Origin of the sequence: Streptomyces sp. NPDC012794 (genome assembly GCF_042901085.1) — a bacterium.
Lineage (GTDB): Bacteria > Actinomycetota > Actinomycetes > Streptomycetales > Streptomycetaceae > Streptomyces.
Window position 1 is genome coordinate 56,942 of sequence record NZ_JBIBCI010000016.1, and the last position, 54,428, is coordinate 111,369.

At 73.2% G+C, this 54,428-nt stretch carries 55 protein-coding genes, 1 tRNA gene and 1 riboswitch (2 of these 57 running past the window's edge); of the genes, 29 read left to right on the plus strand and 27 right to left on the minus strand.

Going from position 1 to position 54,428, the window contains the following annotated elements; all coding sequences use genetic code 11:
* Both ACFY7H_RS26005 and ACFY7H_RS26010 read left to right on the plus strand, forming a co-directional pair.
* Positions 1-1,139 carry the end of a helicase-associated domain-containing protein gene (locus tag ACFY7H_RS26005; RefSeq protein ID WP_388942291.1) on the plus strand. 1,330 nt of this gene lie to the left of the window's left edge, so 1,139 of the gene's 2,469 nt are visible here — the last part of the coding sequence; the start codon falls outside the window, past its left edge; it ends in the stop codon at positions 1,137-1,139.
* Positions 1,140-1,196: 57 nt separating this feature from the next.
* On the plus strand, positions 1,197-1,889 hold the full coding sequence (locus ACFY7H_RS26010; protein WP_388942293.1) for a DUF4291 domain-containing protein: 693 nt from the start codon (positions 1,197-1,199) through the stop codon (positions 1,887-1,889).
* Between the two features lie 34 nt (positions 1,890-1,923).
* Here the strand turns inward: ACFY7H_RS26010 and ACFY7H_RS26015 are convergent, their stop codons facing one another.
* A complete protein-coding gene (locus ACFY7H_RS26015; protein ID WP_388942295.1) occupies positions 1,924-2,391 on the minus strand; it encodes an N-acetyltransferase in 468 nt (155 codons plus the stop codon).
* A 151-nt stretch (positions 2,392-2,542) separates the two neighbouring features.
* On the opposite strand from ACFY7H_RS26015, the gene ACFY7H_RS26020 reads away from it, so the two are divergent.
* Positions 2,543-4,186, plus strand: coding sequence for a DNA repair helicase XPB (locus tag ACFY7H_RS26020; protein WP_388942299.1), 1,644 nt, complete (start codon positions 2,543-2,545; stop codon positions 4,184-4,186).
* Here the strand turns inward: ACFY7H_RS26020 and ACFY7H_RS26025 are convergent.
* A complete protein-coding gene (locus ACFY7H_RS26025; RefSeq protein WP_388942302.1) occupies positions 4,152-4,973 on the minus strand; it encodes a glycosyltransferase family 87 protein in 822 nt (273 codons plus the stop codon). The two genes, ACFY7H_RS26020 and ACFY7H_RS26025, sit on opposite strands and share 35 nt — an antisense overlap.
* Before the next feature lie 64 nt (positions 4,974-5,037).
* Positions 5,038-5,226 carry a hypothetical protein gene (locus ACFY7H_RS26030; RefSeq protein WP_388942305.1) on the minus strand — a complete coding sequence of 63 codons (189 nt, stop codon included), beginning with the start codon at positions 5,224-5,226 and terminating at the stop codon, positions 5,038-5,040.
* A 412-nt stretch (positions 5,227-5,638) separates the two neighbouring features.
* Here ACFY7H_RS26030 and ACFY7H_RS26035 point away from each other — a divergent pair, with 412 nt between their 5' ends.
* The gene (locus ACFY7H_RS26035; protein ID WP_388942566.1) at positions 5,639-7,612 is read left to right on the plus strand and encodes a HelD family protein; all 1,974 of its coding nucleotides are present in this window, start codon (positions 5,639-5,641) and stop codon (positions 7,610-7,612) included.
* 431 nt (positions 7,613-8,043) lie between these two features.
* Here the strand turns inward: ACFY7H_RS26035 and ACFY7H_RS26040 are convergent, their stop codons facing one another.
* Entirely contained in the window at positions 8,044-8,736 is a 693-nt protein-coding gene (locus tag ACFY7H_RS26040) for a copper homeostasis protein CutC (RefSeq protein WP_388942308.1), read from the minus strand.
* A gap of 108 nt (positions 8,737-8,844) precedes the next feature.
* On the opposite strand from ACFY7H_RS26040, the gene ACFY7H_RS26045 reads away from it, so the two are divergent.
* Positions 8,845-9,498 carry a hypothetical protein gene (locus ACFY7H_RS26045; RefSeq protein WP_388942311.1) on the plus strand — a complete coding sequence of 218 codons (654 nt, stop codon included), beginning with the start codon at positions 8,845-8,847 and terminating at the stop codon, positions 9,496-9,498.
* Positions 9,499-9,585: 87 nt separating this feature from the next.
* Complete coding sequence (locus tag ACFY7H_RS26050; RefSeq protein ID WP_388942313.1) at positions 9,586-10,800, plus strand: Cmx/CmrA family chloramphenicol efflux MFS transporter; 1,215 nt, start codon at positions 9,586-9,588, stop codon at positions 10,798-10,800.
* Between the two features lie 48 nt (positions 10,801-10,848).
* On the opposite strand, the gene ACFY7H_RS26055 is transcribed toward ACFY7H_RS26050, so the two are convergent.
* Together ACFY7H_RS26055 and ACFY7H_RS26060 are read right to left on the minus strand one after the other, a co-directional pair.
* The gene (locus tag ACFY7H_RS26055; RefSeq protein ID WP_125813880.1) at positions 10,849-11,121 is read right to left on the minus strand and encodes a DUF4031 domain-containing protein; all 273 of its coding nucleotides are present in this window, start codon (positions 11,119-11,121) and stop codon (positions 10,849-10,851) included.
* A gap of 7 nt (positions 11,122-11,128) precedes the next feature.
* A complete protein-coding gene (locus ACFY7H_RS26060) occupies positions 11,129-11,506 on the minus strand; it encodes a hypothetical protein (RefSeq protein ID WP_388942316.1) in 378 nt (125 codons plus the stop codon).
* Between the two features lie 139 nt (positions 11,507-11,645).
* On the opposite strand from ACFY7H_RS26060, the gene murQ reads away from it, so the two are divergent.
* Together murQ and ACFY7H_RS26070 are read left to right on the plus strand one after the other, a co-directional pair.
* Entirely contained in the window at positions 11,646-12,656 is a 1,011-nt protein-coding gene (murQ, locus tag ACFY7H_RS26065; protein WP_388942318.1) for an N-acetylmuramic acid 6-phosphate etherase, read from the plus strand.
* Between the two features lie 25 nt (positions 12,657-12,681).
* Entirely contained in the window at positions 12,682-14,160 is a 1,479-nt protein-coding gene (locus ACFY7H_RS26070) for a PTS transporter subunit EIIC (RefSeq protein WP_388942321.1), read from the plus strand.
* 24 nt (positions 14,161-14,184) lie between these two features.
* Here the strand turns inward: ACFY7H_RS26070 and ACFY7H_RS26075 are convergent, their stop codons facing one another.
* Together ACFY7H_RS26075 and ACFY7H_RS26080 are read right to left on the minus strand one after the other, a co-directional pair.
* On the minus strand, positions 14,185-14,871 hold the full coding sequence (locus tag ACFY7H_RS26075; RefSeq protein WP_388942324.1) for a hypothetical protein: 687 nt from the start codon (positions 14,869-14,871) through the stop codon (positions 14,185-14,187).
* Complete coding sequence (locus tag ACFY7H_RS26080; RefSeq protein ID WP_388942327.1) at positions 14,868-15,086, minus strand: hypothetical protein; 219 nt, start codon at positions 15,084-15,086, stop codon at positions 14,868-14,870. The genes ACFY7H_RS26075 and ACFY7H_RS26080 overlap by 4 nt, the downstream gene beginning before the upstream one ends.
* Before the next feature lie 114 nt (positions 15,087-15,200).
* Here ACFY7H_RS26080 and ACFY7H_RS26085 point away from each other — a divergent pair, with 114 nt between their 5' ends.
* Together ACFY7H_RS26085 and ACFY7H_RS26090 are read left to right on the plus strand one after the other, a co-directional pair.
* On the plus strand, positions 15,201-16,034 hold the full coding sequence (locus ACFY7H_RS26085; protein ID WP_388942329.1) for a Scr1 family TA system antitoxin-like transcriptional regulator: 834 nt from the start codon (positions 15,201-15,203) through the stop codon (positions 16,032-16,034).
* Positions 16,018-16,272: a DUF397 domain-containing protein gene (locus ACFY7H_RS26090; RefSeq protein ID WP_388942332.1), complete on the plus strand. Its 255-nt coding sequence runs from the start codon at positions 16,018-16,020 to the stop codon at positions 16,270-16,272. Before ACFY7H_RS26085 ends, ACFY7H_RS26090 begins: the two co-directional genes overlap by 17 nt.
* A gap of 4 nt (positions 16,273-16,276) precedes the next feature.
* On the opposite strand, the gene ACFY7H_RS26095 is transcribed toward ACFY7H_RS26090, so the two are convergent.
* Positions 16,277-17,464, minus strand: coding sequence for a S8 family peptidase (locus ACFY7H_RS26095; protein WP_388942334.1), 1,188 nt, complete (start codon positions 17,462-17,464; stop codon positions 16,277-16,279).
* A gap of 368 nt (positions 17,465-17,832) precedes the next feature.
* Here ACFY7H_RS26095 and ACFY7H_RS26100 point away from each other — a divergent pair, with 368 nt between their 5' ends.
* Positions 17,833-18,180, plus strand: a complete 348-nt coding sequence (locus ACFY7H_RS26100) for a protease inhibitor I9 family protein (protein WP_388942339.1) — start codon at positions 17,833-17,835, stop codon at positions 18,178-18,180.
* Between the two features lie 6 nt (positions 18,181-18,186).
* On the opposite strand, the gene ACFY7H_RS26105 is transcribed toward ACFY7H_RS26100, so the two are convergent.
* The 3 genes from ACFY7H_RS26105 to ACFY7H_RS26115 all read right to left on the minus strand — a co-directional run bounded on the left by ACFY7H_RS26105 (position 18,187) and on the right by ACFY7H_RS26115 (position 20,553).
* Entirely contained in the window at positions 18,187-18,870 is a 684-nt protein-coding gene (locus ACFY7H_RS26105; RefSeq protein WP_388942342.1) for a beta-glucanase, read from the minus strand.
* Positions 18,871-19,022: 152 nt separating this feature from the next.
* The gene (locus tag ACFY7H_RS26110; protein WP_388942345.1) at positions 19,023-19,718 is read right to left on the minus strand and encodes a hypothetical protein; all 696 of its coding nucleotides are present in this window, start codon (positions 19,716-19,718) and stop codon (positions 19,023-19,025) included.
* A gap of 199 nt (positions 19,719-19,917) precedes the next feature.
* Positions 19,918-20,553, minus strand: coding sequence for a phosphoribosylanthranilate isomerase (locus ACFY7H_RS26115; RefSeq protein WP_388942348.1), 636 nt, complete (start codon positions 20,551-20,553; stop codon positions 19,918-19,920).
* Between the two features lie 129 nt (positions 20,554-20,682).
* Here ACFY7H_RS26115 and ACFY7H_RS26120 point away from each other — a divergent pair, with 129 nt between their 5' ends.
* Positions 20,683-21,261, plus strand: coding sequence for a Uma2 family endonuclease (locus tag ACFY7H_RS26120; RefSeq protein ID WP_388942351.1), 579 nt, complete (start codon positions 20,683-20,685; stop codon positions 21,259-21,261).
* A gap of 109 nt (positions 21,262-21,370) precedes the next feature.
* Here ACFY7H_RS26120 and groL read toward each other — a convergent pair whose 3' ends face one another.
* From groL to thrC, 4 genes are all read right to left on the minus strand, one after another.
* Positions 21,371-22,990 carry a chaperonin GroEL gene (gene groL, locus ACFY7H_RS26125; protein ID WP_388942354.1) on the minus strand — a complete coding sequence of 540 codons (1,620 nt, stop codon included), beginning with the start codon at positions 22,988-22,990 and terminating at the stop codon, positions 21,371-21,373.
* Positions 22,991-23,305: 315 nt separating this feature from the next.
* Complete coding sequence (locus ACFY7H_RS26130; protein ID WP_008743607.1) at positions 23,306-23,512, minus strand: cold-shock protein; 207 nt, start codon at positions 23,510-23,512, stop codon at positions 23,306-23,308.
* A 381-nt stretch (positions 23,513-23,893) separates the two neighbouring features.
* Positions 23,894-24,172 (minus strand): MoaD/ThiS family protein, encoded by a 279-nt coding sequence (locus tag ACFY7H_RS26135; protein ID WP_388942358.1) that lies wholly within the window; start codon positions 24,170-24,172, stop codon positions 23,894-23,896.
* 35 nt (positions 24,173-24,207) lie between these two features.
* Positions 24,208-25,497, minus strand: coding sequence for a threonine synthase (gene thrC, locus ACFY7H_RS26140; protein WP_388942361.1), 1,290 nt, complete (start codon positions 25,495-25,497; stop codon positions 24,208-24,210).
* A gap of 17 nt (positions 25,498-25,514) precedes the next feature.
* A riboswitch (SAM riboswitch) is annotated at positions 25,515-25,652 on the minus strand.
* Between the two features lie 235 nt (positions 25,653-25,887).
* Between thrC and ACFY7H_RS26145 the strand changes: the two genes are divergently transcribed.
* Both ACFY7H_RS26145 and ACFY7H_RS26150 read left to right on the plus strand, forming a co-directional pair.
* A complete protein-coding gene (locus tag ACFY7H_RS26145; RefSeq protein ID WP_388942364.1) occupies positions 25,888-26,865 on the plus strand; it encodes a glucosyl-3-phosphoglycerate synthase in 978 nt (325 codons plus the stop codon).
* 115 nt (positions 26,866-26,980) lie between these two features.
* On the plus strand, positions 26,981-28,441 hold the full coding sequence (locus ACFY7H_RS26150; RefSeq protein ID WP_388942367.1) for a trehalose-6-phosphate synthase: 1,461 nt from the start codon (positions 26,981-26,983) through the stop codon (positions 28,439-28,441).
* A 30-nt stretch (positions 28,442-28,471) separates the two neighbouring features.
* Here ACFY7H_RS26150 and otsB read toward each other — a convergent pair whose 3' ends face one another.
* The 3 genes from otsB to ACFY7H_RS26165 form a co-directional block, all read right to left on the minus strand.
* Complete coding sequence (otsB, locus tag ACFY7H_RS26155) at positions 28,472-29,329, minus strand: trehalose-phosphatase (protein WP_388942370.1); 858 nt, start codon at positions 29,327-29,329, stop codon at positions 28,472-28,474.
* Positions 29,330-29,393: 64 nt separating this feature from the next.
* Complete coding sequence (locus ACFY7H_RS26160; protein ID WP_388942374.1) at positions 29,394-29,678, minus strand: DUF3263 domain-containing protein; 285 nt, start codon at positions 29,676-29,678, stop codon at positions 29,394-29,396.
* A gap of 76 nt (positions 29,679-29,754) precedes the next feature.
* On the minus strand, positions 29,755-31,059 hold the full coding sequence (locus ACFY7H_RS26165; protein WP_388942377.1) for an extracellular solute-binding protein: 1,305 nt from the start codon (positions 31,057-31,059) through the stop codon (positions 29,755-29,757).
* A gap of 210 nt (positions 31,060-31,269) precedes the next feature.
* Between ACFY7H_RS26165 and ACFY7H_RS26170 the strand changes: the two genes are divergently transcribed.
* The 3 genes from ACFY7H_RS26170 (at position 31,270) to ACFY7H_RS26180 (ending at position 34,374) form a co-directional block, all read left to right on the plus strand.
* Positions 31,270-32,202: an ROK family protein gene (locus ACFY7H_RS26170; protein ID WP_388942569.1), complete on the plus strand. Its 933-nt coding sequence runs from the start codon at positions 31,270-31,272 to the stop codon at positions 32,200-32,202.
* Positions 32,202-33,353 (plus strand): N-acetylglucosamine-6-phosphate deacetylase, encoded by a 1,152-nt coding sequence (gene nagA, locus ACFY7H_RS26175; protein WP_388942380.1) that lies wholly within the window; start codon positions 32,202-32,204, stop codon positions 33,351-33,353. Before ACFY7H_RS26170 ends, nagA begins: the two co-directional genes overlap by 1 nt.
* A gap of 103 nt (positions 33,354-33,456) precedes the next feature.
* Positions 33,457-34,374 carry a 1-phosphofructokinase family hexose kinase gene (locus tag ACFY7H_RS26180; RefSeq protein ID WP_388942383.1) on the plus strand — a complete coding sequence of 306 codons (918 nt, stop codon included), beginning with the start codon at positions 33,457-33,459 and terminating at the stop codon, positions 34,372-34,374.
* Between the two features lie 24 nt (positions 34,375-34,398).
* On the opposite strand, the gene ACFY7H_RS26185 is transcribed toward ACFY7H_RS26180, so the two are convergent.
* Both ACFY7H_RS26185 and cdgB read right to left on the minus strand, forming a co-directional pair.
* A complete protein-coding gene (locus tag ACFY7H_RS26185; protein WP_388942386.1) occupies positions 34,399-35,409 on the minus strand; it encodes a CBM35 domain-containing protein in 1,011 nt (336 codons plus the stop codon).
* 68 nt (positions 35,410-35,477) lie between these two features.
* Positions 35,478-37,208, minus strand: coding sequence for a diguanylate cyclase CdgB (gene cdgB, locus ACFY7H_RS26190; RefSeq protein ID WP_388942389.1), 1,731 nt, complete (start codon positions 37,206-37,208; stop codon positions 35,478-35,480).
* 520 nt (positions 37,209-37,728) lie between these two features.
* Here cdgB and ACFY7H_RS26195 point away from each other — a divergent pair.
* Positions 37,729-38,301, plus strand: coding sequence for a flavin reductase family protein (locus ACFY7H_RS26195; RefSeq protein ID WP_388942392.1), 573 nt, complete (start codon positions 37,729-37,731; stop codon positions 38,299-38,301).
* Positions 38,302-38,325: 24 nt separating this feature from the next.
* Here the strand turns inward: ACFY7H_RS26195 and arfB are convergent, their stop codons facing one another.
* Positions 38,326-38,751 carry an alternative ribosome rescue aminoacyl-tRNA hydrolase ArfB gene (gene arfB, locus ACFY7H_RS26200; RefSeq protein ID WP_388942395.1) on the minus strand — a complete coding sequence of 142 codons (426 nt, stop codon included), beginning with the start codon at positions 38,749-38,751 and terminating at the stop codon, positions 38,326-38,328.
* A 141-nt stretch (positions 38,752-38,892) separates the two neighbouring features.
* On the opposite strand from arfB, the gene ACFY7H_RS26205 reads away from it, so the two are divergent.
* Positions 38,893-39,468: a TerD family protein gene (locus ACFY7H_RS26205; protein ID WP_388942398.1), complete on the plus strand. Its 576-nt coding sequence runs from the start codon at positions 38,893-38,895 to the stop codon at positions 39,466-39,468.
* Between the two features lie 77 nt (positions 39,469-39,545).
* Here the strand turns inward: ACFY7H_RS26205 and ACFY7H_RS26210 are convergent, their stop codons facing one another.
* Positions 39,546-40,949, minus strand: coding sequence for a M1 family metallopeptidase (locus ACFY7H_RS26210; protein WP_388942401.1), 1,404 nt, complete (start codon positions 40,947-40,949; stop codon positions 39,546-39,548).
* 40 nt (positions 40,950-40,989) lie between these two features.
* Positions 40,990-41,520 (minus strand): heme-binding protein, encoded by a 531-nt coding sequence (locus ACFY7H_RS26215; protein ID WP_388942404.1) that lies wholly within the window; start codon positions 41,518-41,520, stop codon positions 40,990-40,992.
* Between the two features lie 539 nt (positions 41,521-42,059).
* On the opposite strand from ACFY7H_RS26215, the gene ACFY7H_RS26220 reads away from it, so the two are divergent.
* Both ACFY7H_RS26220 and ACFY7H_RS26225 read left to right on the plus strand, forming a co-directional pair.
* The gene (locus ACFY7H_RS26220) at positions 42,060-43,214 is read left to right on the plus strand and encodes a sensor histidine kinase (RefSeq protein WP_388942573.1); all 1,155 of its coding nucleotides are present in this window, start codon (positions 42,060-42,062) and stop codon (positions 43,212-43,214) included.
* The gene (locus tag ACFY7H_RS26225) at positions 43,211-43,834 is read left to right on the plus strand and encodes a response regulator (protein WP_388942406.1); all 624 of its coding nucleotides are present in this window, start codon (positions 43,211-43,213) and stop codon (positions 43,832-43,834) included. Before ACFY7H_RS26220 ends, ACFY7H_RS26225 begins: the two co-directional genes overlap by 4 nt.
* Before the next feature lie 22 nt (positions 43,835-43,856).
* Here the strand turns inward: ACFY7H_RS26225 and ACFY7H_RS26230 are convergent, their stop codons facing one another.
* On the minus strand, positions 43,857-44,612 hold the full coding sequence (locus tag ACFY7H_RS26230; RefSeq protein ID WP_388942408.1) for a helix-turn-helix domain-containing protein: 756 nt from the start codon (positions 44,610-44,612) through the stop codon (positions 43,857-43,859).
* A gap of 228 nt (positions 44,613-44,840) precedes the next feature.
* Between ACFY7H_RS26230 and ACFY7H_RS26235 the strand changes: the two genes are divergently transcribed.
* The 4 genes from ACFY7H_RS26235 (at position 44,841) to ACFY7H_RS26250 (ending at position 49,369) form a co-directional block, all read left to right on the plus strand.
* Entirely contained in the window at positions 44,841-46,067 is a 1,227-nt protein-coding gene (locus tag ACFY7H_RS26235) for a serine hydrolase domain-containing protein (RefSeq protein WP_388942410.1), read from the plus strand.
* A 186-nt stretch (positions 46,068-46,253) separates the two neighbouring features.
* Positions 46,254-46,757: a hypothetical protein gene (locus tag ACFY7H_RS26240; RefSeq protein WP_388942412.1), complete on the plus strand. Its 504-nt coding sequence runs from the start codon at positions 46,254-46,256 to the stop codon at positions 46,755-46,757.
* Between the two features lie 95 nt (positions 46,758-46,852).
* Positions 46,853-47,377 (plus strand): hypothetical protein, encoded by a 525-nt coding sequence (locus ACFY7H_RS26245; protein WP_388942415.1) that lies wholly within the window; start codon positions 46,853-46,855, stop codon positions 47,375-47,377.
* 105 nt (positions 47,378-47,482) lie between these two features.
* Positions 47,483-49,369: a serine/threonine-protein kinase gene (locus tag ACFY7H_RS26250; protein WP_388942418.1), complete on the plus strand. Its 1,887-nt coding sequence runs from the start codon at positions 47,483-47,485 to the stop codon at positions 49,367-49,369.
* A gap of 52 nt (positions 49,370-49,421) precedes the next feature.
* On the opposite strand, the gene ACFY7H_RS26255 is transcribed toward ACFY7H_RS26250, so the two are convergent.
* Positions 49,422-50,111 carry a pentapeptide repeat-containing protein gene (locus ACFY7H_RS26255; RefSeq protein WP_388942421.1) on the minus strand — a complete coding sequence of 230 codons (690 nt, stop codon included), beginning with the start codon at positions 50,109-50,111 and terminating at the stop codon, positions 49,422-49,424.
* 184 nt (positions 50,112-50,295) lie between these two features.
* Between ACFY7H_RS26255 and ACFY7H_RS26260 the strand changes: the two genes are divergently transcribed.
* Positions 50,296-51,675 (plus strand): NAD(P)/FAD-dependent oxidoreductase, encoded by a 1,380-nt coding sequence (locus ACFY7H_RS26260; protein ID WP_388942424.1) that lies wholly within the window; start codon positions 50,296-50,298, stop codon positions 51,673-51,675.
* An 88-nt stretch (positions 51,676-51,763) separates the two neighbouring features.
* Here the strand turns inward: ACFY7H_RS26260 and ACFY7H_RS26265 are convergent.
* Positions 51,764-51,837, minus strand: a tRNA-Thr gene (locus ACFY7H_RS26265).
* Positions 51,838-52,096: 259 nt separating this feature from the next.
* Here ACFY7H_RS26265 and ACFY7H_RS26270 point away from each other — a divergent pair.
* From ACFY7H_RS26270 to ACFY7H_RS26280, 3 genes are all read left to right on the plus strand, one after another.
* On the plus strand, positions 52,097-53,173 hold the full coding sequence (locus ACFY7H_RS26270) for an ABC transporter ATP-binding protein (protein WP_388942427.1): 1,077 nt from the start codon (positions 52,097-52,099) through the stop codon (positions 53,171-53,173).
* Positions 53,174-53,376: 203 nt separating this feature from the next.
* Positions 53,377-53,787 (plus strand): hypothetical protein, encoded by a 411-nt coding sequence (locus ACFY7H_RS26275; protein ID WP_388942430.1) that lies wholly within the window; start codon positions 53,377-53,379, stop codon positions 53,785-53,787.
* A gap of 53 nt (positions 53,788-53,840) precedes the next feature.
* Positions 53,841-54,428, plus strand: partial view of an NDP-sugar synthase gene (locus ACFY7H_RS26280; protein WP_388942432.1) — the 5' portion only. 183 nt of this gene lie beyond the right edge of the window; only the first 588 of its 771 coding nucleotides appear in the window; the start codon lies at positions 53,841-53,843; its stop codon lies off the right edge, out of view.

The window sequence follows — 54,428 nt, forward strand, 5'->3', positions numbered from 1 at the left end:
AGCTGATCGGGGAGCTGCCCGAGGGCGGGGTGCCGGACCCGGAGGCGGTCCTGGAGCGGCTCGCGTGGGAGCGTCCGGCGCGCGGTACGGGCGATCTGCGGGCCCGGCTCGCGCGGTGGACGCTGCACGAGGCCGAGGTGCTGGGGGTCACCGGGCGGGGTGCGCTCAGCGTGTTCGGCCGCGCGCTGCTGGAACACCGTGATGCGGCGGGGCCGCTGGCGCCGCTGCTGCCGGAGCCGGTGGACCACGTGCTGTTGCAGGCGGACTTGACGGCGGTGGCTCCCGGTCCGCTGCTGCGGCCGCTGGCGGAGATGCTGGCCGTGCTCGCGGACGTGGAGTCCAAGGGCGGGGCGACGGTGTACCGGTTCACGCCCGGTTCGGTGCGGCGGGCGCTGGACGCCGGGCAGACGGCCTCGGACCTGCACGCCTTCCTCACCGAGCACAGCCGTACGCCGGTGCCGCAGCCGCTGGCGTACCTGATCGACGACGTGGCGCGGCGGCACGGGCACCTGCGGGTCGGGGCGGCGTCCTCGTACGTGCGGTGCGACGACGACGCGATGCTGGGGGAGATCCTCGCGGACAAGCGGTCGGCGTCGCTGGGGCTGCGGCGTCTCGCTCCGACGGTGCTGGCGGCGCAGGCGGATCCGGCGGCGCTGCTCGACGGGCTGCGGGCGATGGGGTACGCGCCGGCGGCGGAGTCCCGTACCGGTGACGTGCTGGTGTCGCGGGCCGACGCGCACCGCACCCCGGCGCGTTCGGCGCCGGTGCCGGTGCCGGACGGGCCGCCGGTGCCGGACGCGACGCTGCTGGGGGCGGCGGTACGGGCGATCCGCGCGGGCGATCTGGCGGCGACGGCGGTCCGCAAGGAGCCGGCGGCCGCCTCCTCGGGCGCTCCGGGGGAACTGCCGCGCACGAGCGCGGCGGAGACCCTGGCCACGGTGCAGGCGGCGGCGCTGACGGGGTCGGCGGTGTGGATCGGGTACGTGAACGCCGACGGCGCGGCGAGCCAGCGGGTCATCGCCCCGGTGCGGGTGGAGGGCGGCTTCGTCACGGGCTACGACCACACGGCGGACGAGGTCCGCACGTACGCCCTGCACCGCATCACGGGGGTGGCGGAGCTGGCGGAGGACCAGGTCTAGACGCGGCCGGCGGGAAAACCGCTGGCCGGGGCGGGGGCCGACCGGCACTCTGGCGCCATGCCCGAAGCACTGCCCGAAGCGGGATCCCCGTCCGCACCGGGAGCCGCCTCCCCGCCCGCACCCGCACAGGGATGCGCGTCCCCGGCCCCGTCGCCCGCCCCGTCGCCCGTCCCCCGGTACCAGGTCCGCGCCGCCCACACCGGTGCCACCGTCACCGTCTACCAGGCCTACGCCCCGCGGCTCGGCGTGCCCGCGGCCCGCGACGGGCGCTTCCCGCCCGCGTGGAAGCGGGAGCGGATGACGTGGATCAAGCCGTCGTTCCTGTGGATGATGTACCGCTGCGGCTGGGCCACGAAGGCCGACCAGGAGACCGTCCTGGCGGTGGAAATCACCCGCGAGGGCTTCGACCGGGCGCTCTCCCGCGCCTGCCTGTCGCACTACGTGCCCGGCGTCCACCTGGACCGCGAGGCGTGGCGGGCGTCCCTGGCCGGCTCCCCGGCCCGGGTGCAGTGGGACCCGGAGCGGGACCTGCACCTGAACGCACTGCCCCACCGGTCCCTGCAACTGGGCCTGTCCGGATGGGCTTCGCGGGCGTACGCCGACGAGTGGACGGTGTCCATCCGCGACGTCACCCCGCTGGCCCGGGAGATCCACGCCCTGGTCCGCGCGGGCGACACCGGGGCCGCCCGCGCCCTGCTCCCGGCCGAGACGCCCTACCCGGCGGGCCCGCTGCCCCACCTGGGCGCGTAGCGGAGCCCCCGGGGCCCGCCGCGCCGCCCCCGGCTCACCGGGGCGCGTAGTCCACCAGCGCGGGGTCGAAGGGCCACGCCTCGCGCAGCCAGGCGCTCACCGCCCCGTGGACGCGGGCGTCCAGGCGGGCGCGGTCGGCCCGTACCCAGGAGCTGACGTGCACCCGCCGGGGATCCTCCTTGGCGGGGTAGACGTAGAGGCACCCGATGACCTCGTCCGTGCCCTCCAGCACGCTGTACGTGAACCCGCGCCGCTCCGCGAAGTCCCGCGCGTGCCGCTCCAGGTCGGCCAGGTTCGCCTCGGCGGACATCCCCTCGGGCGGCGGCCAGGCGCGGCCCTCGAAGCCGGGCGTGGCCCGGATGTGCGCGATGCTCCCGCTCCAGGCGGCGAGGTCCCGCGCGTTGTGCTCCGCCCCGAGCGGCTCCAGGCGGAAACCGTCGCAGGCGAGCGTGCGCGGCACGTCGAAGCCGTCGGGCACGAAGGACTGCCGGTCTTCATTCATGGACCGGACCGTACGCGGCACCGGTGGGCCGCGTCAGCGCGTTTTCCCGGCGGGACCCGGCGGGACCCCCCCACCCGGGGCGGGATACGGCAGACTGGAGGTTTGGCCGCCCGCGCCCGGGCGGCCGCCACCCCGCCGGAAAGGGACAGGCGTGAACGGGCCTCTCATCGTCCAGAGCGACAAAACCCTCCTTCTCGAGGTCGACCACGAGCTCGCCGGGGCCGCGCGGCGCGCCATCGCCCCCTTCGCGGAGCTGGAGCGGGCGCCCGAGCACATCCACACCTACCGGATCACCCCGCTCGGGCTGTGGAACGCCCGGGCCGCCGGGCACGACGCCGAGCAGGTCGTCGACGCGCTCGTCGAGTACTCCCGCTATCCCGTCCCGCACGCGCTGCTGGTCGACGTCGCCGAAACCATGGCCCGCTACGGGCGCCTGACCCTGTCCAAGCACCCCGTCCACGGGCTGGTGCTGACCAGCACCGACCGGCCCGTGCTGGAGGAGATCCTGCGCTCGAAGCGGATCGCCCCGCTGGTCGGGGCGCGGCTCGACGCCGACACGGTGGCCGTGCACCCGTCGGAGCGCGGGCAGATCAAGCAGACGCTGCTGAAGCTGGGCTGGCCGGCCGAGGACCTCGCCGGGTACGTGGACGGCGAGGCGCACCCGATCGACCTGGAGGAGAACGGCTGGGCGCTGCGCCCGTACCAGGCGCAGGCCGTCGAGGGGTTCTGGCACGGCGGGTCCGGGGTGGTCGTCCTGCCGTGCGGCGCGGGCAAGACGCTGGTCGGTGCCGGTGCGATGGCGAAGGCGAAGGCGACGACGCTGATCCTGGTCACCAACACCGTCTCGGCGCGGCAGTGGAAGCACGAGCTGGTGCGGCGCACCTCGCTGACGGAGGAGGAGATCGGCGAGTACTCCGGTACGCGCAAGGAGATCCGGCCCGTCACGATCGCCACGTACCAGGTGCTGACGACCAAGCGGAAGGGCGTCTACCCGCACCTGGAGCTGTTCGACTCCCGGGACTGGGGACTGATCCTCTACGACGAGGTGCACCTGCTGCCGGCGCCGGTGTTCAAGTTCACCGCCGACCTCCAGGCGCGCCGGCGGCTCGGTCTGACGGCCACTCTGGTGCGGGAGGACGGGCGGGAGTCCGACGTGTTCTCGCTGATCGGGCCGAAGCGGTTCGACGCGCCGTGGAAGGAGATCGAGGCGCAGGGCTACATCGCGCCGGCCGACTGCGTCGAGGTCCGCGTCAATCTGACCGAGTCCGAGCGGCTCGCGTACGCGACCGCCGAGACGGAGGAGAAGTACCGCTTCTGCGCGACGACCGCGACGAAGCGGAAGGTCACCGAGGCGCTGGTGCGCAAGCACCGGGGCGAGCAGACGCTGGTCATCGGGCAGTACATCGACCAGCTCGACGAGCTCGGCGAGCACCTGGACGCGCCCGTCATCAAGGGCGAGACCTCCAACGCGCAGCGGGAGAAGCTCTTCAACGCCTTCCGCGAGGGCGAGATCAGCGTGCTGGTCGTCTCCAAGGTCGCGAACTTCTCGATCGACCTGCCGGAGGCCACCGTCGCCATCCAGGTGTCCGGCACCTTCGGTTCCCGTCAGGAGGAGGCGCAGCGCCTGGGCCGGGTGCTGCGGCCGAAGGCGGACGGGCACGAGGCGCGGTTCTACTCGGTCGTCGCGCGCGACACGATCGACCAGGACTTCGCCGCGCACCGCCAGCGCTTCCTGGCGGAACAGGGCTACGCCTACCGGATCATGGACGCGGACGAGCTGCTGGCGAGCGACTGACCCGGTCCTCCGGAGCCGGGCGCGGGGCGGGGATCCGGCCCCGCGCCGGGCGGTGGCGGGTGCGGCGGCAGGCCGCGCCCGCCAGGGCGGTGAGGGCCGGGACGGCCCACACCCACAGGTGCGGCCACTCCCGCAGCAGGGCCCGGCCGGTCAGCGGGACGTGGTGGGCCCAGAAGTCGGCGGAGGCCTCCGGGAGCACCAGCAGCCCGAGCAGGGCGGTGCCGGCGAGACCCGCCAGGGCGGTCATGGCGGCCCGGACGCGCCGGGTCAGCAGCAGGTACGGGATGAAGAGCGCCGGGGTCAGGGTGATCCCGGCGGCGGTGCCCAGGGCGAAACCCTTGCCGAGGGCGGTGCGCGGCCGGCCGAGGTCCCAGACGGCGAGGCAGGCGAGCGCCAGGTTGATCTGGGCGGGCAGCGGGCTCTGGAACAGGGGCTCCAGCCACAGCCCGGCGATGGTGGCGGCCAGGACGGGTCCCCGCCGGGCCCGTACCGAGGCGAGCCGGCAGGACAACAGGACCAGCAGGGCGAGCAGGCCGGCGTTCCCGAGGACGAGGACGGCCTTGAGCACACCCGCCGGCAGCCAGGCGGCGGGCGTGAAGAGGATCGCGGCGAACGGCGGATAGGCGCTGGGCGGATGCCACTCGTCGGCGGAGAAGCCACTGAGGACGGCGTCGGCGACGGGGACGCGCAGGGCGATGCACAGGACGCCCAGCGCGAGCAGCGGGCCTGTGACCAGCACACCTGCGAGCGGTGAGGAAGAGGAAGCGGAATCGGGGCTGCGGGTCACGCGCGTGACCCTAGTGGATCAACGTGCGGTTGCCACCGGGTTCAGGCCAAAGCCCGCGTATCCGTCAGCGGCGTATGACGCCCGCGTCGTGGGCGTACTCACCGAGGACGGCGACGCTCACGGCGGCGGCGGCGAAGACCTTGGCGGCGCGCAGTACATCGCCGACGCGGTGGCGGGGACGGGGGCCGGAGGCGGCGGTGGCGCCTCCGGCCCCGGGCCCGCCCTGGACCGGGACAAAGGTTGCGGTGCTCATGTGTCCATGGTGCTTCTCCGCCCCTCCCCGCACATCGCCCTCGGGATGGAATCTCCAGCTCTCCCGGCTCCTCCTCGCGGCCCATGGCATCCCCTAGTGGCTCTGCCGGAGGTCTGACACTCCCCGGTATGACACCCGTACGGAGGTCCCACCCCCTCCGGGCTTCCGGCCCGGATATCCATTCGCGCCGCCCCGCCCGGCTGACTACACTCTCCGCTCTTGCCGCCTCCCGCCGCCGCACCGGGGAGAGCCGCCTTCCGGACGGAAACCGGGGGCTTCCGTACCGCACAGACCAGCAGCTGGAGGCCCTTCCGTGTCCGCGCACGCCCCCGACACCACCGCCCCCGACACCACCGGTCCCCTCGGCCGGGAACGGGCCCACCTGGCCGCCTCCCGCTCCGCGCTGCGCGCCATGCGCGAGGATGTCGAGGCCCTCGACATCCGCGACGTCACCGCGAACTGGGTCAACGCCATCGTCCTCCAGGCCCAGATCGACGACCGCATCAAGGCCCTCGCCGACCTCGCCCACACCCCGCTGTTCTTCGGGCGCCTCGACTACCTGCACGCCCCGGGCGCGGAGCTCGCCGAGGGCGCCGGGGGCGAGCAGTTCTACATCGGCCGCCGCCACGTCCACGACGCCGAGGGCGACCCGATGGTGATCGACTGGCGGGCGCCGGTCTCCCAGCCCTTCTACCGCGCGTCCAAGGCCGACCCCCAGGACGTCGTGCTGCGCCGCCGCTTCGGCTACACCGGCGGCGAACTGACCGCGTACGAGGACGAGCACCTCAGCGACCCCGCCGAGTCCCCGGCCGTCAGCAAGCTGCTCCAGCAGGAGATCGAGCGGCCCCGCGTGGGCCCCATGCGCGACATCGTCGCCACGATCCAGCCCGAACAGGACGAGATCGTCCGCTCGGGGCTCTCCGGCTCGGTCTGCGTCCAGGGCGGCCCCGGCACCGGGAAGACGGCCGTCGGCCTGCACCGGGTCGCGTACCTCCTCTACGCGCACCGCGAGCGCCTGGCCCGCACCGGCACGCTCGTCATCGGGCCGAACCGTTCCTTCCTGCACTACATCGAGCAGGTCCTGCCGGCGCTGGGCGAGCTGGAGGTCAAGCAGGCCACCGTCGACGACCTCGTCGCCCGCGACGGCCTGGAGGTACGCGGCACCGACTCCGCCGCCACGGCGGTGGTCAAGGGCGACGCCCGGATGGCGGAGGTCCTGCGCCGTGCCGTCCGCTCGCACGTCACCCCGCCCACCGAGCCCCTGATGGTGGTCCGCGGTTCGCGCCGCTGGCGGGTGCCCGCGTACGAGCTGGAGGAGATCGTGACCGAGCTCCAGGACCGCGACATCCGCTACGGCGCCGCCCGCGACGCGCTGCCGCAGCGGATCGCGCACGCGGTCCTCGTCCGCATGGAGCAGGCGGGCGAGGCGCCGGACGACCGGGTGCAGGACGCGGTGGCCCGCAACGCGGCCGTGAAGGCCGCGGTCAAGGCGGTCTGGCCGGCGGTCGAGCCGGCGAAGCTGGTCCTGCGCCTGCTGTCGGACGCGGACTTCCTGGCCCTGCACGCCGAGGGCGTCCTCACGGCCGACGAACAGAAGCTGCTGCTGTGGCCGAAGCCCTTCCGGAGCGTGAAGTCGGCGAAGTGGTCGGCGGCGGACCTGGTGCTGATCGACGAGGCGGCGGACCTGGTGGAACGGACGCCCTCGCTCGGCCACGTCGTCCTCGACGAGGCGCAGGACCTGTCCCCGATGCAGTACCGGGCGGTCGGCCGCCGCTGTACGACGGGCTCGGCGACGGTACTGGGCGACCTCGCGCAGGGCACCACCCCGTGGGCGACGCGCAGCTGGGAGGAGGCGCTGACGCACCTGGGCAAGCCGGAAGCGGTGCTGGAGGAACTGACGGCGGGCTTCCGCGTGCCGCGCGAGGTGATCGCGTACGCGTCACGGCTGCTGCCCTCGATCTCGCCGGGGCTGGCCCCGGTCTCCTCGGTCCGCGAGACGCCGGGCTCCCTGAAGGTGACCCCGTCCACCGACCTGACGGCGGACGTCATCGCCGCCTGCCGCGCCTCCCTCGCGCACGAGGGCTCGATCGGCCTGATCGCGGCCGACGCCCGGATCCCGGTACTGGCGGAGGCCCTCGCGGCGGCGGGCCTGCCGTACCTCTCCCCGGGCGAGGAGACCACGGCGGAGTCCCGCCTCACCCTGGTCCCGGCGTCGCTGGCGAAGGGCCTGGAGTACGACTACGTGGTCCTGGACGAGCCGGCGGCGATCGTCGACGGCGAGCCGGACGAACGGACCGGGCTGCGCCGGCTGTACGTGTGCCTCACCCGGGCCGTGTCCGGCCTCACGGCGGTCCACGCCACGACGCTGCCGCTGCCCCTGACCTGACGCGCGGCGCGGCCCCTCCTGGGGGCTCCGCCCCCAGCCCCCCGCGCCTCAAACGCCGGCGAGGCTGGATGTGCCGGCAGCACACCGGCCCGGGCAAAAACCCGACCAGGCGGGCGGCCGGACAACGGACGCAAGGGGGCGGGGACGGGGTGGGGTGTCGTCCGGGGCTAAAACGAGATGAATTCGGCGCGCGATACCTCGTACAACCAACACCCGGAACAGGCGCCGAACATCGAAGCCCGCCCCGGACGGCACCCCACCCCCGCCCCCACCCCCCCCCCCCCCCAAACCCCCCCCCCCCCCCCCCCCCCCCCCCCCACCCCGGCACCGACCCCGACCCACCCGAAGCCACCCCACCGCACCCCGCCCGGCAGGGCACCCGCTCGGCAGGGCAACCCGCCCGCCCCCGAACCGCCCGGCCAGGGCAACGGCTACCCCACCGCCTCCCGCCACTCCGCCACCGCCGCCGCCGAGACCGGCCGCTCCCACCCGGAGGGCCGCGCCGCGCCGCCGATGTGGAACGCGTCGATGCCCGCCTCCCGCAGCACCGGCACGTGCGCCAGCGTGAGGCCGCCGCCGACCAGCAGCCGCGGCCCGTACCCCGGCTCTCCGCGCCGCCCCGCCGCCGCCTCCGCCACCAGCACCGGCAGCCCGTCCGCGACCCCGGCCGCCGACCCCGCCGTCAGGTAGGTGTCCAGGCCCGGCAGCTCCGCGAGGGCCTTCCGCAGGCCGTCCCGGTCCGCCGCGCGGTCGATCGCCCGGTGGAACGTCCACCGGCAGCCGTCCAGCTCCGCCAGCACGGCCTCGACCGCGTCGAGGTCGGGGCTGCCGTCCGGGTGCAGGAAGCCGAGGACGAACTCCTCCGCGCCCTCCGCCCGCAGCCCCCGCACGGTCTCCACCAGCACGGAGACGTCGCCCGCCGCGAACCCGTCCGCCGTGCGGAGCATCACGCGCAGCGGGATGTCGACCGCCGCCCTGATCGCCGCGAAGGCCTCGCGCGTCGGGCTGAGCCCGTCGGCGGCCATGTCGGTGACCAGTTCGAGGCGGTCCGCCCCACCTGCCCTGGCGGCGACCGCGTCCTCCACGTCGAGGGCGATCACCTCCAGGAGCGCACGGTTGCTCATGTGATCCCCATCCTTATGCCCATATGGAAAATAGGTCTAGTCCAATATCCAGGGTACGGGCCCCACCCGCGCTCCACCAGCACAATCGCGCCAGCCCACAATGTCCGCATGGAAACCCCCGACACCGACCGCCCCGGCACCGACCGCCTCCGCGCCCGCTGGGCGGCCACCGCCACCGCCGCCGGCGCCACCCGCGACCCCGCCCCCTACGCCGACCGACTCCTCACCGCCTGGGCGGAACCGCAGCGCCGGTACCACACCACCGCCCACCTGGCCGACGTCCTCGCCCGGCTCGACGTACTCGCCGGGCACGCCGACGACACCGCCGCCGTCGAACTCGCCGCCTGGTTCCACGACGCCGTCTACCGCCCCGACCGCTCCGAGAACGAGGAGCGCAGCGCCGCCCTCGCCGAACGCGCCCTCCCCGAGCTGGGCGTCGACGCGGCCCGCACCGCCGAGGTCGCCCGGCTGGTGCGGCTCACCGTCACCCACGACCCCGCCCCCGGCGACACCAACGGCGAGGCCCTCTGCGACGCCGACCTCGGCGTCCTCGCCGGCGACCCCGCCGCCTACGCCGCCTACGCCGCCGCCGTCCGCGCCGAGTACGGCTTCGTCCCCGACGAGGCCTTCCGCACCGGCCGCGCCGCCGTCCTGCGCGGCCTGCTCGCCCTGCCGCGCCTCTTCCGCACCCCGTACGGCGCCGCCCACTGGGAGGGCCCGGCACGCCGCAACCTGGAAGCCGAGCTGGCCTCGCTGACCTGACATACGGAACATCACCCGGGAATGCCTCCCGCTTCGCGGCGGTTCGGGAAGTACATGCCCGCAGCCTCCGCACGACCCCGATCCCGTATGCCCGTCGCCGTCTACGTCCTCGGCCTGTCCGTATTCGCGCTCGGCACCAGCGAGTTCATGCTGTCCGGCCTCCTGCCCCCCATCGCGCAGGACATGGGCGTCACCATCCCGCAGGCGGGCCTGCTGATATCCGCCTTCGCGATCGGCATGGTCGTAGGGGCGCCGCTGCTCGCGGTCGCCACCCTGCGCCTCCCGCGCCGCACCACCCTCATCGCCCTCATCAGCCTCTTCGGCCTCGGCCAGGTGGCGGGCGCGCTGGCACCCACGTACGAGCTGCTCTTCGCCTCCCGCGTGGTGTCGGCCCTCGCCTGCGCCGGGTTCTGGGCCGTCGGCGCGGCCGTCGCCATCGCCATGGTCGACCAGGACCAGCGGGCCCGCGCCATGTCCGTCATGATCGGCGGCCTGTCCATCGCCAACGTCCTCGGCGTCCCCGCCGGCGCCTTCCTCGGCGAGCACTTCGGCTGGCGCTCCGCGTTCTGGTCGGTCGGCGCCGCCTCCGCCGTCGCCCTCGCCGGCATCCTGGCGCTGATCCCGAAGATCCCGCTGCCCGCCGAGAAGCCCCGCCTCCGCCGCGAGCTGGGCATCTACCGCGACCGCCAGGTGTGGCTGTCGATCGGCATCACGGCCCTGGCCGCGGGCGGCGTCTTCTGCGCCTTCAGCTACCTGTCGCCGCTGCTCACGGACGTGGCCGGACTGGACTCGAAGTGGGTGCCGTGGATCCTGGGCCTCTTCGGCGCCGGCGCCCTGGTCGGGACGACCGTCGGCGGGCGCATCGCCGACGCGCGCCTGTTCGGGGTGATGCTCTGGGGCATCACCGCCTCGACGGTGTTCCTCGGCGCCCTCACCGTGCTGGCCTCCAGCGCGGCCGCCGCGATCGCCCTGGCGTTCCTGCTCGGCGTCTCGGCGTTCTTCACCGCCCCGGCCCTCAACGCCCGGATGTTCAACGTCGCCGGAGCGGCCCCGACCCTCGCCGGAGCCACCACCACCGCCGCGTTCAACCTCGGCAACACCGGCGGCCCCTGGCTCGGCGGCACGGTCATCGACGCCGGATTCGGCTTCTCCTCCCCGGCCTGGGCGGGCGCGGCCATGACCGTCACCGCCCTCGCCCTCACCGCCCTCGCCCTGCGCCTGGACCGCGGTACGCCGCCCCGCGCGACCCGCGTGGTGGCCGGCTCCCCCGCCCAGCGAGCGGCGGACCCCGTCAGCGGCTGAACGGCACGGCCCGGGGCGCTGCCCCGGGCCGCGGAGGCCACCCGGCGTTCAGGCCACCGGCGGGCGGTGTTTCGGCCGCCGCAGCCCCGCCGCCGTGAGACGGCGGACCAGTTCCTTGCTGCCGATCTCCACCGCGCCCGCCGCGACCGCGTCCGCGTAGCGGTGCGAGGGCACGTCGTAGTGGTCCCGCTCGAAGGCCCGCGGCGGGCAGCCGATGCCCGCCGCGAAGGCGTGCAGCTCCTCGTACGAGACGTCGCTGACCAGGTGCGACCACAGGCGGCCGTGTCCCGGCCAGACCGGCGGGTCGATGTACACCGTCACCGGCGTCTCACCGGCCCGGGTGCAGGACGGGGCCGAGGCCGCCAACGGCCGCGACCTTCACCCCGGCCTCCGAGCACACCCAGTGCGGGTCGCGCCCGAGTTCCGGTTCCACGTCCAGGGCGTGCGGCTCCCCGTGCACGCAGACGGGACACATAGGCCAGCGCCCGTACTTCTCCAGCAGGGCGTCCTTCACGTCCTGCGCGACGAGCCCGGCGAGGTAGTCGACCCCCTCCGGCCACTGCTCCACCCACCACCGGCGGTGCGTGACCGAGTCCTCGACGAGGGAGACGACATCGGCATCGGCGACCTCACCGGCGGCGAGATCGGCGAGAACGAGGGCACGGGCGACGTGGAGCGCCTGTTCCAGGGGGGTCGCGTGGTCCATGGGCTCATTGTGGACCCGGACCGGCCGCCAGGCGAAGGCCCACTTCCCCCGGCGCCCCCGCCTGCGCCCGCACCACCCCGGCGCACCGGCGGGGGCGTGCCTTCTTGCCCCGGGCCCCGCCGGAAAATAGGTTCCAGCCGTGAGCGACCACCGCACGACCGCGTACGCCGCCCTCCGCGCCGAGCTGGAGACGCTGACCACCGAGGCCTTCCGGCCCGAACTCGCGGAGATCGACCGGCTCTCGACGCTGGAGATCGTCCGCGTCATGAACGCCGAGGACGCCACCGTGCCCGCCGCCGTCGCCGCGCGGCTGGAGCCGATCGCCGCCGTCGTCGACGCCGTCGCCGAGCGGATGGCCCGCGGCGGCCGGCTCGTCTACGCGGGCGCGGGCACGGCGGGACGGCTCGGGGTGCTGGACGCCAGTGAGTGCCCGCCCACCTTCAACACCGATCCGGCGCAGGTCGTCGGCCTGATCGCGGGCGGCCCCGGGGCCCTGGTGAAGGCCGTCGAGGGCGCCGAGGACTCCCGGGAACTGGCCGCCGCCGACCTCACCGCCCTCGCCCTGACCGCCGAGGACACCGTGGTCGGCGTCTCCGCCTCCGGCCGCACCCCGTACGCGCTCGGGGCGGTCGAGTTCGCCCGTACGCGCGGCGCGCTCACCGTCGGCCTGTCCTGCAACGCCGGGTCCCCCCTCGCGGCGGCCGCCGAGCACGGCATCGAGGTGGTCGTCGGGCCCGAGCTGCTGACCGGCTCCACCCGGCTGAAGGCGGGCACGGCGCAGAAGCTCGTACTGAACCTGATCTCGACGGTGACGATGATCCGCCTCGGCAAGACGTACGGGAACCTCATGGTCGACGTACGCGCCTCGAACGAGAAGCTGCGCGCCCGGTCCCGCCGCATCGTGGCGCTGGCGACCGGCGCCACGGACGCGGAGATCGAGGCGGCGCTCGCGGCGACCGGCGGCGAGGTGAAGGACGCGATCCTCGTCCTCCTCGGCGGGGTCGACGGCCCCGGGGCCGCCCGGCTGCTCGCCGGGGCGCGCGGACACCTCCGCGACGCCCTCGACCGCGCCCGGGCCGAAGCCGAGTCCCGGCCGCAGCCACAGCCCCAGTCCCAGCCCGAGCCTCAGCCGCAGTCCCCAGCCCAGTAGACGCCCTCCCACGCAAGGCGAGTACATGTCCACTGACAAGAACCGCGCCACCGCCGCCGCGATCCTCCCCCTGGTCGGCGGCCCGGACAACATCGGCTCCGTCGCGCACTGCATGACCCGGCTGCGCATCGGCCTGCGCGACCGCTCCCTCGTGGACGACGCCGCCCTGCGGGCCGTCCCCGGGGTGCTGGGCGTGGTCGAGGACGACACCTACCAGATCGTGCTGGGGCCCGGCACCGTCGCCCGGGTCACGCCCGAGTTCGAGGCGCTGGTCGAGGCGGGCCGCACCCCCGCGGCCCAGCCGGCCGGGGTCACCGCCGGGGACCTCGCCGACCGGGGCGCCGCGCTGAAGGAGGCACGCAAGGCCCGCAACGCGACCCCCTTCAAGCTCTTCCTGCGCCGCATCGCGAACGTCTTCGTGCCGCTGATCCCCGCCCTGATCGGCTGCGGCGTCATCGCAGGCCTGAACGGCCTGCTCGCCAACCTCGGCTGGGCCCCGGCCGTGGTCCCGGCCCTCGCCGCGATCGCGTCCGGGTTCATGTCGCTGATCGCGGTCTTCGTCGGCTTCAACACCGCCAAGGAGTTCGGCGGCACCCCCGTCCTCGGCGGGGCCGTCGCCGCGGTCATCGTCTTCCCCGGCGTCGCCCGGATCGACGCCTTCGGCGAGCACCTCTCCCCCGGCCAGGGCGGGGTCCTCGGTGCGCTGGCGGCCGCCCTGCTCGCCGTGCACGTCGAGCGGTGGTGCCGGCGCTGGGTGCCGGAAACCCTGGACGTGCTGGTCACCCCGACCCTCACGGTCCTCGTCACGGGCCTGCTCACCCTCTTCGGCCTGATGTTCCTCGCCGGTGAGGTCGCCGCCGCGATCGGTGCCTTCGCCGACTGGCTGCTGGCCGCCGGCGGCGCCCTCGCCGGGCTGGTCCTCGGCGGCCTCTTCCTGCCCCTGGTGATGCTCGGCCTCCACCAGGCGCTGATCCCCATCCACACCACCCTCATCGAGCAGTCCGGCTACACCGTCCTGCTGCCGATCCTCGCCATGGCCGGCGCGGGCCAGGTCGGCGCGGCCCTCGCCGTCTACTGCCGCCTCCCGCGCAACGGCTCGATCCGCACCACCATCAAGTCCGCGCTCCCGGCCGGCTTGCTCGGGGTGGGCGAGCCGCTGATCTACGGGGTCTCCCTGCCGCTGGGCCGCCCGTTCGTCACCGCCTGCGTCGGCGGCGCGGCGGGCGGGGCCTTCGTCGGGCTGTGCAACCAGCTGGGCGTCACCTTCGGCTCCACCGCGATCGGCCCCTCGGGGTGGGCGCTGTTCCCGCTGCTGGACGGTACGTCGGGGATGGGCGCGACCGTCGCCGTGTACGCGGGCGGCCTCGGCGTCGGCTACCTGGTCGGCTTCGCCGCGACGTACTTCTTCGGCTTCACCCCGCGGATGCTGGCCGACCTCGACACCGATCCCGGCCCCACCGCCCCGGCCGGTCCCCCGGCGGCGAAGGAGCCGGTGCCGGCCTGACCCCCCGGCGGCGGGGCGCTCCCGTTACGGCCGCCCCGGCTCGGGAGACCCCCCGGCGGCCGTCCGCAGGAAGCGGACCAGGTCGTCCACGGAGTAGCCGAGCTTGGGGCCGCGTTCCGCCGCCATCAGGAGCAGCTGCCCGACGATCTCGGCGCCCCAGCCGTCCGTTCCGTCCGGGGACCATCCCCACAGCTTCTCGATGCCGAGGTCGCTCATCAGCAGCCCGTAGTTCTCCCGGACCTCCAGGCACACGTCGGCGACCGCGTCCAGCATCCGTTCGCCCGGCCGCTCACAGCACAGTCCGAAGTACCCGCCGATCTCCTCGGCGACGCACCCGCGCGGCGGCTTCGCCTTGAGCCGCTCGTAGCGGGCGTCGTCGTACGGGGGACACTCCCCCACCGGGCAGTGCACCAACGTGAACCGCTGCCATCCCGGCGGCGGGGGCGGCTGCGGGCGCCACCCCTTCATCCCGAAGGCCTCCTGCACCTGAGCCGTCGCCTCGTCCGCCGTATCGGCGGTACGCGTCTCCCGCCGCTCCCCGTCGTCCCCGACGGCCGTCCACTCCCCACCGCCCCCGCCGCTGGGCCGCGCCCTAACGGCGAGCCCCAGACCCTGCCGCCGCCAGCCGCCCCCCACCAGGACCGCCTCCAGCCCTCGCAGCTTCCACCCGAGCTCGAAGGCGAACTGCGCCGCGTCCACCGGCTCGCTCACAGGCCCGCCCGCTCGTGCAGGACGGCGGCCAGCCGCAGCGCGGTGTCGATGTTGCAGCGCCCGAGGTCGACCAGGGGCAGCCCGTACGTACCGGCCGCCGACACCCGCTCCACGTCCAGCGACGGGAGCACCACCCCCACCCCGCCCAGTGCGTCCTTCAACTGCCGGACGGCCTCTTCGGCCGCCCTCATCCGCTCATGCGGGGAGAGCACCATGACATATCACCTTCCACTCTGAGTATTCAGCTTCTGTACACAGAGTGGCGATCAGGTGGCTAGCCTTTCAAGTGGGCCACCACAGCAACCGCACATGCTGGACCGGGAGTTGTCATGCCACGCAAGAAACTCGATCCCTCATCACCCCGCGCCCTCCTCGGCGCCGAGCTCCGCGTAGCCCGCGAACGTGCTGCGATGAGCCAAGCGGCGCTCGGCGAACGGCTTTTCGTGAGCGGCTCGTACGTCGGCCAGATGGAAGTGGGCACCCGCAGAATCACACTCGAACTGGCCACAGCGATAGACGCCATCCTGGGGACGGAGGGGTTCTTCACGCGCAACTGCGGCAAGGACGGCAAGTCCAAGTACCCCGACCACTTCGCGGAAGCGGCCGAAGCGGAGGCCGAGGCGCTGACCATCCGGGAGTACGCGCCGCAGTTGATCCCGGGAGTGCTCCAGACGGCGGCGTACGCACGGGCTGTCTTCCGCGCATACCGACCGACCGCGTCGGAGGAGGTGATCGCCGAACTGATCGAGAACCGACTTGAGCGTGCCGCCCTGTTGAGCGATGCAACAACGCCATTGTTGTGGTGCATCCTCGGCGAGGCAGTTCTGCGATCGCGGGTCGGTGGCCCAGCAGCCATGGCGGAAGCACTGCGGCACATCACAAACCTGGTGCGTTCCTATCGGATCATCGTGCAGGTCCTGCCGTTCAGCGTGGGCGCCCATGCGGCCATGCTCGGCTCTCTCCAGTTGATGTCCTTCGAAGACGCTCCCCCACTCGCCTACGTCCAAGGCAACGAAATGGGGCAGCTGTTCGACGATCCAGCGACCGTCGCCCGTCACTCCCTGACCTACGATCTCGTCATGGCCAGTGCGCTCCCACCAGAGGAATCGCTGGCCCTCATCGAGTCCGTAGCGGAGGGGTACGAGCATGACGTGCACATCTGAGTACGACCTGTCCGAGGCGATCTGGCTCAAGTCCAGCTACAGCGGTGGCGACGGCGGCAGCTGCCTGGAGATGGCCACGTGGCACAAGTCCAGCTACAGCGCCGGTGACGGCGGCAACTGCGTCGAAGTATGCGACGCGCACACCGACCTCGTTCCCGTGAGGGACTCCAAGCAGCCCGAAGGCCCGCACGTGGTGTTCCACGCGCGGGCCTGGGCGACCTTCGTCGCGGCGCTCTGACCGGTCAGAGGCCGTTGGTGAACAGCAGCTGGTTCGGCGAGCCCTTGCTGATGGAGGTCAGGACGTCCTTGGTGGACTCCTCGCCCAGGAAGTTGGCGATGTCCGCCGGCAGCTCGTTCGGGTGCGCCTGCTTGTAGAGGGCGACGACGCCGGCGACGTGCGGCGCGGCCATGGACGTACCGTTCAGGGCCACGCTGCCGCCGCGCAGCTTCGCGGAGACGATCTCCTGGCCGGGGGCGTAGAGGGATACGCACTGTCCGTAGTTGGAGAACGAGGTCTCCTCGTCCCAGCGGTTGGTCGCGCCCACGGTGACCACGCGGGAGGCCGAGGCCGGCGAGACGTTGCAGGCGTCCTGCGCTTCGTTGCCCGCCGCGATGACCGGCAGGACGCCCGCGTCGGACAGGGCGTTGGCCGCGTTGTTGAGGGCCTCGGAACGCGGGCCGCCCAGCGAGCCGTTCAGCACCGCCGGCTGCTTGGCGTTCTTCGCCACCCAGTCCATGCCCGCGATCATGCCGGCGTAGGAGCCCTTGCCGTCACAGCCGAGGACGCGCACGCTCACCAGGTTCGCCTTGCGCGCGATGCCGTACGTGGCTCCGGCGACCGTGCCCGCGACGTGCGTGCCGTGGCCGTTGCAGTCCTGGCCCCGCTGGGTCGCGCCGTCCGGCATCGCGTCGAACCCGAACGTGGCGCGGCCGCCGAACTCGCTGTGGAGGTAGTCGATGCCGGTGTCGAGGATGTAGGCGGTCACCCCGGCGCCGCTGCCGCCGACGGTGAAGTCGTTGTTGAGCGGCAGCTGCCGCTGGTCGATCCGGTCCAGGCCCCAGGAGGAGGACGGGGCGCGGCTGGCGCTCGGCGCGGCGGGCATCGGTACGGAGGCCACCTTCGTGTTCTCCTCGACCGCCTTCACCCCGACGGTCAGCCGGAGGGTCTCCAGCTGGAGCGCGGTGAGCGGGACCGCGAAGCCGTTGAGCGCGGAGGAGTAGACGTGCTTCGGCTTCAGCCTGAGCTTCTCCGCCAGCTTCACCGCGTCCACGCCCTTGTCGAGGGTGACGATGTACTCGCCGGGCACGGCGTCGGCGGACGTCTGCAGCGGAGCCGGGGTCGGCTCGGGCGCGGCGGCGGACGCCGTGCCGGCGGCCACCGGGGCGAGGGCGAGGACGGTGGCGGTGGCTACACCTGCGATGAGGCGCATGAGGGGTCTCCCGAGGGGAAGGGGTGACATGAGGGGCCGCCCTCTGGCGGGGTCCGCAGAACGCGTCCCTGAAGGCGGCCGTCCTCTTCATCGGTCCGCCGCCGAGCGGGACTTGAACCCGCTTCCCCGCTTGGCCGAAGGGTCGCGGGGCATCCGTCGGCCGTTCGCCGCACCCGGTGGAGAAAGGTTCCTCCCCACTGCCGTCCAGGGCCTTCGGTCCACCGGGCCACCCGCGCGCGCGTTCGGGAACTTCACCCGTACGGGCAGTCACCCGTCGAGGGGGCGCACTCGTTGTTCACTCCCGCCCGCGGACGCCACGCCGCCGGGGTCGTTGACCGGGTCCGGCCGTCCGTGATGGCCTCACGGTCATGCGCACTCGCCCGGGCCGCCCCCTGCCGGTGGCCGTCGCCGCCGCCGCACTGGCCGCCGTAGCCGTACTGCCCGCCCTGCCCGCCCACGCCGACACCCCGCGCGGCCCCGCGTCCGCCCGGGCGGTACCGGCACCCGAGCACCCCTCGTACATCGTCACCGTGCACGAAGGGCTCGACCCGGCCGTGGTCGCCGAGGCGTACGGGATCCGGCCGACGCACGTCTACCGCGACGCGGGCAACGGCTTCGCCGCCCGCCTCTCCCCCGACCAGGTGCGGGCCCTGCGCGACACCCCGGTGGTGGAGTCCGTCGAGGAGGACGGCGAGGCCAGGGGCGTGCCCGCCTAGCCAGGGCTACGGCCGGCTGACGGTCAGCCGCGAGACCTCGTACGACATCTCGGTGACCTCCGGGTCGGGCGCGGGGTGGTAGCGGCCGGCGCAGACGGACAGGTTGACGATCAGGTACGCGTGCCAGCCCCGGCCGACGCCCCTGTTGTCGGAGTAGACGCGCCGGCCGTTGACCCACCAGACGACCGACCTGCGGCCGAACTCCACCTTCAGGTCGACCCATCCGCCGGGCCGGACGCTCGGGTCGCGGTGGTAGAGGTAGGCCTGCCGGACGTGGTTGGACAGCTCCAGCATGTCGGGGTTGTCGGGGTGGTACTCGAAGACGTCGATCTCCTGGCCGCCGTCCCGCCAGGTCCAGATGGCGGGCCAGGCGCCCATCTCCTCGGGCAGCCGGACGCGGGCCTCCAGGACGTCGCCGGTGCGGGCCTGGAAGCCCTCGTCGCTGCCCTCGGTGGTGAGCAGTCCGGCGTCCCAGTTGCCGTCGGAGCGCCGGGTCGCGCGGAACGTGCCGGTGCGGCTGTAGGCGGGGTCGGGGGTGAGGTGGTCGAGCTTGTTGTCGCGGGGGTTGACGGGCCCGCCGTCGGGATAGGCCCAGGAACGGCCCGCCACCCACTGGGTGGTGGAGGAGAAGTCGGCGGTGAAGACGGACGAGGGACGGCGCGGCGTCACGCGCCGTAGCCATGCGAGCATGTGCGGGGACATACGGGGCCTATGCCCGGTACGCACCCGGACGGACCGTCATCGTCACGGCTGGTGGTGGCGCGGCGGCGCTCCCGGCGCGCCGCGCCACGCGCCCCCCGGGTGCGGGGGGCGCGCGACGGTGGAGGGGTGGCGGCGGCCGGTCAGGTCCCGGGCGCGCAGGTGAGCGTGAAGGTGAAGCTGTCCGACACGTTGCCCGTGAAGAGCTGGACGGTCACCTTCGGGACCGGTTCCGTGACCGCCGCACGCGTGGGGGACTTCACGACGAACGGGGCGGTCGCGGTCTCCGGGGCGGTGAACTGGACGGAGGGCGCGATCTGCTTGCCCTGACCCGCCCAGTGGTAGTCGATCTCTCCGGTTCCGGTACCGGCGAACTTGCCCTGGAACGTGACGTTCTGCGGCTTGGTGCAGTCGACCGCCGCGGGGGTGGTGGACGCGCCGGTGATCTCAGCGCTCGTGATCCGGGGCTTGGCGGGCGGCCGGGGAGGCTTGCTGCAGCCGGTCGTCAGCTCGTTCCTGCCCCAGCCGCTCTTCACGGTGTACGAGCCGTTCTTGACGTTCTCTTCCGTGACGGAGCCCGCCCCATTGGCGTTCCGCTGGAAGCTCTCCGGGCCCGTGACCCGGAGCAGCTGGCCGCCCCTGAAGCCGGTCATCACGAGGTCGAACTCGACGGGGTTCGTGCCGGGCGCCACGACGAGCCGGCAGGTCGCCTGGGGGGCGGCGGCCGCCTTGAGCGGGGCGGCCCCGGCGGGGGCGGCCTGGGCGGCCATCGTGGGCGGCACGGCGACAGCGGTGACCAGGAGCGGGGCGAGAAGTGCGTAACGGGCATGCCGATTCATGCGTTCCCTCCTTGCCGGGAAAGCATCGATGGGTGAGCGGACGTCTCCGTAACGCGGGCGCGCCGATGGCCCGGGGGCGACGCGGCCGGGCGAGACGGGGCACGCGCACGCGGCCTCGTCCGCCTCGGATCCGCCTTCCCCGGACCGGGGTTCACCGGTCGGGGAGCCGTCGGCCCGGGCACGGACGTCCTGTTCCAGGCTAGCTCCGCGCGCTGTCGGCGGCACCCCGGGCCGCGGGGCCCCGCGCGCCCTCGACGAAGGCGCGGATCAGCTCCGGGGACTTCACCCCGCGCTCCCGCTCGACCCCGCTGGAGACGTCCACGCCCCAGGCGCCGGTCGCCGCCACGGCCTCGCGGACGTTGCCCGGGTTCAGCCCGCCGGCCAGCAGCCAGCGCCCCTCGGGCGCCGTGAACTCCTCCGAGCCCCAGTTCCAGGGCTTGCCGGAACCCGGGTCGGGGGCGTCGATGAGCAGCAGGTCCTCCCCGTACCCGCCGCAGCGCTCGACGTGCTCGGCGGTGGCGCGCAGCAGCGTACGCCCCGGGGCGCGCAGCTCCTCGTAGTACGCGGCGGGCTCGTCCCCGTGGAGCTGCACGCCGCGTACGCCGCTCTCCTGCGTCAGCCGGCGCACCTCCTCGACGGACTGCCCCCGGAACACCCCGACGGTCAGCACCCCGCCCGGCACCCGCGCGGCGAGCTCCCGGGCCTCGGCGGCGCCGATGGTCCGGGGGCTGCCGGGCGCGAAGACGAACCCGACGGCGTCGGCCCCGGCCGCCACGGCCACGTCGACGTCACGGGCGGTCTTCAGCCCGCAGATCTTCACGAAGAGAGCACTCATGCCCCCAGTCAACCAAACCCCCCGATCGGAGGTGACCCGTCCCGGCACCCGGGCAGAGCACCCCGCCCGCCACTAGCCTGGAACCGGCAGCACGCCCGGTGCGCCCCACGCCACGCGGAGGACACGGTGATGACCATGATCGAGCGGGCCACACCGATAGAGAACGCGGTGCCGCCGACGTTCGAAGCACTCCTGCGCATGGTTGCGGAGATGGACACGCCAGACGGCTTCAAGGCCGAGCTCATCCGGGGGAAGATCGTCGTGTCACCGTTCTCGAGGCTCCGCTACTACCGTTCCATGCGGGCGCTGCGCGAGCAGCTCCAGGCCCATGCCCCCGAGGGGCACGTCGCGGACATCGCTCCCTTCCTCTTCCGGTTCCCGCAAGCCGAGCGCGCTTACGGACCTGACCTGTTCGTCACGGACGAGTCCGCCTTCGACGAGGAGGGCCGCCACGCGGACGGAGAGGCGCTCTCCCTGGTCGGTGAGTTCACGTCCGTTTCGACCAGGGACGCCGACTGGAAGGAGAAGCTGGACGTCTACGGCCGGCTCGTCCCGGTCTACCTGGTCATCGACATGCAGGACTCGGAGATCACCTGCTTCTGGGACCCCTCCCCGCACGGGTACCGCTCCCGCAGGACGGTGTCCTTCGGTGAGCCGCTGCCCGTCCCGGAGCCCTTCGGCTTCGAACTGGACACCACCGGCTTCTAGACCCTGTCGGGCCGGAAAACGCCCGAGGGCGGCACCGCCTCCGTGAGGAGGGGGTGCCGCCCTCGGTACGAGAACAGCCGATCAACCAGAGGCCGGAGCCAGGGGCCGATCAGAAGTCCATGTCACCGCCCGGCATGCCGCCCGGAGCGGCGGCGGCCTTCTCCGGCTTGTCGGCGATGACGGCCTCGGTGGTCAGGAAGAGCGCGGCGATGGACGCGGCGTTCTGCAGGGCGGAGCGGGTGACCTTCGCCGGGTCGATGATGCCCTCGGCGATCATGTCGACGTACTCGCCGGTCGCGGCGTTCAGACCGTGACCGATCGGCAGGTTGCGCACCTTCTCGACGACGACGCCGCCCTCGAGACCACCGTTGACGGCGATCTGCTTCAGCGGGGCCTCCAGCGCGAGCTTCACGGCGTTGGCGCCGGTCGCCTCGTCACCGGTGAGCTCGAGCTTCTCGAAGACCGAGGAGGCCTGGAGCAGGGCCACGCCACCGCCGGCGACGATGCCCTCCTCGACGGCCGCCTTCGCGTTGCGGACGGCGTCCTCGATGCGGTGCTTGCGCTCCTTGAGCTCGACCTCGGTCGCGGCACCGGCCTTGATGACGGCCACGCCGCCGGCCAGCTTCGCGAGGCGCTCCTGGAGCTTCTCGCGGTCGTAGTCCGAGTCGGAGTTCTCGATCTCGGCGCGGATCTGGTTGACGCGGCCCTGGACCTGGTCGCTGTCACCGGCACCGTCGACGATGGTGGTCTCGTCCTTGGTGATGACGACCTTGCGGGCGCGGCCGAGCAGGTCGAGACCGGCGTTCTCCAGCTTGAGGCCGACCTCCTCGGAGATGACGGTGCCGCCCGTGAGGATGGCGATGTCGCCGAGCATGGCCTTGCGGCGGTCGCCGAAGCCCGGGGCCTTGACGGCGACGGACTTGAAGGTGCCGCGGATCTTGTTGACGACCAGGGTCGACAGGGCCTCGCCCTCGACGTCCTCGGCGATGATCAGCAGCGGCTTGCCGGACTGCATGACCTTCTCCAGGAGCGGCAGCAGGTCCTTGACCGAGCCGATCTTGGAGTTGACGATCAGGATGTACGGGTCGTCCAGGGACGCCTCCATACGCTCCATGTCGGTGGCGAAGTACGCCGAGATGTAGCCCTTGTCGAAGCGCATGCCCTCGGTGAGCTCCAGCTCCAGACCGAAGGTCTGGGACTCCTCGACGGTGATGACGCCTTCCTTGCCGACCTTGTCCATGGCCTCGGCGATGAGCTCGCCGATCTGGGTGTCGGCGGCGGAGATGGAGGCCGTGGAAGCGATCTGCTCCTTGGTCTCGACATCCTTGGCCTGGGCCAGCAGGGCAGCCGATACGGCCTCGACGGCCTTCTCGATACCGCGCTTGAGGGCCATCGGGTTGGCACCGGCGGCCACGTTGCGCAGACCCTCACGGACGAGCGCCTGGGCGAGGACGGTCGCGGTGGTCGTACCGTCACCGGCGACGTCGTCCGTCTTCTTGGCGACTTCCTTGACCAGCTCAGCGCCGATCTTCTCGTACGGGTCCTCGAGCTCGATCTCCTTGGCGATGGAGACGCCGTCGTTGGTGATCGTGGGGGCGCCCCACTTCTTCTCAAGGACGACGTTGCGACCCTTGGGGCCAAGGGTGACCTTGACGGCGTCGGCGAGCTGGTTCATGCCACGCTCGAGACCGCGCCGGGCCTCCTCGTTGAACGCGATGATCTTGGCCATGGTGAAGTGGTCCTCCCGGACAGGGGTGGATTGCTCCGGACCGCGCCCGCGCCCGCGACGGACGGCCTGCGGACCCGGCGGTTCCTTCCCGCCGGACCCTGCGGGCCTCACCGACCCGGTCCTCGTCTGAGTAGCACTCTCACTCGGAGAGTGCTAACGCCAATGATTAGCACTCGACCCCCGCGAGTGCAAGCGGCTTCGGGCAACACGCGGGCGGCACGGGGCCGACACGCAGGAGGGGCCCACACCCTGTCCAGGATGTGGGCCCCTCGTGCGCGTGTGCGTGCGTCGGTGGCCGATCGCGTTCGCTCCGGCTCAGCCGGCCGCGAGCTTGACCATGTCCGCCTGCGGACCCTTCTGGCCCTGCGAGATCTCGAACTCGACCCGCTGACCCTCTTCGAGGGTGCGGTACCCGTCCATCTGGATGGCGCTGTAGTGGACGAACACATCCGCACCACCGTCGACCGCGATGAAGCCGTAGCCCTTCTCCGCGTTGAACCACTTGACGGTGCCCTGAGCCATGCCTAACTCCCCTATTACTGGCCCTTGCGCGGGACCGCACTTCGCGGTCCCGGGTCAGAACTTGCGCCGGAACGCCTCGACCGCGGCTGAATGTATCCGCACCGGTGCTGTCAGCAACAGGTCAATCCGACGAGAAATCTGGACACGCGGAAACGTTGAAATAGAGTGAAAATTTGGAATATTCCAGGGCAACTCGGGCCAGACAAGCAGCACCAAAGGCCCAAAAGGCGCGCGCATGTTGACTCAATGTCAACCATCCGTCGGCCCGCTCATATGCGGCGGGCAAGAACAGCGGAGGGGACTGCCCCAACTCTACCGCGCCCAATCAAGCAGAATTGCCCCCTCCGTTTATGCCGGAGGGGGCAATTCTGATGTGTTCGGTCAGCAGCCGCCGGCCACGGCGGGGATGATCGAGACGCCGGCGCCGTCCGGCGTCGCTGCCTGAAGGCCGCCCTCGAAGCGCACGTCGTCGTCGTTGACGTAGACGTTCACGAAGCGGCGCAGCTTGCCCTGGTCGTCCAGGACGCGCGCGGCGATGCCCGGGTGGTTCCGCTCCAGGGACTCGATGACCTCGGCGAGGGTCGCGCCCTCGGCCGGGACCTCGGCCTTGCCGCCGGTGTAGGTGCGCAGGATGGTGGGGATGCGGACGTTGACGCTCATGGCGCTACTGCCTTTCCGGTAGAGCAGGGGGATGGTCAGGCCAGGCCGGCGGCGCGGAACGCGTCCAGGCTGGGGCGGATGGTGGCGCTCTGGCCGCTGTCCGCGGCCACCGCCTCCAGGGTCTTGAGGCCGTCACCGGTGTTCAGGACCACGGTGGTCAGCGCCGGGTCGAGCTGCCCGTTCTCGATCAGCTTCTTCGTCACGCCGACGGTCACGCCGCCCGCGGTCTCGGCGAAGATGCCCTCGGTCTGCGCCAGGATCTTGATGGCCTCGACGACCTGCTCGTCGTTCACGTCCTCGACGTAGCCGCCGGTGCGCCGCGCGATGTCCAGGACGTACGGGCCGTCCGCCGGATTGCCGATCGCCAGGGACTTGGCGATGGTGTTCGGCTTCTGCGGGCGGACCACGTCGTGACCGGCCTTGAAGGCGGTCGACACCGGGGAGCAGCCCTCGGCCTGGGCGCCGAAGATCTTGTACGGCTTGTCCTCGACCAGACCGAGCTTGATCAGCTCCTGGAGGCCCTTGTCGATCTTCGTCAGCTGGGAGCCGGACGCGATCGGGATGACGAGCTGGTCGGGCAGCCGCCAGCCGAGCTGCTCGCAGATCTCGTACGCCAGGGTCTTGGAGCCCTCGCCGTAGTAGGGGCGCAGGTTGACGTTGACGAAGCCCCAGCCCTCGCCCAGCGGGTCGCCGATGAGCTCGGAGCAGAAGCGGTTGACGTCGTCGTAGTTGCCCTCGATGCCGACCAGGTCGCCGCCGTAGACACCGGCCATGACGACCTTGCCCTGCTCCAGGTCGTGCGGGATGAACACGCAGGAGCGGAAGCCGGCGCGGGCGGCCGCGGCGCCGACGGCGCCGGCCAGGTTGCCGGTGGAGGAGCAGGACAGGGTGGTGAAGCCGAAGGCGCGGGCGGCCTCGACGGCGATGGCCACGACACGGTCCTTGAAGGAGTGCGTCGGGTTGCCGGAGTCGTCCTTGACGTAGAGCTTGCCGGTCACGCCCAGCTCCTTGGCCAGGTTCTCGGCGTCCACGAGCTTGGTGAAGCCCGGATTCAGGCTCGGCTTGGAGGCCACGTCCGCCGGGACGGGCAGCAGGGGCGCGTAGCGCCAGATGTTGTTCGGGCCGGCCTCGATCGCGGCGCGCAGGGCCTCCGGGTCGCCGAGCGGGAGCTCGTAGGCGACTTCCAGGGGGCCGAAGCACTCGACGCAGGCGAAGATCGGGCCGAGCTCGAAGCGGGTGCCGCACTCACGACAGGAAAGGCCGGTGGCGGGTCCCAGATCGACGGACCCGGTGGTGGCAGAGGTGGCGACAGTCTGTGCAGCCATGATGGCGAGGCCCTTTCTCCTCATCTTCCCCATGGCGCACTTCGCCATGAGACGGAATTGGCACCTTCCCTAGCCGGGGCCTCGCGTGGCGAGAACCGACTGGAGGGTTGCCGGGGCTTCAACGGGCCGTGTCCCTCTGCCCCTCTGGATGAGCGGTATGGCACCGGCACACGCGCTCTCTGGCGCGCCGGTGCGTTTGTACGCGGGACCCCCGGCATGCGGTGGTCCTTCGCGTTGTTCAAGACTGTAACCGAAGGGACGGGCGGTTGAGACAGCCGTCCGAACCGCGAGATGGATCACAATTCGGCCGAAAACCGCCGAGTGCCGCCGAGTACCGAGCGCCGGGCATCGGTCGCCGAGTGCCGCAGAGAAGCCCAGGGAGTGCTGAGAGTGCTGGATGACGTGGAGCGCTGGCTGGCGGTCCGCTCCTGGTCCGCCGCCGACCGACCGCTCGACCGGCTGCTCGACCGGAAACGGGCGTCCGGTACGACGGTGAGCGTGGTGCTGCCCGCGCTCGACGAGGAGGCCACGGTCGGGCAGATCGTGGAGGTGATCCGGCGCGATCTGATCGAGGGCCTCGCGGTCCCCCTGGTGGACGAGCTGGTGGTGGTCGACTCCGGCTCCACCGACCGTACGGCCGAGGTCGCGGCGCGGGCCGGCGCCCGGGTGGTGCACCGGGACTCGGTGCTGCCGCGGATCCCGGCGGTGCCCGGCAAGGGCGAGGTTCTGTGGCGCTCGCTGCTGGCCACCACCGGGGACATCGTCTGCTTCGTGGACGCCGACCTGCGGGACTTCGACTCCGCCTTCGTCTCCGGGATCGTCGGACCGCTGCTGACCGACCCGCCGGTGCAGTTCGTCAAGGCCATGTACGACCGCCCGCTCGGCGACGCCCCGGGCCAGGGCGGGCGCGTCACGGAGCTGGTGGCCCGCCCCCTCCTCAACCTCCACTGGCCCCAGCTGGCCGGCTTCGTCCAGCCGCTGGGCGGCGAGTACGCCGTACGCCGCTCCCTGCTGGAGCGGCTGCCCTTCCCCGTCGGGTACGGGGTGGAGCTGGGCCTGCTGGTGGACGCGCTGCACACGGTCGGGCTGGACGCGCTGGCCCAGGTGGACGTCGGGGTCCGGCTGCACCGGCACCAGGACGGGCAGGCGCTGGGCCGGATGGCCGCGGCGATCTACCGCACCGCGCAGCTGCGGCTCGCGGCCGGGCACTCCCCCGGCCACCGCTGGGCGCACGCCCGGGTACGGCCGAGGCTCACGCAGTTCGAGCGGGGGCCGGACGGGTTCGTTCCGCGCACGTACGCGGTGGACACGGAGGAGCGGCCGCCGATGCTGGAGGTCGAGGAGTACGCGGTGCGGCGGGTGGCGTGAGGCCCGGGGCGACGGGTGGCGTGGGCCCCGGGCCGGCCAGGACGTGACGAACCGGACAATTACCGGACGTTTGAGCGAGGACGGACCGGGCTAGGTTCGCCGCATGGCTTCCCGTATGGCTTCTCAGGTTCTCGTCGCCGCCAACCGCGGCCCGCTCTCGTACGCCCTCGACGCCGACGGCACCCTCAGCTCCCGGCGCGGCGGCGGCGGCCTCGTCTCCGGCCTGTCCGCGGCGCTCGCCGCGCAGCCGGAGGCCCTCTGGATCTGCGCGGCACTGTCGGACGCCGACCGGGAGGCCGTCCGCCGGGGCGTCTCCGAGCCCGGCGTCCGGATGCTGGACATCGATCCCGAGGTGTACGACGACGCGTACAACGGCATCGCGAACTCCGTGCTCTGGTTCACCCACCACCACCTGTACGACGTCCCGCGCGAGCCGGTCTTCGACGCCGCGTTCCGCCGCCGCTGGGACTCGTACACCGCGTACAACCAGGCCTTCGCCGAGGCCCTGGCGGAGGAGGCGGCGGAGGGCGCGTCGGTCCTGGTCCAGGACTACCACCTCGCCCTGGTCCCGGGGGCCCTGCGCGAACTGCGCCCGGACCTGCGGATCGCGCACTTCACGCACACCCCGTGGGCGTCGCGGGAGTTCCTGGACATGCTCCCGGACGACATCCGCAGCCAACTGGTGTGGGGGATGCTCGGGGCGGACCGGCTGGGCTTCCACACGTGGGGGTGGGCCGACAACTTCATCAGCGGCGCCACCATGGACGACGTGCGCGGCGTGGCGAGCGCGTTCTTCCCGCGGGACGGCCAGAGCGGGGTGCACCACCGCAGGACGACCGCGGACGGGAGCGGGTACGGGGAGAAGCGGTTCACCGCGGTGACCCAGTACCCCCTCGGCGTGGACGAGGAAGACCTGCGCACGCTCGCGCACCGGCCGGAGGTCGACGACAAGCTGGCCGCGCTGAGGGCGGAGGTCGGCGACCGCAGGACCATCGTCCGGGTCGACCGCACGGAACTGTCGAAGAACGTCCTGCGCGGCCTGCTGGCCTACCGGGAGCTGCTGACCGTCCACCCCGAGTGGCGCGGCCGCGTGGTGCACCTGGCGTCCGCCTACCCCTCACGGCAGGACCTGGAGGTGTACCGGGCGTACACGGCGTCGGTGCGCGAGCTGGCGGCGGAGATCAACGAGGAGTTCGGCACGGAGGACTGGCAGCCGGTCCTCCTCTCCGTGCAGGACGACTTCGCCCGCTCCCTGGCCGCGTACCGCCTGGCCGACGTGGCACTGATCAACCCGGTGCGGGACGGGATGAACCTGGTCGCGAAGGAGATCCCGGTGGTGTCGGAGGCGGGCTGCGCGCTGGTGCTGTCCACGGGGGCGGGGGCGTACGAGGAGCTCCGCGGGGACGCGCTGACGGTCAGCCCGTACGACGTCTCGGCGACGGCCGCGGCCCTCCACGAGGCCCTGTCCATGCCGCCGGCGGAACGCGCGGAGCGCACCAAGCGCCTGGCGGCGGCCGCGACGGCCCTCCCCCCGGCGGCCTGGTTCACGGCCCAGCTGGACGCACTGCGGGGGTGAGGCGGGCGGGGCGCGGCCCGCGTCCCGCCTTCAGGAAGTGAGGGCGGCCGCCAGCCGCGCCAGGAAGGCCGTCACCGCCGCCGGGCCCGGGAGGACCAGGTCGGCGCGGGCCGCGAGCTCCGGGACCTCCGCCGAGCCGCTGCACACCAGCAGCCCCGGGAGGCCTTCGGCGCGGCGCTTCTCGACCGCCGAGTACGCCGCGAGGTCGCCCAGGTCGTCCCCCGCGTACAGCACGGCCCCGGCGTCCCGCTCCTCCAGGAACTCGGTCAGGGCGACGCCCTTGTCCGTGCCCGGCGGGCGCAGCTCCAGCACGGCGCGCCCCGGCTCGACCATCAGCCCGTGCCGGGCGGCGAGCTCCGCGAGGGGTTCGCGCAGGGCCTCGAAGGCGGCGGCGGGGTCCTCGGCGCGGCGGGTGTGGACGGCCAGCGCCCGGCCCTTCTCCTCGATCCAGGTCCCGCGCCACGCCCCGATCGCGTCGAGGAACCCCGGCAGCTCCGCCCGTACGGCGGCGACGCCGGGGTGTTCGGCGGGGGCGTGGACGATGCCGGTGACGGCGTCCCAGCGTTCGGCGCCGTAGTGGCCCAGGACCACCAGGTGCTCCAGTCCCGGCACCCCGGCGAAGCCGCCGTGGCGGACGGCGACCCCGGCGGGCCGGCCGGTGACGACGGCCACGGCCTCCACCTGCGGCGCCAGCGCGGCGAGCGCCGGCACGGCGGAGGGATGGGCGCGGGCCTGGTCGGGGTCGGGGACGATCTCGGCGAGGGTGCCGTCGAAATCGAGGGCGATCACGGCTCTGCGGGGTGCGCGGAGGAGGGCTTCGAGTCCCTCGCGTCCGGCTGCGGTGGCGGGCACGGGCATCGGCGGCAGGTCGTGCGGCTGGCTCCCCATACGGATGACCTTACCGGGGCGGCCGCGGCGCCGACCAGCCTTCCCCCGAGCCGGGGCCGGCCGCTCAGCGCCTGGCCCGCTGGGCCTCGCGGATGCGGCGGAGGCGGTTGACGGTGCCGGGGGCGTGGGCGAGGGCGCGCGGGTCGTCCATGAGGGCGTTGAGCAGCTGGTAGTAGCGGACCGGGGTGAGCCCGAGGCCTTCGCGCACGGCCCGCTCCTTGGCTCCGGGGCCGGGCCAGCTGCGGCCCTCGTAGGCGAGCACGGCGGCCTCGGCGGCGGTCAGCCGGCCGTGCGCCGTCTCCGCCGCCCCGTTCCCCGCCGTTTCACCCGCCTGGCCGCCGTCCGTCATACGGCCAGATTAACGCCGCCCACCGACACCGCCCCGGCCCGGTCCCGGCCGGAGCGGTGTGCCACGGGCCGGGGGGTCAGCGTTCGCCGTCCGCCTTGCGCGCCCTGGTGGCGATCTCCTCCAGTACCTTCGCGGGCTGCCCGCCCGGCTGCACGGCCTTGCCGATGTTCTGCTTGACGTCCTCGCTGACGCCGGCCCAGGACTTCTTGCCGACCGGGTAGAGCCGGGCGCTGGGCAGGGCGGTCAGGAAGGTCCTCAGCTGGGTGGCCGTGCCGCCGGTGCTGGCGGCCATGGCCCGGTAGCCGCTGGTGGTGACCGGCAGCAGGTCGTACCGGTTGGTGAAGGCGGTCACGTTCTTCGCGGAGAACAGGTGGTCCAGGAACTTCCCGGACTCCTTCTTGTGGCCGTTCTTGAAGGCCATCACCCAGTCGGCGACGCCCATCGTGGAGTGGTCGGTGCCGTCGGCGGTCGGCATGGCGACCATGCCGAACCGCAGTCCCTTGCCGGCGGCCTGCTTCAGCAGCGTCGGGTGGCCGTTGAGCATGCCCACCTCGCCGCGCGTGAAGGCGTCGAAGGCGGCCTGGCGGTCCAGCTTGCCGGGCTCCACCGGGCCGGTCAGCTGCTGGCCGACCATCTTGTCGCGCAGGAACTCCAGCGACTTGACGTTGTCCGGGGAGTCGATCGCGTACGCCTCCTCGTTGTCGGTGTAGCCGCCACCGCCCGCGAGCATCCACATCATCGTCTCGGCCTGGGCCTCCTCGCGGCCGAGCGGCAGCGCGAAGGGGGTCGGGACGTTCGCCGCCTTGAGCTTCTTGGCGGCCGCCTCCAGCTCCGCCCAGCTCTTGGGCTGCCAGGAGGCGTTGGCGTCCTTGGGGATGACCCCGGCGTCGCCGAGCAGCTTCTGGTTGTAGAAGAGCAGCCGGGTGCTGGCGACGAAGGGCATGCCGTACTGGACCCGCTTGACCTTGCCCGCGTCGGCGAGCGGGGCGAGGAAGTCGGCCTCGGTGTTGACGGAGAGCAGCTCGTCGGCGGTGTAGAGCTTGCCGGCCTCCGCGTAGTCGGCGTAGGCGCCGATCTGCGCGATGTCGGGGGCCTTGCCGGCCTTGACCATGGCGGCGACCTTGGCGTCGACCTCCGACCAGGAGTAGACGCTGACCTCGACGCGGACGCCGGGGTTGTCCTTCTCGAAGGAGGTGGCGAGGTCCTTCCAGTAACCGGCGGAGGAGTTCTGCGGATTGTCCCCGTAGTCGGCCGCCACGACCCGCAGGGTCACCTCGTTGTCCCCGGTGAGGCCGGAGACGGTTCCACAGCCCGCCAGCGTCGCCACGGTCAGGCACAGCGCGGCGCCGGTCGCCGCCGGCCTCAGGTAACGGCCCTTCACAGTTCTTGATCCACCCCAGGTTGTACGTACGATCCGACGTAAGGTCTACACCACTTTGGCGGCTCCTCCACATCCGGAACGGGCCGCGCCGCGGACTGTGTCCGGACCGTGTCCGGGCAGGTGCCCGGATTTGTATGGCTGCTCAACAATCCCCTCCAATGGACTAGACCTTTCCCCGCCGAGCACGCGAGACTGTCTGCTGTGAAACCCGTGAAACACGTCATCGCCCTGGATGTGGGCGGCACCGGGATCAAGGCCGCCCTCATCGGCGCGGACGGCACCCTGCTGCACGAGGCCCGCCGCGCCACCGGCCGCGAGCGGGGCCCCGAAGCCGTCGTCGAGACGATCCTGGACTTCGCCCACGAGCTCCTCGGCCTGGGCCGCGCCCGCTTCGGCACGGCCGCCTCGGCCGCCGGCGTCGCCGTCCCCGGCATCGTCGACGCCGACCGGGGCATCGCCGTGTACGCGGCGAACCTGGGCTGGCGCGACGTACCGATGCGCGAACTGCTGGGCGCCCGCCTCGGCGGGATCCCGGTCGCCCTCGGCCACGACGTCCGCACGGGCGGACTCGCCGAAGGCCGCATCGGCGCGGGCCGGGGCGCCGACCGCTTCCTCTTCGTCCCGCTCGGCACCGGCATCGCCGGCGCCATCGGCATCGCGGGCCGGATCGAGGCCGGCGCCCACGGCTACGCGGGTGAGATCGGGCACATCGTGGTCCGCCCCGGCGGCCCCGCCTGCGGCTGCGGCCAGCACGGCTGCCTGGAGACCCTGGCCTCCGCCTCCGCCGTCAGCCGCGCCTGGGCCGCCGCCTCCGGCGACCCGGCGGCCGACGCCGCCGACTGCGCCAAGGCCGTCGAGTCCGGGGACGCGGCCGCCCGCGAGGTCTGGCTGAGCGCCATCGGCGCCCTCGCCGACGGCCTGGTCACCGCCATCACCCTGCTGGACCCGAACACGCTGATCATCGGTGGCGGGCTCGCCGAGGCCGGGGAAACGCTGTTCGCACCACTGAGGACCGCCGTCGAGGAGCGCGTGACGTTCCAGCGGCTGCCCGAGATCGTTCCGGCTGCCCTCGGGGACACCGCCGGATGCCTGGGCGCGGGGCTGCTCGCCTGGGACCTACTCGCCACGGAGGTACCTGCCTGATGTCCGGAAGCGCACACAGCACCGTTCTCTCCGGCGCGAGGGTGGTGCTGCCCACCGGGATCGTGGCGGGCGGCCGCGTCATCGTCGAGGGCGCCCGCATCGCGGGCAGCGCCCGCGAGGACGCGGACGTCACCGACCTGTCCGGGCACTGGATCGTCCCCGGCTTCGTGGACATGCACAACCACGGCGGCGGCGGGGCCTCCTTCACCTCCGGCACCGCCGAGGAGGTCCTCAAGGGCGTACGCACCCACCGCGAACACGGCACCACCACCCTCGTCGCCTCCACCGTCACCGGCGGCCTGGACGAACTGGCCCGCCGCGCGGGACTGCTCGCCGAGCTCACCCAGCAGGGAGAGATCGCCGGCATCCACTTCGAGGGCCCCTTCATCAACCCCTGCCGCAAGGGCGCGCACAAGGAGGACCTGCTGCGCGACCCCGACCCGGCCGAGGTCCGCAAGCTGGTCGACGCCGCGCACGGCGCCGCCCGCATGGTCACCCTCGCCACCGAACTCCCCGGCGGCCTGGACTCCGTACGGCTGCTGGCCGAGCACGGGGTCATCGCCGCCATCGGCCACACCGACTCCACGTACGACGAGGCCCGCCAGGCCATCGAGGCCGGTGCGACCGTCGCCACCCACCTCTACAACGCCATGCCGGGCCTGGAACACCGCGCTCCCGGCCCGATCGCCGCCCTGCTGGAGGACGAACGCGTCACCGTCGAGCTGATCAACGACGGCACCCACCTGCACCCGGCGATGCTGGAGCTGGCCTTCCACCACGCGGGCGCGCACCGCGTCGCGCTGATCACCGACGCCATGGACGCGGCCGGCTTCGGCGACGGCACCTACCACCTCGGCCCGCTGGAGGTGGAGGTCCGCGAAGGCGTGGCCCGGCTCGTGGAGGGCGGCTCCATCGCCGGTTCCACGCTGACCCTGGACACCGCGTTCAAGCGGTCGGTGACGGTGGACCGGCTGCCCGTCGAGTCCGTGGTCCAGGCGATCTCCGCCAACCCGGCCAAGCTGCTGGGCCTCTACGACGAGGTCGGCTCGCTGGAGCCCGGAAAGTACGCAGACCTGGTGGTCCTGGACGCGTCGTTCGACGTCAAGGGCGTCATGCGGCGCGGCGAATGGATCGTCAGCCCGCCGTCCTGAACCGGCCGTCCACCCGGCACGACCGGGGCGGCCGGCCCGCGGGACTGGGCCGGCCGCCCTCGATTTGGCATGATCCCGGCACACACCAAGACCGGGACTGGCCATGATCCTCACCGTGACGCTCAACACCGCCCTCGACATCACCCACCGGGTGCCGCGACTGCTGCCGCACACCTCCCACCGCGTCACCGGCGTCACCGAACGCGCGGGCGGCAAGGGCCTGAACGTGGCCCGGGTGCTCGCCGCGCTCGGCGACGAGGTCACGGCGACGGGCTTCGCCGGCGGCCCGGCCGGGCAGGTCGTACGCGAACTCCTGGCGGACACGCCCGGCGTGGCCGACGCCCTCGTCCCCTGCGCCGGCACCACCCGGCGCACCCTGGCCGTCGTCGACGACAGCACCGGCGACACCACCCAGTTCAACGAGCCCGGCCCGCAGATCTCCGCCGCCGAATGGGCCGCCTTCCTCGACCGGTACGCCGAACTCCTCACCGGCGCCCGCGCCGTGGCCCTCTGCGGCAGCCTGCCCCCGGGCGTGCCCGTCGGCGCGTACGCGGTCCTGGTACGGGCGGCCCGCGCGGCCGGCGTCCCGGTCCTGCTGGACACCAGCGGCGAGGCCCTGCGCCGCGGGGTCGCCGCCCGGCCGGAGGTCATCAAGCCGAACGCCGCCGAGCTGGCGGAGCTGACCGGTTCCCGCGACCCGCTGCCCGCCACCCGCGACGCCCGCCGCCGCGGCGCCCACGCCGTGGTCACCTCCCTGGGCCCCGCCGGTCTGCTCGCCGCCACCCCCGAGGGCACCTGGGAGGCGGCCCCGCCCCGGCCGCTGCGCGGCAACCCCACCGGCGCGGGCGACTCCGCGGTGGCGGGCCTGCTCTCCGCGCTCACCCGGGGCCTGGACTGGCCCGAGCGCCTCACCCGCGCGGTGGCCCTCTCCGCGGCCACCGTCCACGCCCCGACGGCGGGAGACTTCGACCCCCGCACCTACGAGGAGGTACGGGGGTCGGTGAAGGTCACGGCCCTGTAGGGCGGCCGCCGGCCGGAGGCCCGGTCAGCCCTGTTCGAGCCAGAGCTGGTCGATGTTGATCTCGCACTGGTTGCCGGTCTCGCACGAGATCTTGACCGTGTTGGTGCCCTTCTTCAGCTGCACCAGCGAGTGCGTGTACGTCCAGCCCCACTCACCGGGCTTGGCGTGCGCGAAGTTCTTCATGTTTATCGGCCGGGACTGCGCCTCGCCGTTGACGGTCAACGTGGTGTTGGCGTCCTTGCCCGGCACCGCGTACGTCATCTTCAGCTTGTACTGGGCCGCCTTGGGCACGTCCAGCGTCCAAGTGACGGCCGCGCCGGTCTGGTTGAAGTTGCCGACGTACTGGCCGCCCGCGCTCTTCGCACCGGGGACGGTGGCCTGCAGCGCCGCGCCGCCCGTCAGGGCCATGCCCGCCCCGGAGGCGTCCGCCTTCGGCAGCGGGGCCTGCGAGGGCTGCGGGGATCCGCTCGGCTCCGGATCGGACTTCTGCGAGGGCGCCACCGACTGGGCCGGGCCCGTCGCCTGGTTCTTGTCGTCCTTGTCGTTCTTCTTGCCGAAGACCACGGCCGCGCCGATGCCGATGCCGACGGCGGCGACCACCGCGATCGCCGCGATCACCATGCCCCGGCGGCTGGAGCCACCGCCGCGGCCGCCGCCCCGGGACGGGACGGGCTGGTGAGGCGCCGTCGGCGCGGACGGCTGCTGCGGGACGCCGTAGCCGTTCGCCTGGAGGGCTTCGGGCGCCTGGTACTGGGCCTGGTAGGCCTGCGGGGGCTGCTGCTGCGGAACGGCGCCGCGCTGGCCGCCGTAGGTCCGCTCGCCGACCGTGCGCACCTGGTTGTACGAGGTCCGGGGGACGCCGGGCTGCGCGCCGGACGGTCCGCCGGCCGTCGGGCCGGGGTAGCCGTATCCGCCGCCCTGACCGGGCGGGGTGGCTCCGGCGGCCTGGCCGTCCGCGTAGAGGTAGCCGAACGGGTCATCGTCCTCGGGCTTGTTCGCCCCACCGTGCGGGCCGTTGTTCGCGGGCGTCGTCATCGCAGGTCACTCCTTTCGACCCACGGGAGCCTACCCCGAACACGTGCGCCCACGGGCGGCCCGCGTGATCAGCCGGCCCGCCGGTGCGCCTTGGAACGGGACCGCTTCTCGATGTACATCCGCTGGTCGGCGGAGCGCAGCACCTCTTCCGCGGACATCCCGCAGCTGGCCCAGCCGATCCCGAAACTCGCTCCCACGCGCACCGCGCGGCCGTCCACCCGAATCGGCGGGATGATCGCGTTGCGCAGCCGCACGGCGAGGTCGGCGGCGTCGGCCGCGCCCAGCCCGTCGGCGAGGACGACGAATTCGTCACCACCCAGCCGGGCGACGGTGTCACCGTCCCTGACGCCCGTCGTCAGCCGCCGGGCCACCTCGATCAGGACGGCGTCGCCGGTGTGGTGGCCGAACCGGTCGTTGATCGACTTGAAGCCGTCGAGGTCGCAGAAGAGCACCGCGAGCCCCTTCGTGCCGTCGTCGATGTCGCCGGCGGGCGCCACCGTGTGCACGTGGTGGTCGTACGGGCCGTCCGGCCGGCCCGGGAGCGGGCCGGGGAAGTCGAAGGAGTCGCCCGTCTGCGCGGCGCCCGGCCCGGCGGGGTAGCCGCCGCCGTACCCGTGCTGCTGCCCCTCGGGCGGAAAGCCGTGCTCGCCGGCACCACCCGCCCCGGGGCGGCCCTCGTACGCCGCGTCCAGCGCCTCCACCGCGCTGGCCCGTACGGACTGGGGCCGCCGGCACAGGCGCGCCCCGAGCCGGGAGCGCAGCTCGGCGCTGTTGGGCAGACCGGTGAGGGAGTCGTGGCTGGCCCGGTGCGCGAGCTGGAGCTCGTGCCGCTTGCGCTCCTCGATGTCCTCGACGTGCGTGAGCAGGAAGCGGGGCCCGTCGGCGGCGTCCGCGACCACCGAGTTGCGCAGCGAGACCCAGACGTACGTGCCGTCGCGCCGCCCGAGGCGCAGCTCGGCGCGGCCGCCCTCGGCGGAGGTGCGCAGCAGGGTCCCGATGTCCTCGGGGTGGACGAGGTCGGAGAAGGAGTAGCGGCGCAGCACGGAGGCGGGCCGGCCCAGGAGGCGGCACAGGGCGTCGTTGGTGCGCAGCAGCCGGCCGTGCTGGTCGCCGCCCATCTCGGCGATGGCCATGCCGCTGGGCGCGTACTCGAAGGCCTGCCGGAACGACTCCTCGCTGGCGCGCAGTGCCTGCTGCTCCCGCTCCAGCCGGACCAGGGCGCGCTGCATGTTCGCGCGGAGCCTGGCGTTGCTGATCGCAATGGCGGCCTGGAAGGCGTACATCTGGAGCGCTTCGCGCCCCCACGCGCCGGGGCGGCGCCCATTGCGCGGTCTGTCCACCGAAATGACACCCAGCAGTTCCCCGCCCGTCGCGTACATGGGGGCGTAGAGCCGGTCCTCGGGGTGCCACTCGTCCTGGAAGCGCGGATCGGGGCCGTCGGTGTGCCACTGGGGGACGTCGTCCTCCAGGAGGACCCAGCCCTCGGTGTGCGGGATGAAGCGCAGGCCGTCCCAGTCCTCGCCCATGGTCAGGCGGCGCTCCCAGGCGGGGCGGGAACCGACGCGGCCGGTGATGAGGGCTTCGGCGGCGGGGTCGCCTGCGAAGGCCGCGACCACGAGATCCCCGTCAGGGCGTACGAGGTTGACGCAGGCGAGTTCGTAGCCGAGGCCCCTGACGATGCCGTCCACTACGGTCTGCAGGGTGTCCGCCAGGCTCCGCGCGGTGTTGAGCTCGGCCACCACCCGGTGCAGCTGCCGCAAGGTCGCAAGACGGACGTACGGCTCCGACTCGGTCTCCATTGCTCGCTCTCCCCGAGACCTCGACAGCAACTCCAGGTATGTCATCGGCGTTTCGTTGCGGTGTCCCGTCCACTGAATCACAGTGAGCTGTGCGGCAGGTACACAGGGTCAACAAATCTTGCCCTCTGTGACTCAAGTCACATGAGATGAATAAGGGCGTGCTGGGGAGGGGGTACGGAGTGGGAACGCTCCCTCCCGTTCCCGGCGGCAAACGATACGGCCTGGGCCCGGGCCGCGGCGCGAAAGTGGCGCCGGTGGGGCGGACTTTCACCTCCGGGCCTAGGTCCTGTCGTCAAAGGAGCGCCGGTCAGGCCTGCGGCGTCCGGTGCCGTGCATCGCAAGGCGGAGGGGCACCCGAGTACTGGACGTACTTGGGTGCCCCGACAACGCGGCGAGGTGCGGTGCCGGGGGCCGCGGGCCAGGCGGGACTTTGACGACAGGGCCTAGGACCCCGGTCGGGGAGGCGGTGGGGACCGGGGGCCGATGTGCGGCGGGCGGGCGCGGGACTAGCGTTCGGTACGTGCCCAAGACGACCGCCGCAGACCCGGCTCCCGCGCCCGCCACCCCCCATCCTGAGGGGGTGAGCAACGACGAGTTCCGTGCCGCCATGTCCCGGCTGGCCGCCGGCGTGTGCCTGATCACCGCGCACGAGCCGCCCCTGACCGCCGGCGGACCCCGCGGCGAGGACGTCGGCATGACGGCCACCGCCTTCATGTCGGTCTCCCTGGACCCGCCACTGGTCCTGGTGAGCGTGCGCGAGGACTCCCGCATGGACGACCTGCTCGCCGAGCAGCCGCTGTGGGCGGTCTCCCTCCTCGCGGACAGCCAGCTCCAGGTCGCGAGCCGCTTCGCGATGAAGGGCCGGATCAGCGACCGGCTGCTGTTCGAGGGGGTCCCGTACGTACGCGGCGCCCTGTCGGGCGCGCCGCTGCTGTCGGGCGCGCTGGCCACCCTGGAGTGCCGCACCGAGTCCCGCGTGACGGCGGGCGACCACACCCTGGTCGTCGGCCGCGTCCTCGCCGCCGGCCTCCCGGTCCCGGACGCACCGCCGCTGGCCTACTTCCGCGGCCGCTACCGGCACCTGGCCCCTTAGGCCGTCTCTTCCGGTCGGGCCGCGCTACCAGTCGCGCCCGCTGCGGTTCCGCTTGGTCTCGCCCCGGGCCTTCTTCTCCCGCAGGCGCCGCTCGTTGATCCCCCGGGGGATCTTCGTCGCCCGGCGCGGCTTCGGCGGCGGGGCCGTGGCCTCCGCCAGCAGGGAGGCCATCCGGACCATCGCCATCTCCCGGTTGCGGAACTGCGAGCGGTGCTCGGAGGCCCGTACCGTCACCACGCCGTCGACCAGCCGGGACGCGAGCCGCTCCAGCGCCCGCTCCTTCCACACCGGCGGCAGCGCCTCGGTCGCCGCCAGGTCGAACAGCAGCTCCACCCGCGAGTCGGAGGTGTTGACGTGCTGCCCGCCCGGCCCGGAGGAACGCGAGAACCGCCAGGCGAGCTCCGCCTCGGGGAGCACGACGGAACCGCGGATGACATGGGGACCAGGCATGGCCCTATGATCGGCCTCCGCCCGCGCCACGTCACCCCATTTCCACGTGCCTGGAACCTTCGCGCCCCCTGCCCGCGTTATAACGGCAGCGGTAGCTTGACCCCACATCGCGGTCATGTGACGAGGAAGGACACCAGTCAAATGGCAGTAAGCCTGTCCAAGGGCGGCAACGTCTCGCTCTCCAAGGAGGCCCCCGGCCTCAGCGCCGTCACGGTCGGCCTCGGCTGGGACGTCCGCACGACCACCGGTGTCGACTTCGACCTGGACGCCTCCGCCATCGCGGTCAACGCGACGGGCAAGGTCGTCTCCGACGGTCACTTCGTCTTCTTCAACAACAAGTCCACCCCGGACCAGACCATCGTCCACACCGGCGACAACCGCACCGGTGAGGGCTCGGGCGACGACGAGGCGATCAACGTCAACCTCGCCGGCCTCCCCGCCGACGTGGACAAGATCGTCTTCCCGGTCTCCATCTACGACGCCGAGAACCGCAGCCAGAACTTCGGCCAGGTCCGCAACGCCTACATCCGCGTCGTGAACCAGGCCGGCGGCGCCGAGATCGCCCGGTACGACCTCTCCGAGGACGCCGCCACCGAGACCGCCATGGTCTTCGGCGAGCTCTACCGCAACGGCGCCGAGTGGAAGTTCCGCGCGGTCGGCCAGGGTTACGCCTCCGGCCTCGTCGGCATCGCCCAGGACTTCGGCGTCAACGTCTGATCCCGCCCGCCGGGCCGAAGCCCCCTCCCCGGACCTCCGGGCGGGGGGCCCGGCCGGCGTCCCGGGGCGCCCACGGCCTACGCGCGGGGGCGGCCCTGTCCGTACAGCCACACGTCCCACACCTTCTTCAGGTCGTGGCCCGTCCGCCGCTGCGCGTACGCGGTGAAGTCCGCGGTGCTCGCGTTGCCGTGCCGGTGGTCGGCGGTCCAGCCTCGCAGCAGGCCGAAGAACGCCTCGTCCCCCACTTCCTGCCGGATCCGGTGCAGGACCATGGCCCCCCGGTAGTACACGGGCGCGTCGGACACCTGCGCCGCGCCGGGCGGCGCGGCGGGCGGAAACGCGTCCCAGCCGCCCCCGGCCTCCGCGTCGACCGAGGTGTCACCCGCCAGGAACGCCTCGAAACGGCGCTGCGCGGTGATCCCGCCCCGGTCCTCGGACCACAGCCACTCCGCGTACGTGGCGAAGCCCTCGTTGAGCCACATGTCCTTCCAGGACTTCGGCGAGACGGAATTCCCGAACCACTGGTGGGCCAGCTCGTGCAGCACCAGTTCCTCGCCGGGCGCGCCGGGGTAGACGGGCTTGGTCTGGGTCTCCAGCGCGTACGCGAGGGTCCCCGCGGGCATCACGATCGATCCGGCCGTGCCGAAGGGATAGGGGCCGAACCTGGTGCTCGCCCACTCCACCATCTCGGGCAGCCGCTTCAGCGCCGCCTCGCTGCCGGCCGCCTCACCGCCGTCGACGGCGTTGTAGACCTCCACGCCGGAGGGGGTCCGCCCGGTGCTCACCCTGAATTTGCCGACGGCGACGGTCGCCAGGTAGCTCGCCATCGGCTCCGGGCTGTGCCACGCGAACTCCGTCCGCCCGTCCCCCGTCTCCCGCCGGGAGCGCAGCCGCCCGTTGGAGACGGCCTCGTACCCGTCCGGCACGGTGACCGTCACGTCGTACGCGGCCTTGTCGCTCGGGTGGTGGTTGCCGGGGAACCAGCCCATCGACCCCACCGGCTCGCCGACGGCGACCGCACCGTCCTCGGTGGTGATCCAGCCCTCCTCGGACCCGTCCGGATCGACGACCGGCTTCGGCCGCCCGGAGTAGTCCACCGTCGTACGGAAGACCTCGCCCTTCTTCAGGTCCTTGGCCGGGCGCACCGTCAGCTCGTTGCCGGTCCGGTTGTACCGGGCGGCGGCGCCCTGCACGTCCACCGCCTCGACCTTGAGGCCGCTGAAGTCGAGGTTGAAGGAGCTGAGGCCCTGGCCGGCGCGGGCGGTGATGACGGCCGTGCCGTGCAGCCGCCCGTCGGCGGGGTCGTAGGCGAGGTCCAGCGCGTAGTGGTCGACCTGGTAGCCGCCGTTGCCCGCCCGGGGGAAGAACGGATCGCGCAGCCCGGACGCGCCGGGCCGCCCCTGCACCGTCGCGCCCGTACATCCCGTGGTGAGGACGAGCAGGGCGGTGACGGCGGGGGCGGCCAGGCGCTTGAGTTCCACGCGCCGATCCTAAGCGGGTGATCCGCGGCGGAGCCGGACCCTACTGCTGGAGGGACTCCACACCGGCCTTGGCGAACTTCTCGTCCAGGTCGCCGCTCGGGGCGCCGGCCACGCCGATGCCGGCGACGGGCGCGCCGCCCGCCTGGACGGGGGCGCCGCCGCCGAGGAAGAGGGTGCCCGGGATGTCCTTCAGGTTCGGAGTCTGCGCGAGGCGGCCGGCGAGGACGGAGGTCGGGGCGTTCCAGGACACGGCGGTGAACGCCTTGCGCTCCGCCGACTCGTAGGACTGCGGGCCGGCGCCGTCGCCGCGCAGGGTGACGATGGTGTTGCCGTTGCGGTCGACCACCGCGACGGTGACCTTCTGGTTCTCCTTCTCGGCGGCCTCCAGCGCGGCCTGCGCGGCGCGGGTGGCGGCACCGATGGTGAGGTGCGTCGAGGTGGTGAAGTTCTTGTCGGAGTCCTTCTTGGCCGGCGCGGCGGGGGTGGCGCTCGCGCTGACGGCGCCGAAGGTCCCGGCGCCGAGGACGACGGCGAGGGCGGTGCCGGTGAGGACGCGGGTGCGGGTGTTCATTTCAGCTCCTGGTGGGTCGTCGGCTGGCTCTCTCCAAGCCTGGCCCCGGACCCCGCCCCGGGCCGTCCCCGTACCGGCTCGCCCCGCCCAGCGCACCGGTTGACCCGGGCATCATCCGATCGGCCGATGTGGTGGGGCGGGCCGCCCGGTTCCCCTGGTCACACGCCCCCGCGCGGGGTGGAGCGGCAACGCCGCAGCACCGCCCCGGCCGGTGGGCGGCGGCACCGGCCGCGGCACCGCCGCCCCGGGGGCCGGGGCGCCGCCACCCCGCCGGACCACCGCGCACCGGCACCCGCCGCGCCGGGGCGACCATCCCCCCGGCATCCGTCCGCCGGGGCCGCGGCCCGGCCGGGGCTGCGGCAGCGGCAGCGGCAGCGGCAGCGGCTGCGGCTGCGGCTGCGGCTGCGGCTGCGGCTGCGGCTGCGGCTGCGGCTGCGGCTGCGGCTGCGGCAGCATGGAAACCTCCGCCCACCCCCAGGAGCCACGCCGTGAGCCGGCACCCCGCGACCGCCCCCGACACCCGCACCCTCGCCGCCGTCATGCACGCGGCGTTCTTCCTGCTGCTCGGCGCCTCGGTGGCCCGGTTCCTGCTCCGCCACCCCGGCGAACCCCGCACCCCCTGGGTGATCTCCCTCGGCATCGCCCTCGCCCTGCTCTACGTCCTCGGCCCCGCCGTCGGCGTCACCCAGGCCGCCCCCGCCCCCGGCGCCCCCGCGCCCCCGACCCTGCGCCGCCGGCTCTGGCTCGGCCTGGTCGTGGCCACCTGGGTCGTCCTCGTCGTGCTCGCGCCGAGCTTCGCCTGGTGCGCCGTACCGCTGTTCTTCACGGCCCTGCGCACCCTCCCGCCGCGCGCCGCCGTCGCCCTGGTCGGCGTACTCACCGTCTTCGTCGTGGCGGCCCAGCTGAAGCTCTCCACAGCCTTCGACCCCAACCTCCTGCTGGCCCCGCCCGCCATCGCCGCCCTGGCCACGGCCGTCTTCGTCCACATGGAGCGCCAGGCCCGCGCCCAGCGCGCGCTGATCGACGACCTGATCCGCACCCGCCGGGAACTCGCCGCCACCGAACGCCGCGAAGGCACCCTCGCCGAGCGGCAGCGGCTGTCCATGGAGATCCACGACACCCTGGCCCAGCACCTGTCCAGCCAGCAGATGCTCCTCCAGGCCGCGGACCGCACCTGGGACAGCGACCCGGCCACCGCCCGCGCGCACGTCCGTACCGCCACCGGCATCGCGGCCCGCGGCCTCGCCGAGGCCCGCCGCCTGGTCCACGACCTGGCCCCGCCCGAGCTGGCCGACGGCGCGGGCCTCGCCGACGCCCTGCGCGCCCTGGACGCCGGCCCCGGCGTCGAGGTCCGCTTCCACCTGGAGGGCGTACCCGTCCCCCTCCCGGACCGCACCGAATCGGCCCTCCTGCGCATCGCCCAGGGCGCCCTGGCCAACGTCCGCGAACACGCGCACGCGCACACCGCCGCCCTCACCCTCAGCTTCCTCGGCGACCAGGTGGTCCTGGACATCGCGGACGACGGCGCCGGCTTCACCGTCGCCACCCCCGCCGGCGCCGGCCCCGAACGCGGCCACGGCCTCCCGGCGATGCGCGCCCGCGTGCGCCAGCTCGGCGGCACCCTGACGATCGAATCCACCCCCGGCGAGGGCACCGTCCTCTCCGCCTCAATCCCCCTGGAGCCCACAGGATGACGACGATCCTCCTCTGCGACGACCACGTGGTGGTCCGCGCCGGACTCCTCGCGCTCCTCGGCAGCGAACCGGACATCGAGGTGCTCGGCGAGGCGGGCAGCGGCGAGGAGGCGGTCGCGCTGGCCGCCAGGCTCCGGCCGGACGTGGTCCTGATGGACCTCCAGCTGGGCGACGGCATCGACGGCGTCGAAGCCACCCGCCGCATCACCGCCCTCCCCTCCCCGCCGCACGTCCTGGTCCTCACGACGTACGACACGGACGCGGACATCACCCGGGCGATCGGGGCGGGGGCGACGGGCTACCTGCTCAAGGCGGAACGGCCCGAGGAGCTTTTCGCAGCCATCCATTCGGCGGCGGCGGGCCGCACCACCCTGTCGGCGCCCGTCGCGAGCCGGGTCATGGCCCACATGCGCGGAACGCGCCCCACCCTCACCGACCGCGAACTCGACATCCTGGGCCAGCTGGCCCGGGGGCTGGGCAACCGCGACATCGCCCGGGCCCTGTTCATCAGCGAGGCCACGGTCAAGACCCACCTGGGACGCATCTACGACAAGCTCGGCGTCGACACCCGCGCCGGCGCGGTGGCGGTGGCCAAGGAGCAACGCCTGCTGCCCTCGTGACCCCGCTCACGGCCGATGGCGCTCACGGCCCGGCGTCGGCGTCCCGGCCGGGGCTCCGCCCGGCGTCCCGCCCGGCCAGTCTCCGCCGCCACTGCTCCACGGCCTGCCCGAGGGCCTCGTTGACGAGCGAGAGCAGCTCGACCGAGGCCTCGAAGCGCGCCCCGGCGGGAGTCCCCGCCCCGAGCACCTCGGCTCCGCGCCGCGACTCCGCCACCAGGACGTCGTTCATCCGCGCGGCGGCCAGCAGCGACCGGAGCCAGAGCTCGTCGTCGACGGCGTAGCGCTCGCGCCGCTCGCCGGGCAGCCGCTCCCGCCTGAGCATCCCCTGCTCTTCGAGCCAGGCCACGGCGTGCGAGACGGACGCCGGGCTGACGTCGAGCCGCTGGACCAGCTCGGCGGCGGTGAGGGCGCCCGAGTCGGTGGTGTAGAGGCAGGCGAGCACCCTGGAGACCATCGGCGGCATCCCCTGCCGGGCCAGGAGCCCGGTGAAGGACTCGGTGAACTCCCGCACCGCCCGCGGGTCCCGCCCGTGGCCGGTGTCGGGGGTGTGCGGCGCCGGAGGCCGCGCCTGCTGCCCGCCCCGGCGCGCGCGGTCCCGCGTGGCCTCCTGCGCCCGCTCGGCCGCGTACTCCCCCGGCCCGCCGTTGCGGGTGACCTCCCGCATGACGGTCGAGGCGGGCCGCCCCAGGCGGCGCCCGATCTCCGCGTACCCGAGCCCCTCGGCCAGCCACGTGGCGATGTGCCGGCGGTCCTCGCCGGTCAGCCGTCCTCCGGGCATCGGCGCTCGTCTCCCCTCGTCGACACGCGCAGTATGCATCCACCCCAAGCCCATTGCAATCCGACACCTGCGGCACCCCTTGCATTCACCTCCACGACCATTGCAACGAAGCCTCAAACTGCCCGCCCTTACAGGACTTCACCCCCCCTCTCTTGTTGACGGATAGCTAAACGCAATATAGCTTCGAAAGCGTTCAGCAGTTCCCAAACACTTACGGGGAGATCGGCAATGGGACGGAACAGCGGCTTTTCCGAAGCGAGCCTGCGCAGGCTGCGCGACGTACTGGCACGGCACGTCGACTCCGGGAGCGTCCCCGGCGTCGTCGCCCTCCTCAGCCGGGGCGACGAGACGCACGTCGAAGCCATCGGCACGACGCACCACGACGGCGGCGCCCCGATGCGTCGCGACACGATCTTCCGGATGGCCTCCACGTCCAAGCCGGTCACGATGGCCCCGGTGATGGCCCTCCTCGACGAGTGCCGCCTGCGCCTGGACGACCTGGTACAGGAATGGCTGCCCGAGCTCGCCGACCGCCAGGTGCTGCGGCGGACCGACGGCCCGCTGGACGAGACGGTGCCGGCGAAGCGGCCGATCACCGTGCGGGACCTGGTGACCTCCACCTTCGGCCTCGGCGTCGACCTCTCGACGATCGGCTCCCCCGTCCAGGTCGCGCTCCAGGAGAAGGCCGTCTTCAGCCAGGGCGTGGTCCCGGCGCCCGAGCGGGACGAGTGGATGCGCCGCCTCGGCGAGCTCCCGCTGATGTACCAGCCCGGTGAGCACTGGGGCTACCACCTCAGCCACGACGTGCTCGGCGTGCTCGTCTCCCGGGTCACGGGCAAGCCGTTCGAGACGGTCCTGCGCGAGCGCGTCCTCGACCCGCTGGGCATGGAGGACACCGGCTTCCACGTCCCCGCCGGCAAGATCGACCGGCTGCCCCCCTGCTACGCCCCCGACCCGCGGAGCGGTGAGTTCATGGTGTGGGACGAGGCAGCGGACGGCCGCTACAGCCGGGCCCCGCTCTTCCAGTCCGGCGGCGGCGGCCTGGTCTCCACCGTCGACGACTACCACGCGTACTTCCGCATGCTCCTGAACCGCGGGAAGCACGGGGACGCACGGATCCTGTCCCGGCCCGCCGTCGAGCTGATGACCACCAGCCACCTCACGCCCGAACAGGAGAGCGCCCGCTCCGCCCTCGCCCGGGGCGCCGTCCACGTGTCCTTCGGCCAGGGCCAGCAGGGCGGCTGGGGCCTCGGCATGGCGGTGCGGACCTACCGCGGCGACTACGCGCCCGTCGGCCAGTTCGGCTGGGACGGCGGAACCGGCACCTCGGCCTACGCCGACCCGGTGAACGGCCTCACCGGCATCCTGCTCATGCAGGTGGGCCTGTCCACCCCGGCCCCGGCGCGCGTCATCCACGACTTCTGGACCACGGCCTACCAGGCCCTGGAGGACTGACCCCCGCCGGCGTCCGGGGCGGGCGGATCCGGGGCGGGCGGATCCGGGGCGGGCGGATCCGGGGCGGGCGGATCCGGGGCGGGCGGATCCGGGGCGGGCGGATCCGGGGCGGCGCCCGCAGGGGCCCGGGCCGCCCCGCGCCGCCCCCCGCGCCGCCGGAGGAGCACCCGTGACACCATCGGGAACGTGCTCGACATCGGCTACTCCCTCTCCCGGCGCTTCCCCGACCCCCCGCAGACCGACTACCGCTCGGCGGACGTCCACACCCTGCGCCACGACCTGTTCTGCGGGGACGTCTACCTCGCGGACACCGAGAAGGACACGGAAGTGTCCACAGCCTGGGGATGGGTGCCCGTACTCGACTTCGCCTGGGCGCTGTGCGACATCGTCGAGCAGCTCGACGAGGACCCGCGCGGCAGCCGCTCCGCCGACCGCCGGTTCGCGGAGCTCGACTTCACCGAGTCCGCCGACCGCATGCTCTTCGAACGCCGCTTCGGCTGGGTCGACATCGAAGCCGACTGGATGGCCCCGGAGGAAGAGCCCCTCACCTTCAGTCACCGCCTGCTGCGCCGCGAGGCCCGCGACTTCCTCCACGACCTGATCGCCGACCTCGTCGACATGCACGAGGGCCTCGCCGACAACCCGGTCATCTGGACCCTCCAGTCCCGCTTCCCCCGCGTACCCGCCTGAGCGGACCCGCCCGGGCCGTTCCCTCCCCCGCCCGGGGGAGCCGGATCGCTCGCGTGCCCGATGTCCGGCCGCCGCGCGGCCGGGAGGCTGGCCGCATGAGCCACGCCACCACCGAACGCCCCGTCCCGCGCTGGGCCCGGACGACCGCCCGCCTCCTGCCGCTGCTGGCCCTGCCGGTGTGCCTGTGGCGGCTGCCCGTCGGCTTCGGCTTCCAGATGGGCATGGACCTGCCACCCTCCGGGCAGCCGCTCCTGATCACCGTCCCCTACGTCCTCGCCCTCAGCCTCCTCTCCGAGGCCTTCGCCCTGCTCTGCGCCGGCCTCGTACGCCCCTGGGGCGAAACGGTCCCCGCCCGGGTCCCCGTACTCGGCGGCCGCCGCATCCCGCGTCACGCGGTCACCGTGCCCGCCACCCTCGCCGGACTCGGCTTCACGTGGCTCCTCGTCGACTGGGTGCTCTGCGCCTTCCACCTCGCCGGGTTCTCCGACGTCGGCTACACCAACGGCTGGTGGCGGGCCCTCGCCCTCATCGTCAGCGGCCCGTTCGCCCTCTGGGGCCCCCTGATCCTCGCCCTCGCCCTCGGCTACCACCGGCGCCGCCGCCCCCTGGCGGCCCGTTGAAGGGTCTCCGGATCCGGCCCGGCCGGGGCCCGGGTGTCGGGTACTCTCTCGGTTGGCTTCAGGGCGTCGGCAGGCTGTGAACTGCCCGATAGGGGACGGTTTTTCATGAGTGGTAACGGTGCGCCTTCAGCCGAGCTCTTCCAGCCGCTCAGGCCGGAGGACCCGGCCACGGTGGGCGGTTACCGGCTCGTGGCCGTGCTGGGCGCGGGCGGCATGGGCAAGGTGTACCTCTCCTACACCCTCGGCGGACGGCCCGTCGCCCTCAAGGTGATCCGGCCCGAGTTCAGCGAGGACCCGGAGTTCCGGCGGCGTTTCCAGCAGGAAGTACGGGCCGCCCAGCGGGTGCAGGGCCTGTACACCGCGCCCGTCATCGACTTCGACACCGAGGGCGCGCAGCCCTGGCTCGCCACCTCCTACGTACCGGGCCCCTCCCTCGCGCACGCCGTGACCCGGCACGGACGGCTGCCGCTGCGCAGCGTCCTGCTGCTGGCCATCGGGGTCGCCGAGGCCCTGCACGTCATCCACGGCGCGGGCATCGTCCACCGCGACCTGAAGCCGGCGAACGTGCTCCTCGCCTCCGACGGCCCCCGCGTGATCGACTTCGGCATCGCCCGCGCGGCCGACGCCACCGCCCTGACCAGCAGCGGCGTCAGCGTCGGCACTCCCGCGTTCATGGCGCCCGAGCAGGCCTCCGCCGGAGCGGTCACCGCCGCCACCGACATCTTCGCCCTCGGCCAGATCATCGCCTTCGCGGCGATCGGCGCACCGGTCTACGGCGACGGGAACTCGCACGCCGTCCTCTACCGGATCGTGCACGAGGATCCCGACCTCAGCGCCCTGCCGGCGGAGCTGCGGCCCCTGGTGACCCGCTGCCTGAGCCGCGACCCCGCCGCCCGGCCCAGCCTCACCGAGGTCATCGAGATGTGCCACGGCCTCTCGCCCGACCCGCTGCGCCAAGGCGAGGACTGGCTCCCCAAGGCCGTCGCCGGTTCCATCACCGAACGGCTCCAGCTGCCCGAACCGGCCAGGACCCCGCCGCCGCAGCCCGCCGCCGCGCCCACCCCGACCGAGCTCTCCGCGCCGCCCCCGCCGCCCGCGGCCCCGGGCGTGGCGTACGCGCCGACGCAGGCCGCGCCGGCCACCCCGGCGACGGCACCGGGCGCCGTACCGCCCGGCTACCCGACCCCGGCCCCCGGGTACCAGACCCTGCCCCCCGGCTACCCGGCCCCGGCGCCCGGGTACCACACGCCGCCGCCCGGGTACCCCGCGCCGCATCCCGGGTTCGCCCCCGGCTACCCCACGCCGCCGCCGCTCCACCAGACCGGCTTCCCCCAGACCGGCTTCCCGCAGACGGGCTTCCCGCCGCCCGCCCCGCAGAACTCCCGGCGCAAGGGCCTGATCATCGCCGGGACGATCGTGGGCACGGTCATCGGCCTCGCGGTCATCGGCTCCCTGCTGCCGGACGGCTCCTCCAAGGGCAGCAGGGGCGGCAGCAGCGCCGCCACCGGCGGCAGCCGCGGCGCCACCCCCAGCCCCGGGGCCTCCCAGAACAAGAACCAGAAGCGCCCCGACCCCGCCCCGGCCTCGTACCAGGGCATCAACATGACGGCCAACTACCAGATCATGCTGGCCGACAACCCGCCGCGCCCCACCTCGGGCGGCAGCTCCGGCGTCTCGTACAGCCACGGGGACCTCTACTACTACTTCGACACCCTGTTCGGCGAGAAGAGGCTCGGCACCGACAACGGCAAGCTCGTCGTCCTGAACAACGCGCAGAAGGGCTCCCTGGAGACCTGCCGCACCGAGACCCGCTACACCGAGAAGGTCAGCCTCGACCAGCTCAGCGACGGGTCGGAGATCTGCGTGCTCAGCGACGCCGGGCACATCGCGGTGGCGACGTACCGCGGCAAGTCGGACGGGAAGGACGCGAGCAACTACGTCACGGTCGACCTCACCGTCTGGCGCAACGCCGAGGAACCGAAGAAGCGCTGACGCCCCCGCCCATCCGGCCCGTACGCACCCCCTCGTACGGGCCGCGCTCCGGCTACCCCAGCACCCGGACCCCCAGCTGCGCAGCCATCGCCGGAGCCAGCTCGAACAGCTGACCAGGGCTGATCACCGCCCCCGCCAGCGCCTCCACCCCCCGCGCGATCCCCAGCTCCGACGCACCCCGCAGATCCACCTCCGACAGCCGCGCCCCCGAGAAGTCGGCCCCGCGCACCACACAGTCCCGGAACTCCACCCGCTCCAGCACGGCACCCCCGAAGTCCGGCTCCACCAGCACGCATCCCTCGAAGACCACGTCCCTGAGCCGTGCCGTCCGCAGGTTCACGTAGTCGATCTTCCCGCCCCGTACGAGGACCCGCTCCAGCACCGCCCCATGCAACTGCGCCCCGCCCAGCCGGGCCTCCACCAGCTCCACGTCCCGCAGCGAAGCCCCCGACAGGTCCGTGCCCACCCCCCGGACCTGCTCCAGCACCGAATCCAGCACCCGCGCCCTCGCCAGCCCGGCCTCGTCCAGCCCACACCGGCGCAGCGCGCAGTCCATGAACCGCGCCCCGGCCCCGTCCTGCCCCGCCAGGTCCAGGTCCGCGAACTCCAGCCCGTCGTAATCCCCGTCCGGCTCCAGCGCACCCCCCTCCCACACCGCCGTCTCCGGCAACCGCACCTCCGGAAGCCGTGCCGCTCGCACCGTCGCCCGGCCCGCCCGCGTTCCCTGCCCGTTCCGCGCCATGCCCCCATGGTGACCCACCGCACCGACAGCGCCCCGGCCCGCGCCCCCGAAACCCCCGCCTCCGCCTGGCCGCCCTACACGCCCCGCTCCGCCCCCGCACCGGCCACCCCGTCCGCCGTTCCCCCCGGAACACGACACCCGGCCCCCTGGACACCCCTCCGGCGCCCCCGGTACCAACTCCCCCATGACGATCAACGGCGGCATCTCCTTCTGGTACGCGACCGGCACCACCGCCCACCAGCCACCCCGCGCCCCCCTCACCGGCGACGCCACCGCGGACGTCGTCATCGTCGGCGGCGGCTACACCGGCCTGTGGACCGCCTATTACCTCAAGCGCGCCGCCCCCGACCTCCGCGTCACCGTCCTGGAGCAGAAGTTCTGCGGCTACGGCGCCTCCGGCCGCAACGGCGGCTGGCTCTACAACGGCATCGCCGGCCGCGACCGCTACGCCGCCCTCCACGGCCACGAAGCCGCCCGCCGCCTCCAGCACGCCATGAACGACACCGTCGCCGAAGTCATCGCCGTCGCCGCCGAGGAGGACATCGACGCCGACGTCCACCGCGGCGGAGTCCTCGAAGTCGCCCGCACCCCCGCCCAGCTCAGCCGGCTCAGGGCGTTCCACACCGCCGAGCTCTCCTTCGGCGAGACCGACCGCGAGCTGTACGACGCCCCCGCCACCCGCGCCCGTATCGACGTCGCCGACGCCGTCGGCTCCAGCTGGACCCCCCACGGCGCCCGCGTCCACCCCCTCAAACTCGTCCGGGGCCTCGCCACGGCCTGCGAACGCCTCGGCGTCACCCTCCACGAGTCCACCCCCGTCACCGAGATCGCCCCCCGCCGCGCCGTCACCCCGTACGGCACCGTCCGCGCCCCGTACGTCCTGCGCTGCACCGAGGGCTTCACCGCCGCCCTCAAGGGCCACAGGCGCACCTGGCTCCCCATGAACTCCTCGATGATCGTCACGGCACCCCTGCCGCCTTCGGTCTGGGAGCGGCTCAACTGGCAGGACGCCCCGCTCCTCGGCGACATGGCCCACGCCTACACGTACGCGCAGCGCACCGCCGACGACCGCATCGCGATCGGCGGCCGCGGTGTCCCCTACCGCTTCGGCTCCCGCACCGACCACGACGGCCGCACCCAGCCCGCCACCATCGCCTCGCTGCGCGACGTCCTGGTCTCCTTCTTCCCGGTCCTCGCCGGCACGGAGATCACCCACGCCTGGTCGGGCGTCCTCGGCGTTCCCCGCGACTGGTGCGCCACCGTCGCCCTGGACGCGGCCACGGGTCTGGGCTGGGCCGGCGGCTACGTCGGCTCCGGCGTGGCCGCGGCCAACCTCGCCGGCCGCACTCTGCGCGACCTCGTCCTCGGCGACCGCACCGAGCTGACGGCCCTGCCTTGGGTGCACCACCGCGTCCGCCGCTGGGAACCGGAGCCCTTCCGCTGGCTCGGGGTCCACGCCCTCTACGCCGCCTACCGCGGGGCGGACCGCCGCGAAGCGGCCACCCGGCGCCCGGCGACGACCCCCCTGGCCCGCCTCGCCGACCGCGTCTCGGGCCGCGCCTGACGGCACGCAAAAAGGCTCCGGGTGATCACCCGGAGCCTTCCGCTTCTGTACGAATCCCCTTGGCCGGTACCCATCTGACCTGGGGCGGAGCCGCCTGTCGGAATCGAACCGACGACCTCAAGATTACAAGTCAAGCGCTCTAGCCAACTGAGCTAAGGCGGCACAACACCACCCGCGGGACCGCTGCGCGTGGAGCCGCCATCACTCTACACAGCGCCCGATTCCCCGGGCCATCGCATTCATGCCGGCCCCGGGCCCCTCCGCGCCCAGCGGCCGGAGCCCCGCCGGACCATCCGGACCGTCAGAAGTGCTGACAGGAGCCGTGCCCGCCAGGTAGCGTCGTCCGGAGTCCAGCTGACTGGACTAGACCTTCCACTCGGATCGTCCGGCACGTTCCTGCCGGTAGAAGGGATTCACCACCATGGCTTCTGTCACCTTCGACAAGGCGACCCGCCTCTACCCGGGCGGCGACAAGCCCGCCGTCGACCAGCTGGAGCTGGAGATCGAGGACGGCGAGTTCCTCGTCCTCGTCGGCCCCTCCGGCTGCGGCAAGTCGACCTCCCTGCGCATGCTCGCGGGTCTGGAGGACGTCAACGGCGGCGCCATCCGCATCGGCGACCGCGACGTCACGCACCTGCCGCCCAAGGACCGGGACATCGCGATGGTGTTCCAGAACTACGCGCTGTACCCGCACATGAGCGTCGCCGACAACATGGGCTTCGCGCTCAAGATCGCCGGCGAGGACAAGGCCACCATCCGCCGCAAGGTGGAGGAGGCGGCGAAGATGCTGGACCTCACCCAGTACCTCGACCGCAAGCCGAAGGCCCTCTCCGGCGGCCAGCGCCAGCGCGTGGCCATGGGCCGGGCCATCGTGCGCAAGCCGCAGGTCTTCCTCATGGACGAGCCTCTGTCCAACCTCGACGCGAAGCTGCGCGTGTCCACCCGTACGCAGATCGCGGCGCTCCAGCGCGACCTCGGCATCACCACCGTGTACGTCACCCACGACCAGGTCGAAGCCATGACGATGGGCGACCGCGTCGCGGTCCTCAAGGACGGTCTGCTCCAGCAGGTCGACACTCCGCGCAACATGTACGACCGGCCGGCGAACCTGTTCGTCGCCGGGTTCATCGGCTCGCCGGCCATGAACCTGGTCGAGGTGCCGATCACCGACGGCGGCGTGAAGTTCGGCGAGAGCGTCGTCCCGGTGTCGCGCGACGCGCTCTCCGCCGCCGCCGACGCGGGCGACCGCACCGTCACGGTCGGCGTGCGCCCCGAGCACTTCGACATCGGCGACACCGGCGGTCTGACGATCACCGTGAACGTGGTCGAGGAACTGGGCGCCGACGGCTACGTCTACGGCAGCCACGACGGCCAGGACATCGTGGTCCGCGTGAACGGCCGCCACGTGCCCGAGAAGGGCTCGTCGCTGCACGTGGTGCCGCGCGCCGACGAGATCCACGTCTTCTCGACCTCCTCCGGCGCACGGCTGTCGAAGTAGGGCGTAACCGTCCGAGTTGCGGGGGCGTTCCACCAAGGGGCGCCCCCGCCGCGGCAGTTGCGTGCGGTGCGCTCCACGAACCCCGGCAGACCGGGCCATTCGGCCGCACTCGTCAACCCATAAATCGAAAAACCACGTCGAACCATCCCCCGACCGGGTGACTAAATGTCGCCAAATCTTCACCGAGCGCTACTCTCGCCCTCGTGACCCACACTGCCCGCCGTATCGGCCGTTCCCTCGCCCTGGTCCTGCCCGTCGTCCTGGTCCTGTCCGGGACCCTCGCGGTCACCATGGTCCCCTGGGCGGATCACTCCTCCCAGATCCTGACCGCCTCCGCCGAGGACGTCTCCCTCCCGAAGAAGCCGGCCGCGCCGCACGAGCTGCTGCGCGACAAGCTCCTCGGCGAGCTCCAGCAGGGCGAGCAGCCGGGTGTCGTCCTCACACACCTCCAGCAGGAGGTGAACGGCCGTCCGTCACTGGCGGAGCACTGCGTGAGCATCGCGCGGGCCCTGGGGCGGGCCGCCGTGGAGGCCTACGGGCCGACGAAGGCCCAGTCCTACGCGCGCCCCGTCTGCGACACCTCGTACGCGTCGGGCGTCGCCTCGATGGGCTGACCGCCCGCCGTGCCTGCCCGGGCCGGCCGGGGGCCGGTCCTACGCTGGCGGCCATGACCGACACGGCCCCGGCGCCACTCCAATCCACCGATGACGCAGCCGCGTTCCCGGCTCGTCCCACCCAGGCGGTCGTCCTGGCGGGCGGGCAGGGTTCGCGGCTGCGGCCGTACACGGACGACCGGCCGAAGCCGATGGTGGAGATCCCGGGCACCGGACTGCCGATCATCGGGCACCAGTTGGCCTGGCTGGCGGCGGAGGGGGTGACCGACGCAGTGGTGTCGTGCGGGCACCTGGCGGAGGTGCTCCAGGAGTGGCTGGCGCGGGCTCCGCTGCCGCTGCGGGTGACGACGGTGGTCGAGGAGGAGCCGCTGGGGCGCGGGGGCGGTCTGAAGTACGCGGCGAAGCGGCTGCCGCACCCGGACCGGGCCTGGTACGCGACCAACGGCGACGTGTGGACGCGTTTCCCGCTGCGGGAGATGGCGGCCTTCCACGAGGAGCGGGAGGCGGTGGCGACGCTGGCCCTGGCGCGGCCGCGGATGCCGTGGGGGGTGGTGGACACGAACGAGTTCGGGCAGGTGCTGGACTTCATCGAGGCCCCGCCGTCGCCCTACGCGGTCAACGCCGGGGTGTACGTGTTCGCT

Excerpts from the sequence above, each read along its gene's own strand:
- ACFY7H_RS26010 (WP_388942293.1), top strand. The coding sequence starts at position 1,197 with ATGCCCGAAGCACTGCCCGAAGCGGGATCCCCGTCCGCACCGGGAGCC.
- ACFY7H_RS26015 (WP_388942295.1), bottom strand. The coding sequence starts at position 2,391 with ATGAATGAAGACCGGCAGTCCTTCGTGCCCGACGGCTTCGACGTGCCG.
- ACFY7H_RS26030 (WP_388942305.1), bottom strand. The coding sequence starts at position 5,226 with ATGAGCACCGCAACCTTTGTCCCGGTCCAGGGCGGGCCCGGGGCCGGA.
- ACFY7H_RS26035 (WP_388942566.1), top strand. The coding sequence starts at position 5,639 with ATGCGCGAGGATGTCGAGGCCCTCGACATCCGCGACGTCACCGCGAAC.
- ACFY7H_RS26040 (WP_388942308.1), bottom strand. The coding sequence starts at position 8,736 with ATGAGCAACCGTGCGCTCCTGGAGGTGATCGCCCTCGACGTGGAGGAC.
- ACFY7H_RS26045 (WP_388942311.1), top strand. The coding sequence starts at position 8,845 with ATGGAAACCCCCGACACCGACCGCCCCGGCACCGACCGCCTCCGCGCC.
- ACFY7H_RS26050 (WP_388942313.1), top strand. The coding sequence starts at position 9,586 with ATGCCCGTCGCCGTCTACGTCCTCGGCCTGTCCGTATTCGCGCTCGGC.
- ACFY7H_RS26060 (WP_388942316.1), bottom strand. The coding sequence starts at position 11,506 with ATGGACCACGCGACCCCCCTGGAACAGGCGCTCCACGTCGCCCGTGCC.
- ACFY7H_RS26070 (WP_388942321.1), top strand. The coding sequence starts at position 12,682 with ATGTCCACTGACAAGAACCGCGCCACCGCCGCCGCGATCCTCCCCCTG.
- ACFY7H_RS26080 (WP_388942327.1), bottom strand. The coding sequence starts at position 15,086 with ATGGTGCTCTCCCCGCATGAGCGGATGAGGGCGGCCGAAGAGGCCGTC.
- ACFY7H_RS26085 (WP_388942329.1), top strand. The coding sequence starts at position 15,201 with ATGCCACGCAAGAAACTCGATCCCTCATCACCCCGCGCCCTCCTCGGC.
- ACFY7H_RS26090 (WP_388942332.1), top strand. The coding sequence starts at position 16,018 with ATGACGTGCACATCTGAGTACGACCTGTCCGAGGCGATCTGGCTCAAG.
- ACFY7H_RS26095 (WP_388942334.1), bottom strand. The coding sequence starts at position 17,464 with ATGCGCCTCATCGCAGGTGTAGCCACCGCCACCGTCCTCGCCCTCGCC.
- ACFY7H_RS26100 (WP_388942339.1), top strand. The coding sequence starts at position 17,833 with ATGCGCACTCGCCCGGGCCGCCCCCTGCCGGTGGCCGTCGCCGCCGCC.
- ACFY7H_RS26105 (WP_388942342.1), bottom strand. The coding sequence starts at position 18,870 with ATGCTCGCATGGCTACGGCGCGTGACGCCGCGCCGTCCCTCGTCCGTC.
- ACFY7H_RS26110 (WP_388942345.1), bottom strand. The coding sequence starts at position 19,718 with ATGAATCGGCATGCCCGTTACGCACTTCTCGCCCCGCTCCTGGTCACC.
- ACFY7H_RS26115 (WP_388942348.1), bottom strand. The coding sequence starts at position 20,553 with ATGAGTGCTCTCTTCGTGAAGATCTGCGGGCTGAAGACCGCCCGTGAC.
- ACFY7H_RS26120 (WP_388942351.1), top strand. The coding sequence starts at position 20,683 with ATGACCATGATCGAGCGGGCCACACCGATAGAGAACGCGGTGCCGCCG.
- groL (WP_388942354.1), bottom strand. The coding sequence starts at position 22,990 with ATGGCCAAGATCATCGCGTTCAACGAGGAGGCCCGGCGCGGTCTCGAG.
- ACFY7H_RS26130 (WP_008743607.1), bottom strand. The coding sequence starts at position 23,512 with ATGGCTCAGGGCACCGTCAAGTGGTTCAACGCGGAGAAGGGCTACGGC.
- ACFY7H_RS26135 (WP_388942358.1), bottom strand. The coding sequence starts at position 24,172 with ATGAGCGTCAACGTCCGCATCCCCACCATCCTGCGCACCTACACCGGC.
- thrC (WP_388942361.1), bottom strand. The coding sequence starts at position 25,497 with ATGGCTGCACAGACTGTCGCCACCTCTGCCACCACCGGGTCCGTCGAT.
- ACFY7H_RS26150 (WP_388942367.1), top strand. The coding sequence starts at position 26,981 with ATGGCTTCTCAGGTTCTCGTCGCCGCCAACCGCGGCCCGCTCTCGTAC.
- otsB (WP_388942370.1), bottom strand. The coding sequence starts at position 29,329 with ATGGGGAGCCAGCCGCACGACCTGCCGCCGATGCCCGTGCCCGCCACC.
- ACFY7H_RS26160 (WP_388942374.1), bottom strand. The coding sequence starts at position 29,678 with ATGACGGACGGCGGCCAGGCGGGTGAAACGGCGGGGAACGGGGCGGCG.
- nagA (WP_388942380.1), top strand. The coding sequence starts at position 32,202 with ATGTCCGGAAGCGCACACAGCACCGTTCTCTCCGGCGCGAGGGTGGTG.
- ACFY7H_RS26180 (WP_388942383.1), top strand. The coding sequence starts at position 33,457 with ATGATCCTCACCGTGACGCTCAACACCGCCCTCGACATCACCCACCGG.
- ACFY7H_RS26185 (WP_388942386.1), bottom strand. The coding sequence starts at position 35,409 with ATGACGACGCCCGCGAACAACGGCCCGCACGGTGGGGCGAACAAGCCC.
- cdgB (WP_388942389.1), bottom strand. The coding sequence starts at position 37,208 with ATGGAGACCGAGTCGGAGCCGTACGTCCGTCTTGCGACCTTGCGGCAG.
- arfB (WP_388942395.1), bottom strand. The coding sequence starts at position 38,751 with ATGCCTGGTCCCCATGTCATCCGCGGTTCCGTCGTGCTCCCCGAGGCG.
- ACFY7H_RS26205 (WP_388942398.1), top strand. The coding sequence starts at position 38,893 with ATGGCAGTAAGCCTGTCCAAGGGCGGCAACGTCTCGCTCTCCAAGGAG.
- ACFY7H_RS26215 (WP_388942404.1), bottom strand. The coding sequence starts at position 41,520 with ATGAACACCCGCACCCGCGTCCTCACCGGCACCGCCCTCGCCGTCGTC.
- ACFY7H_RS26220 (WP_388942573.1), top strand. The coding sequence starts at position 42,060 with ATGCACGCGGCGTTCTTCCTGCTGCTCGGCGCCTCGGTGGCCCGGTTC.
- ACFY7H_RS26225 (WP_388942406.1), top strand. The coding sequence starts at position 43,211 with ATGACGACGATCCTCCTCTGCGACGACCACGTGGTGGTCCGCGCCGGA.
- ACFY7H_RS26230 (WP_388942408.1), bottom strand. The coding sequence starts at position 44,612 with ATGCCCGGAGGACGGCTGACCGGCGAGGACCGCCGGCACATCGCCACG.
- ACFY7H_RS26235 (WP_388942410.1), top strand. The coding sequence starts at position 44,841 with ATGGGACGGAACAGCGGCTTTTCCGAAGCGAGCCTGCGCAGGCTGCGC.
- ACFY7H_RS26245 (WP_388942415.1), top strand. The coding sequence starts at position 46,853 with ATGAGCCACGCCACCACCGAACGCCCCGTCCCGCGCTGGGCCCGGACG.
- ACFY7H_RS26250 (WP_388942418.1), top strand. The coding sequence starts at position 47,483 with ATGAGTGGTAACGGTGCGCCTTCAGCCGAGCTCTTCCAGCCGCTCAGG.
- ACFY7H_RS26255 (WP_388942421.1), bottom strand. The coding sequence starts at position 50,111 with ATGGCGCGGAACGGGCAGGGAACGCGGGCGGGCCGGGCGACGGTGCGA.
- ACFY7H_RS26260 (WP_388942424.1), top strand. The coding sequence starts at position 50,296 with ATGACGATCAACGGCGGCATCTCCTTCTGGTACGCGACCGGCACCACC.
- ACFY7H_RS26270 (WP_388942427.1), top strand. The coding sequence starts at position 52,097 with ATGGCTTCTGTCACCTTCGACAAGGCGACCCGCCTCTACCCGGGCGGC.